General features: G+C 55.6%; 55 protein-coding genes (2 of these 55 only partly in view). 20 read left to right on the forward strand and 35 right to left on the reverse strand.

Annotation, left to right across the window (positions count from 1 at the left end):
- The 9 genes from lpxO to proB form a co-directional block, all read right to left on the reverse strand.
- A protein-coding gene (gene lpxO / locus PAGR_RS16920) for a lipid A hydroxylase LpxO (protein WP_014593021.1) crosses the window boundary here: on the reverse strand, positions 1-595 show its 5' portion. It extends 317 nt beyond the left edge of the window; the window shows 595 of its 912 coding nt (coding positions 1-595); the start codon lies at positions 593-595; the stop codon falls past the left edge of the window.
- 301 nt (positions 596-896) lie between these two features.
- The gene (locus PAGR_RS16925) at positions 897-2,645 is read right to left on the reverse strand and encodes a putative phage tail protein (protein ID WP_013024791.1); all 1,749 of its coding nucleotides are present in this window, start codon (positions 2,643-2,645) and stop codon (positions 897-899) included.
- Between the two features lie 199 nt (positions 2,646-2,844).
- On the reverse strand, positions 2,845-3,135 hold the full coding sequence (locus PAGR_RS16930) for a hypothetical protein (RefSeq protein WP_013024790.1): 291 nt from the start codon (positions 3,133-3,135) through the stop codon (positions 2,845-2,847).
- Positions 3,132-3,479 (reverse strand): DUF7940 domain-containing protein, encoded by a 348-nt coding sequence (locus tag PAGR_RS16935; RefSeq protein ID WP_013024789.1) that lies wholly within the window; start codon positions 3,477-3,479, stop codon positions 3,132-3,134. Before PAGR_RS16935 ends, PAGR_RS16930 begins: the two co-directional genes overlap by 4 nt.
- Positions 3,476-3,943, reverse strand: a complete 468-nt coding sequence (locus PAGR_RS16940; protein ID WP_013024788.1) for a lysozyme family protein — start codon at positions 3,941-3,943, stop codon at positions 3,476-3,478. Before PAGR_RS16940 ends, PAGR_RS16935 begins: the two co-directional genes overlap by 4 nt.
- Before the next feature lie 196 nt (positions 3,944-4,139).
- A complete protein-coding gene (locus tag PAGR_RS16945; protein WP_013024787.1) occupies positions 4,140-4,418 on the reverse strand; it encodes a transcriptional antitermination N peptide in 279 nt (92 codons plus the stop codon).
- Positions 4,419-4,840: 422 nt separating this feature from the next.
- Positions 4,841-5,560: an XRE family transcriptional regulator gene (locus PAGR_RS16950; RefSeq protein ID WP_014606493.1), complete on the reverse strand. Its 720-nt coding sequence runs from the start codon at positions 5,558-5,560 to the stop codon at positions 4,841-4,843.
- 359 nt (positions 5,561-5,919) lie between these two features.
- Positions 5,920-7,173 carry a glutamate-5-semialdehyde dehydrogenase gene (proA, locus tag PAGR_RS16955; RefSeq protein ID WP_014606494.1) on the reverse strand — a complete coding sequence of 418 codons (1,254 nt, stop codon included), beginning with the start codon at positions 7,171-7,173 and terminating at the stop codon, positions 5,920-5,922.
- Between the two features lie 9 nt (positions 7,174-7,182).
- Positions 7,183-8,286: a glutamate 5-kinase gene (gene proB / locus PAGR_RS16960; RefSeq protein WP_014593015.1), complete on the reverse strand. Its 1,104-nt coding sequence runs from the start codon at positions 8,284-8,286 to the stop codon at positions 7,183-7,185.
- A 351-nt stretch (positions 8,287-8,637) separates the two neighbouring features.
- On the opposite strand from proB, the gene ompC reads away from it, so the two are divergent.
- A complete protein-coding gene (gene ompC, locus PAGR_RS16965) occupies positions 8,638-9,771 on the forward strand; it encodes a porin OmpC (protein WP_014606495.1) in 1,134 nt (377 codons plus the stop codon).
- A 218-nt stretch (positions 9,772-9,989) separates the two neighbouring features.
- Here the strand turns inward: ompC and crl are convergent, their stop codons facing one another.
- The 3 genes from crl to gpt all read right to left on the reverse strand — a co-directional run bounded on the left by crl (position 9,990) and on the right by gpt (position 12,338).
- Positions 9,990-10,391 (reverse strand): sigma factor-binding protein Crl, encoded by a 402-nt coding sequence (crl, locus tag PAGR_RS16970; RefSeq protein WP_014606496.1) that lies wholly within the window; start codon positions 10,389-10,391, stop codon positions 9,990-9,992.
- 119 nt (positions 10,392-10,510) lie between these two features.
- Positions 10,511-11,764: an esterase FrsA gene (frsA, locus tag PAGR_RS16975; protein WP_014606497.1), complete on the reverse strand. Its 1,254-nt coding sequence runs from the start codon at positions 11,762-11,764 to the stop codon at positions 10,511-10,513.
- Between the two features lie 115 nt (positions 11,765-11,879).
- Positions 11,880-12,338 (reverse strand): xanthine phosphoribosyltransferase, encoded by a 459-nt coding sequence (gpt, locus tag PAGR_RS16980; RefSeq protein WP_014606498.1) that lies wholly within the window; start codon positions 12,336-12,338, stop codon positions 11,880-11,882.
- Positions 12,339-12,590: 252 nt separating this feature from the next.
- On the opposite strand from gpt, the gene pepD reads away from it, so the two are divergent.
- The 6 genes from pepD (at position 12,591) to PAGR_RS17010 (ending at position 20,228) form a co-directional block, all read left to right on the forward strand.
- On the forward strand, positions 12,591-14,048 hold the full coding sequence (gene pepD / locus PAGR_RS16985) for a beta-Ala-His dipeptidase (protein ID WP_014606499.1): 1,458 nt from the start codon (positions 12,591-12,593) through the stop codon (positions 14,046-14,048).
- Positions 14,049-14,321: 273 nt separating this feature from the next.
- Positions 14,322-15,314, forward strand: a complete 993-nt coding sequence (locus PAGR_RS16990; RefSeq protein ID WP_014606500.1) for an ornithine cyclodeaminase family protein — start codon at positions 14,322-14,324, stop codon at positions 15,312-15,314.
- Between the two features lie 27 nt (positions 15,315-15,341).
- Positions 15,342-16,313 carry a threonine ammonia-lyase gene (locus PAGR_RS16995; protein WP_013024776.1) on the forward strand — a complete coding sequence of 324 codons (972 nt, stop codon included), beginning with the start codon at positions 15,342-15,344 and terminating at the stop codon, positions 16,311-16,313.
- Between the two features lie 313 nt (positions 16,314-16,626).
- Positions 16,627-18,132, forward strand: coding sequence for a sugar ABC transporter ATP-binding protein (locus tag PAGR_RS17000; RefSeq protein ID WP_014606501.1), 1,506 nt, complete (start codon positions 16,627-16,629; stop codon positions 18,130-18,132).
- Positions 18,129-19,130 (forward strand): ABC transporter permease, encoded by a 1,002-nt coding sequence (locus PAGR_RS17005; RefSeq protein WP_014606502.1) that lies wholly within the window; start codon positions 18,129-18,131, stop codon positions 19,128-19,130. The genes PAGR_RS17000 and PAGR_RS17005 overlap by 4 nt, the downstream gene beginning before the upstream one ends.
- Before the next feature lie 30 nt (positions 19,131-19,160).
- Positions 19,161-20,228: a sugar ABC transporter substrate-binding protein gene (locus PAGR_RS17010; protein ID WP_014593006.1), complete on the forward strand. Its 1,068-nt coding sequence runs from the start codon at positions 19,161-19,163 to the stop codon at positions 20,226-20,228.
- Positions 20,229-21,493: 1,265 nt separating this feature from the next.
- Here PAGR_RS17010 and dinB read toward each other — a convergent pair.
- Complete coding sequence (gene dinB, locus PAGR_RS17020) at positions 21,494-22,549, reverse strand: DNA polymerase IV (RefSeq protein ID WP_014593005.1); 1,056 nt, start codon at positions 22,547-22,549, stop codon at positions 21,494-21,496.
- A 246-nt stretch (positions 22,550-22,795) separates the two neighbouring features.
- Here dinB and dpaA point away from each other — a divergent pair, with 246 nt between their 5' ends.
- On the forward strand, positions 22,796-23,536 hold the full coding sequence (gene dpaA / locus PAGR_RS17025) for a peptidoglycan meso-diaminopimelic acid protein amidase (protein ID WP_014606503.1): 741 nt from the start codon (positions 22,796-22,798) through the stop codon (positions 23,534-23,536).
- On the opposite strand, the gene PAGR_RS17030 is transcribed toward dpaA, so the two are convergent.
- Both PAGR_RS17030 and lpcA read right to left on the reverse strand, forming a co-directional pair.
- Entirely contained in the window at positions 23,501-24,274 is a 774-nt protein-coding gene (locus tag PAGR_RS17030) for a class II glutamine amidotransferase (protein WP_014606504.1), read from the reverse strand. The two genes, dpaA and PAGR_RS17030, sit on opposite strands and share 36 nt — an antisense overlap.
- Positions 24,275-24,328: 54 nt before the next feature.
- Positions 24,329-24,907, reverse strand: coding sequence for a D-sedoheptulose 7-phosphate isomerase (gene lpcA, locus PAGR_RS17035; RefSeq protein ID WP_014593004.1), 579 nt, complete (start codon positions 24,905-24,907; stop codon positions 24,329-24,331).
- A gap of 256 nt (positions 24,908-25,163) precedes the next feature.
- Between lpcA and fadE the strand changes: the two genes are divergently transcribed.
- Positions 25,164-27,611 carry an acyl-CoA dehydrogenase FadE gene (gene fadE / locus PAGR_RS17040; RefSeq protein ID WP_014606505.1) on the forward strand — a complete coding sequence of 816 codons (2,448 nt, stop codon included), beginning with the start codon at positions 25,164-25,166 and terminating at the stop codon, positions 27,609-27,611.
- Between the two features lie 31 nt (positions 27,612-27,642).
- Here fadE and mtnK read toward each other — a convergent pair whose 3' ends face one another.
- On the reverse strand, positions 27,643-28,842 hold the full coding sequence (gene mtnK / locus PAGR_RS17045; RefSeq protein WP_014606506.1) for an S-methyl-5-thioribose kinase: 1,200 nt from the start codon (positions 28,840-28,842) through the stop codon (positions 27,643-27,645).
- A 137-nt stretch (positions 28,843-28,979) separates the two neighbouring features.
- Here mtnK and mtnA point away from each other — a divergent pair, with 137 nt between their 5' ends.
- Positions 28,980-30,002 (forward strand): S-methyl-5-thioribose-1-phosphate isomerase, encoded by a 1,023-nt coding sequence (mtnA, locus tag PAGR_RS17050; protein WP_014593003.1) that lies wholly within the window; start codon positions 28,980-28,982, stop codon positions 30,000-30,002.
- 48 nt (positions 30,003-30,050) lie between these two features.
- Here the strand turns inward: mtnA and PAGR_RS17055 are convergent, their stop codons facing one another.
- From PAGR_RS17055 to PAGR_RS17065, 3 genes are read right to left on the reverse strand one after another with little or no spacing between them, the layout of a single operon-like run.
- Positions 30,051-30,593 (reverse strand): 1,2-dihydroxy-3-keto-5-methylthiopentene dioxygenase, encoded by a 543-nt coding sequence (locus PAGR_RS17055; protein ID WP_014606507.1) that lies wholly within the window; start codon positions 30,591-30,593, stop codon positions 30,051-30,053.
- A 1-nt stretch (position 30,594) separates the two neighbouring features.
- Positions 30,595-31,278, reverse strand: a complete 684-nt coding sequence (mtnC, locus tag PAGR_RS17060; RefSeq protein WP_014606508.1) for an acireductone synthase — start codon at positions 31,276-31,278, stop codon at positions 30,595-30,597.
- Positions 31,275-31,889 (reverse strand): methylthioribulose 1-phosphate dehydratase, encoded by a 615-nt coding sequence (locus PAGR_RS17065; RefSeq protein ID WP_014606509.1) that lies wholly within the window; start codon positions 31,887-31,889, stop codon positions 31,275-31,277. The genes mtnC and PAGR_RS17065 overlap by 4 nt, the downstream gene beginning before the upstream one ends.
- Before the next feature lie 115 nt (positions 31,890-32,004).
- Here PAGR_RS17065 and PAGR_RS17070 point away from each other — a divergent pair, with 115 nt between their 5' ends.
- Positions 32,005-33,165: a pyridoxal phosphate-dependent aminotransferase gene (locus PAGR_RS17070; protein ID WP_014606510.1), complete on the forward strand. Its 1,161-nt coding sequence runs from the start codon at positions 32,005-32,007 to the stop codon at positions 33,163-33,165.
- A complete protein-coding gene (locus PAGR_RS17075) occupies positions 33,153-33,926 on the forward strand; it encodes an amidohydrolase (protein ID WP_014606511.1) in 774 nt (257 codons plus the stop codon). The genes PAGR_RS17070 and PAGR_RS17075 overlap by 13 nt, the downstream gene beginning before the upstream one ends.
- 36 nt (positions 33,927-33,962) lie before the next feature.
- Here PAGR_RS17075 and katG read toward each other — a convergent pair whose 3' ends face one another.
- The 10 genes from katG to hpxU form a co-directional block, all read right to left on the reverse strand.
- Complete coding sequence (gene katG, locus PAGR_RS17080) at positions 33,963-36,161, reverse strand: catalase/peroxidase HPI (RefSeq protein WP_014592998.1); 2,199 nt, start codon at positions 36,159-36,161, stop codon at positions 33,963-33,965.
- A 136-nt stretch (positions 36,162-36,297) separates the two neighbouring features.
- Positions 36,298-36,633 carry a hydroxyisourate hydrolase gene (gene uraH, locus PAGR_RS17085; protein ID WP_013024759.1) on the reverse strand — a complete coding sequence of 112 codons (336 nt, stop codon included), beginning with the start codon at positions 36,631-36,633 and terminating at the stop codon, positions 36,298-36,300.
- Positions 36,630-37,124, reverse strand: coding sequence for a 2-oxo-4-hydroxy-4-carboxy-5-ureidoimidazoline decarboxylase (uraD, locus tag PAGR_RS17090; protein ID WP_014606512.1), 495 nt, complete (start codon positions 37,122-37,124; stop codon positions 36,630-36,632). The genes uraH and uraD overlap by 4 nt, the downstream gene beginning before the upstream one ends.
- A 1-nt stretch (position 37,125) precedes the next feature.
- The gene (gene hpxK / locus PAGR_RS17095) at positions 37,126-38,379 is read right to left on the reverse strand and encodes an allantoate amidohydrolase (RefSeq protein ID WP_014606513.1); all 1,254 of its coding nucleotides are present in this window, start codon (positions 38,377-38,379) and stop codon (positions 37,126-37,128) included.
- Positions 38,376-39,611: a pyridoxal-phosphate-dependent aminotransferase family protein gene (locus PAGR_RS17100; protein WP_014606514.1), complete on the reverse strand. Its 1,236-nt coding sequence runs from the start codon at positions 39,609-39,611 to the stop codon at positions 38,376-38,378. The genes hpxK and PAGR_RS17100 overlap by 4 nt, the downstream gene beginning before the upstream one ends.
- 21 nt (positions 39,612-39,632) lie before the next feature.
- A complete protein-coding gene (locus PAGR_RS17105) occupies positions 39,633-40,364 on the reverse strand; it encodes an amino acid ABC transporter ATP-binding protein (RefSeq protein WP_013024755.1) in 732 nt (243 codons plus the stop codon).
- On the reverse strand, positions 40,345-41,001 hold the full coding sequence (locus PAGR_RS17110; RefSeq protein ID WP_024471625.1) for an amino acid ABC transporter permease: 657 nt from the start codon (positions 40,999-41,001) through the stop codon (positions 40,345-40,347). The genes PAGR_RS17105 and PAGR_RS17110 overlap by 20 nt, the downstream gene beginning before the upstream one ends.
- Positions 41,001-41,666, reverse strand: a complete 666-nt coding sequence (locus PAGR_RS17115; protein ID WP_014606516.1) for an amino acid ABC transporter permease — start codon at positions 41,664-41,666, stop codon at positions 41,001-41,003. The genes PAGR_RS17110 and PAGR_RS17115 overlap by 1 nt, the downstream gene beginning before the upstream one ends.
- Before the next feature lie 10 nt (positions 41,667-41,676).
- Complete coding sequence (locus PAGR_RS17120; RefSeq protein WP_014606517.1) at positions 41,677-42,462, reverse strand: transporter substrate-binding domain-containing protein; 786 nt, start codon at positions 42,460-42,462, stop codon at positions 41,677-41,679.
- A 192-nt stretch (positions 42,463-42,654) separates the two neighbouring features.
- Positions 42,655-43,494: a MurR/RpiR family transcriptional regulator HpxU gene (hpxU, locus tag PAGR_RS17125; protein WP_013024751.1), complete on the reverse strand. Its 840-nt coding sequence runs from the start codon at positions 43,492-43,494 to the stop codon at positions 42,655-42,657.
- A 156-nt stretch (positions 43,495-43,650) separates the two neighbouring features.
- On the opposite strand from hpxU, the gene PAGR_RS17130 reads away from it, so the two are divergent.
- From PAGR_RS17130 to hpxZ, 4 genes are read left to right on the forward strand one after another with little or no spacing between them, the layout of a single operon-like run.
- Complete coding sequence (locus PAGR_RS17130) at positions 43,651-45,237, forward strand: gamma-glutamyltransferase family protein (RefSeq protein WP_014606518.1); 1,587 nt, start codon at positions 43,651-43,653, stop codon at positions 45,235-45,237.
- A 12-nt stretch (positions 45,238-45,249) separates the two neighbouring features.
- Positions 45,250-45,432 carry an oxalurate catabolism protein HpxX gene (hpxX, locus tag PAGR_RS17135; protein ID WP_013024749.1) on the forward strand — a complete coding sequence of 61 codons (183 nt, stop codon included), beginning with the start codon at positions 45,250-45,252 and terminating at the stop codon, positions 45,430-45,432.
- A complete protein-coding gene (locus tag PAGR_RS17140) occupies positions 45,429-46,826 on the forward strand; it encodes an AtzE family amidohydrolase (protein ID WP_014606519.1) in 1,398 nt (465 codons plus the stop codon). The genes hpxX and PAGR_RS17140 overlap by 4 nt, the downstream gene beginning before the upstream one ends.
- Complete coding sequence (gene hpxZ, locus PAGR_RS17145) at positions 46,826-47,209, forward strand: oxalurate catabolism protein HpxZ (RefSeq protein WP_014606520.1); 384 nt, start codon at positions 46,826-46,828, stop codon at positions 47,207-47,209. The genes PAGR_RS17140 and hpxZ overlap by 1 nt, the downstream gene beginning before the upstream one ends.
- Positions 47,210-47,288: 79 nt before the next feature.
- Here the strand turns inward: hpxZ and PAGR_RS17150 are convergent, their stop codons facing one another.
- A complete protein-coding gene (locus PAGR_RS17150) occupies positions 47,289-48,236 on the reverse strand; it encodes a LysR substrate-binding domain-containing protein (RefSeq protein WP_014606521.1) in 948 nt (315 codons plus the stop codon).
- Positions 48,237-48,334: 98 nt separating this feature from the next.
- Between PAGR_RS17150 and PAGR_RS17155 the strand changes: the two genes are divergently transcribed.
- The gene (locus tag PAGR_RS17155) at positions 48,335-49,108 is read left to right on the forward strand and encodes a HalD/BesD family halogenase (protein WP_014606522.1); all 774 of its coding nucleotides are present in this window, start codon (positions 48,335-48,337) and stop codon (positions 49,106-49,108) included.
- A 70-nt stretch (positions 49,109-49,178) separates the two neighbouring features.
- On the opposite strand, the gene argE is transcribed toward PAGR_RS17155, so the two are convergent.
- From argE to PAGR_RS17180, 5 genes are all read right to left on the reverse strand, one after another.
- Complete coding sequence (gene argE, locus PAGR_RS17160; protein WP_014606523.1) at positions 49,179-50,348, reverse strand: acetylornithine deacetylase; 1,170 nt, start codon at positions 50,346-50,348, stop codon at positions 49,179-49,181.
- Entirely contained in the window at positions 50,326-51,000 is a 675-nt protein-coding gene (locus PAGR_RS17165) for a DUF1028 domain-containing protein (RefSeq protein WP_014606524.1), read from the reverse strand. The genes argE and PAGR_RS17165 overlap by 23 nt, the downstream gene beginning before the upstream one ends.
- Positions 50,997-51,431, reverse strand: coding sequence for a RidA family protein (locus PAGR_RS17170; protein ID WP_013024742.1), 435 nt, complete (start codon positions 51,429-51,431; stop codon positions 50,997-50,999). The genes PAGR_RS17165 and PAGR_RS17170 overlap by 4 nt, the downstream gene beginning before the upstream one ends.
- 17 nt (positions 51,432-51,448) lie before the next feature.
- On the reverse strand, positions 51,449-52,714 hold the full coding sequence (locus PAGR_RS17175) for a flavin-containing monooxygenase (protein WP_014606525.1): 1,266 nt from the start codon (positions 52,712-52,714) through the stop codon (positions 51,449-51,451).
- A gap of 245 nt (positions 52,715-52,959) precedes the next feature.
- Positions 52,960-53,871, reverse strand: coding sequence for a LysR substrate-binding domain-containing protein (locus tag PAGR_RS17180; RefSeq protein ID WP_013024740.1), 912 nt, complete (start codon positions 53,869-53,871; stop codon positions 52,960-52,962).
- Positions 53,872-54,296: 425 nt separating this feature from the next.
- Here PAGR_RS17180 and PAGR_RS17185 point away from each other — a divergent pair, with 425 nt between their 5' ends.
- The 3 genes in view from PAGR_RS17185 to PAGR_RS17195 are tightly spaced (at most 27 nt apart) and all read left to right on the forward strand, a layout consistent with a single transcriptional unit that may run on beyond the window.
- The gene (locus PAGR_RS17185) at positions 54,297-55,820 is read left to right on the forward strand and encodes an amino acid ABC transporter permease/ATP-binding protein (protein WP_014606526.1); all 1,524 of its coding nucleotides are present in this window, start codon (positions 54,297-54,299) and stop codon (positions 55,818-55,820) included.
- Between the two features lie 27 nt (positions 55,821-55,847).
- Positions 55,848-56,720 (forward strand): phytanoyl-CoA dioxygenase family protein, encoded by an 873-nt coding sequence (locus PAGR_RS17190; RefSeq protein WP_013024737.1) that lies wholly within the window; start codon positions 55,848-55,850, stop codon positions 56,718-56,720.
- Positions 56,721-56,743: 23 nt separating this feature from the next.
- Positions 56,744-57,307 carry the 5' portion of an ABC transporter substrate-binding protein gene (locus tag PAGR_RS17195; RefSeq protein WP_013024736.1) on the forward strand. It continues 252 nt past the right edge of the window, so only the first 564 of its 816 coding nucleotides appear in the window; the start codon lies at positions 56,744-56,746; its stop codon lies beyond the right edge, outside the window.

Genomic DNA, 57,307 nt, shown 5'->3' on the forward strand with positions numbered 1-57,307 from the left:
TTTCATCAAAAATAACCGCCTGCCCGTCGCGCCAGCTGTGACGTTGTCGATCCACCTCAATAAAGCAGCGGTCATCGTTGGGCGTCACAAGGCCGAGGTGATAGCGCACCGATCCGGCATAGGGATCGCGGTGTTTACCTAAATGACTGCCCGCCGGCAGCTCTGCAAACATCGCCGCTTTCACTGAGGGGATTTTACTGACCAGAGCCGTGGTGACCGGGCAGAGCTGCTGGGCAGACGGATGTGCGTCGCTATACCATTTAAGGTAAAACCGTTTCCAGCCACGCTTAAAAAAGGTATTAAACCCTGCATCATTATGGCTTTTGGCCGCTTTGATATGATCCTGAAGACGTATCGCCTCTTCGCGAATGACCTGCCAGTTATCGGTCAACTCACGAAGCTCTGGAAATTCCTCTGCCGGAAAATAGGGCTGTTTCGCTGGCAATCTTGAAAAGCCTGTCATGAACATATTAACAGGTGCCATAAAGGTCGAGTGATCAAACAACTGACGCGAGAACTTTTGTTTTTCTACACCGCGCGAGTGTGCATAGATTACGCTAATAATAAAAATACCAATAATGATGGCAGCCACCATACAACGTGTTCCTTATGTTGCAAGAATGGATGGTTTCTTGCGGAGATTTAATGGAAGAATAATTTTTAGTATTAAATTGCAAAATTTTTTGTCAAGTAGTGCGCTTTCAGGTGTTACTCCCGCAACCTGAGTTGACGTCGTTTAACAATCGTTTAAATAACAAAGACTGGCATCAATGCGTTCCACGAATATATCCGGCAGGCATTCAGATCCCCATCAAACCAAAGAGCGGCGGAAGAGACAGGTACTGCGCTTAAAGCAAAAAAAAGCGAGGCCGAAGCCTCGCGTAGGATTGCCAGCGTTAATCGTAATAAGGGACTTTACGATCGGTACCGTTAATATTGATGAGCACAAAACCCGTCGGCGTTGTTTTATTGGTCGGCGACCCCGCCGCCGTGGCGAGGGTTACCACGCCTTTTTCATTGGCGCCCACGCCCGCGACGCCATTATGTAACCCAAAGCGTGCGGCAGGCTTAAGCGTGCCCACTTTCGATACGTCATCCACCAGCGACAGGTCACTTTGAAACAGGGAACAGGAACCCGTATCAAAGCGTGTCGGACCGGTGGTTTTGAGGTTAAACATGGTTTCACCACTGTTGGCTCGCAGCTTAACCCAGATACCGGCATAGGTGGTTCCCACACGGTTATAGCGAATGTCCATCACCGCAGGCTGCCCCATATGGCAGGCATCTGCCCAGACCGTATCCAGCCGCTGCAGGTTGATCCAGGTCTTGCCCGTGCCGGGCATATTGACGGGCGAGCCTGCCGTACCTGAAGGCGTGGTGTTATCCGCTTTACCGATCAACTCAATGACCCACTGTTGATTGGGTGCCGGGAAAAATACCTGTCCAAGACGATACCAGTTATCCGTCTCCGTATTGTTCACTACCTTATAGCCACTAAAGTACCCGGCCCGTAGCGAACCGCTCATGAAAGTGCCGTAGTTCTCGTCACGTCGATAGCCATACTCGAAGGTAGAAAGCCACTTGCCTGCCACAAGGTCCTGGCTGAGCTTTGAACCTGACTGCAGGTTAATATGACGCATTACCACGCGGGCGTTGTTCAGTATTAATGGGGTACTGCAGTTCTCGACGTTGAGCGTATCAATGGTCCAGCCGCCATCAGACAGATCGCCGGGATTGCGCGTATGTTCAATCCAGACGTTACGCATAATCGCCTGCGTCATACGCGGCATATACAGCGTGGCATCACCATAGCCCGTCTGGAAATTCGCATTGCATAACTCAACGGCCGTAGAGTGATCCCAGACGCCGTTGGGGGAACCTGACCAGCCGATATCGAAAACGCGCGAGTAGGTGGTATTGGTATAGATTTGCTCAAACTTACTGTCGAGCGTGTCCTGCAGCTTAAAGATGGTTCCACCGCTGCGCTGCCCCCGAAAGCAGCTGATATTAACGATTTGCCCTGCCATACAACTGTTTTCAAAAAACGGCTGAACATTGCTGCACATTTCAGGGGTAATGGTGGCCGTGTTGGTGACGGTATCCGCCGTGGCCTGTCCGTCCCAGGTAATCCCACGAATGGTGGTACGCCGTGCCTGAACTTTGAACAGGGTATTGGCACTTTTATCTGACACGATGGTGGTGCCGGGCAGAGAACCCAGCGCCAGATCGTCCCCGGCCAGGCCAAAGAACGGGATTTCTGCATTGCTCAGATCCATGGGCATAATCAGAAAACGCCCGCCCGGGAAACGTACCGGCAATCCCTTCATATTCTGGCTGTAAGTTTGTGACCAGCCGAGAATACGTTTAAACGCATCGGTGTCATCCGTGACGCCATCGCCCTTGGCCCCAAAATGCAGGATGTTCACTTCTCGCGGATCGTTGATTGAACGCTTCCAGTAGAAGCCGTTTCCTATGGCTACCGTACCGCCATCATCTTTTAAAATCGTGGTGCCGGTAAACCCCACAAAATCGCCGCCGCCACGAAAGCTGGAATCTTTATCGTAGTAGCGTTTCAGTACGGCAATTTCACCTGGTTTTGACGGCATGGTCGTACGAAGCTCAGCAAATGAGTTAACTTCAATCATGATATCCTCCTCAGGATAATAGGCTGTAAATCAGAAGGTTAAAGAATCTTCGGCAGCGGAATGACCACACAGGACATCCCATAAATCGTTATGGCTGTTAATGGCGCGCACGGTGCGAATGTCGGCCTTATTGGCGTCATCGCCATGGGTATAAATCGGGGAAAAGAGGATGCAGGCTGAATCGCGATAAATGATGGGCTCAGGGTTGGTGATATTTGGACTGCTGCAGCTTGTCGCGAGCAGCAGCGTCATCAAGATTAAGGTTATCAGTCGCCACACGCTTCGCCTCCTCACTATTGCGTTGCTGTTGATGAGTAACATTCGCCATGCGATTTGCCTCTTGCCTGGCGCTGTCGGCTTCCGACCGGGCTTGCTGTTGCACCTTGCCGATTTTCTTACCTCCGACGTAGCTGGCAACGACGGCGATGATCAGTGCACCCATCGCCGCCAGCCCGTGCCAGCCGCTGGTAAACAGAGAAAAAAACGTCATGATGCCTCCTCTTTGCTCTGGCGCTTTTCATTCAGCAGGTTTTTCTGGCGAACAAATTGCGCAATGACGCCCATCGCCACCATAAAGGCGCCAATGAGACCAAGGTAATTGTGGGGAAGGATGCTCTTCACATCGTCAGGCAGCGTTTGCCACGCACTGAGGGCAGACGACGGAAATGACTGAACCCAGGCGCTGAGCATTGACCCCAGCGAAGCCAGCCATACAGACCAGGTTTTAAATAACAATTTGGCATGGGAAACGAACTGCAACGTGGTGAAACGCTGCATCAGCAGCAAAATAATGATGACGGTCAGCACGGCAATGATGAAAAATAACCATCTCATAGCAGCCCCCGGTAGATGTCATAGTTACCGCTACGCATGACTTCAGCATGACGCCTGACGCGCCCGGGGGTTTGCCGGGCCCAGAGACTGTTGAGCATGGCATCGCCCGCCTCCGTAAAATGCTCGCGCGTGATGGCACTGAGCATATTTTTAAACTGCAAAACTCCGTCAACGCCCAGTTGGTATGCCATGCTCATCAACACATCGGTTCGTGCGTCATTGCACTTTGCCAGCGCCTGCTTCAGGGGAGCGCGACTTTGCATATCCGTGATTTTGTTTTCCAGAATGCACTGTTTCCACACATCGCCCACCCGGCGCGGCACCCGCAGCACATAGTTACTTAATGACGCCCCTTTTGGTCCGATACGAATCCCTCCGGCAACCGTAGGAAACCCCAGTGAATCGAGATAGGGCATTTCGGCGTAACCTTCTTCGAAATTCAGTATTGCAATAATCTGGCTCATAAAAACTCCTCAGTGATGATGCAGGCAGCCCATCCACCATGAAAAAACATAAAGCAAACTGATTAGTGCCAGCGATAAACGCAACGGCAGAACGGTAAAAAATGCAGCAGCACTAACGTTTTGCCTAAAAATCAGGCGCAGGAAGGGAGGATGGCGCGGCCTGCTACAGGCAGTGGATCGGTGACGGTCGCAGCGTTCAGCGAACCGCGTAAAGGTGAACATGGGGCAGACAGCAGTTATCAAAACCTGAAATCTCTTTGCTTCTCCGCTGGGGCGCGCTTACCGCGCGGTCAACCACAGAAGTAACCTGCCGCTGACAAATTTGTTCAGCGCGTCGCAAAGGTCGGGGTTCGGGTGGGTAGTTAAGCGCATCGTCGATGCTTTGTTTGAGACGGTTGAGAGGTTGACGCCGCTGATGACGGCGGGTACGTGCGTTGCCGATGAAAACGCTTTTGCCATAGTGAATTATCGCCATAACTCCTCCTGTGAATGAGTCTTTGGCGATAGGGTGGCTGGCGAGTGTTTTGGGTCTGAAGAACAGGCTCGAATGTCGCTGAATGCTGTTCGCAGGCGCACCTCCCGGCTGATTAATCAGTCAGGTGGAAGGGTCAGCAAAAGGGAACAGGCGGCATCTGACGACGCTGCATTAGGCGCATCCACCCCATCCCAAAGCTCATTAGCTTTTGGGGGGGTTGATTCGCGCTTGTGCAGCGCCTCAATTGTTTAAGAGCGTTTCATCCATGAGGTAACACGTTGTTTCATCCATGTTCAAATTATTAACAGGTTCTTATGCTTTATCAAATACCACCAGTTAATTTATTTTTAACTGAAAGTTAACTTTTTGAATTTAGGCCGATTATTTTTTTGCAGAATATGCGGGCAGGCCTGCTGGATGGCCTATCCCAGAATATGATACTGCCGGGCCTGACTCATAATGACTTTAGCCAGTACGTTTAAACTCCCGACATCGTCTCTGTCGAGATACCAGGTTTCGTAACGTTTGTTGTCCGATATGACGGCAATTCTTTTGTGTTGCAGCTGCAGACGCTTGAGATACAGCTGCTCATCCAACGTAAAAATGTAGATACCGTCTCCGTCAAAATTCTGAACGCTTATGTCAACAAACAGCTGATCGCGCGGGCCAAAGGTATCGGACATGGCATCGCTGTTTATGGCAATGAGCCGGATATGGTCGGCAGGACGGCCGCTGAACAGAACCCGGGCCTCATCCTGATCGTATTCAATGGCCTGAATGATTTCGACAAAATCATCGCCTACCGCTGACTTTTGCCCTAAATCAAAACTGTTCACGCGAAAGGTGTTTTTTGGGCCGGGAAATGCGTGAAGGGGATAGGATTCCGGAGGCTGATCCATACCGTGTTGCAGCCACTCAACCCTGACGCCCAGTAACTGGCTGAGCGCGAGTAAATTGCCATTATCGGGTACGGACTGCGCGTTGAACCATTTCCACACGCCCGGTGCTGAAATCTTGCAACCCTGGCGTTGTAACGCACAGGCGACCTGTTTATTGCGTCCGTGTCCAGTAATGCCCGCACTTTCGCAGGCTGCAATCAGCCTGGCGGTGAAAGCTTGTCTGGTACTTTCTTTTTTAACCATTAGTTAATAATTGACCGTGAAAGAGGCGCTGAATGTTCTTTTCATTTTTGCTACCAGTTCATTTTATATTACCGTCAGTTTACTACCTAACAGCATGACTTAGCATTTCTGATTATTTGTCACCCTATCACCGCACAGCGAACCACAAAATGCGTCGGCAAGCCGCGTGCGGTCTCACTTTTCAGTCATTCTTTGTAAAAAAAGGCCAGGCTACTGAATCGTCCTGGTCGATCAATATCATTCTGACGGCTTAAAAACGCATCAAAAAACGTAAGACTCTACCATTGAGTGGCGCGGAAAAAGCAGCATAAAAAAAACGGGAGCCTGAACAGGCCCCCGTTTTATTTTAAAAAATGCAGTTATGCACGCAGGGTGTCATCACCCCAGGCAATCCATTTGTAGGTGGTCAGCGCTTCAAGCCCCATAGGGCCGCGGGCGTGCAGTTTTTGCGTACTGACGGCAACTTCTGCGCCCAGACCGAACTGTGCGCCGTCGGTAAAACGTGTACTGGCGTTCACGTACACCGCAGAAGAGTCCACCTGCTTCACAAAGCGGGCCGCATTCTTGGTGCTACGCGTCAGGATAGCGTCGGAATGTTGGGTGCCATGCATACGGATATGCGCAATCGCCTCATCCATATCAGCGACCAGTTTGACGTTCAGATCGAGCGACAGCCACTCATCGTCATAGTCGCCCGCTTTCACGGCCGTTACGCTGGCAGGCCCCTGTTGCAGCCGCGTCAGAACATTGGCATCAGCATGTAAGGGGATATTTTCTTCGGCCATGCGCGCAGTAAAAGCCGGTAGAAAACGATCGGCAATCGCGGCGTCAATCAACAGCGTTTCCAGCGAATTACAGGCGCTCGGACGCTGTTTTTTGGCATTGACGATGATGTCCAGTGCAGGGGCAACGTCCATGGTGTCATCGATATAAATATGGCAAACCCCGATTCCACCGGTGATCACCGGGATAGTAGAATTTTCCCGGCAGAGCTTATGCAGGCCCGCCCCACCACGCGGGATCAGCATATCCACATACCGATCCAGTTTGAGTAGCTGATTGACTAACTCACGATCCGGATTCTCGATAGCCTGAATCGCCGCCGCCGGTAAACCGTGCTGCTGTAGGGCAGTCTGAATCACCCGCACCGTCGCTGCATTGGTGCGCCACGTTTCTTTCCCGCCGCGCAGAATCGCGGCGTTGCCGGTTTTCAGGCACAGGCTGGCGACGTCCACGGTAACGTTTGGACGCGCTTCATAAATCACTCCGATCACGCCCAGCGGTACGCGACGGCGCTCAATGCGCAGCCCACTGTCCAACTGGCCGCCATCGATCACCTGCCCGACGGGATCGGCTAACTGGCAGACCTGGCGGACATCGTTGGCAATCGCGCTGAGACGCGCCGGCGTTAAGGTCAGACGATCGAGCAACGCGGCGCTCATACCGTTCTGTCGCGCCTCGGCCAGATCCTGCTCATTCGCCGTTAAAATAATCTCACTTTCTGCTTCAAGTCGGTCAGCAATCGTGAGCAAAACCTGATTTTTTTCGACTGCGGACAGGTCCGCCATCGCCCAGGCTGCGGCACGCGCCGCCTTTCCCATTTCTTCAAGCATATCTGTTCCTTAGCTGACGATCATATCGTCACGATGTACCGCAACCGGCCCGTACTCATAGCCCAGAATTTCGCTTATCTGTTGACTATGATGCCCTGCGATCATGCGCATCGCGTCGCTGTTATAGCGCGAAACGCCGTGGGCGATATCGCGCCCCTGCAGGCTGCGGATACGGATGACTTCTCCACGGGAGAAATTGCCCTGAATCTCGCGGATACCTTTTGGCAGCAGTGAGCTGCCGCGCTCGATAATGGCGGCAAGCGCGCCGTCGTCCACGGTAATTTCGCCTGCTGGCGGGGCACCAAAAATCCAGCGTTTGCGGTTTTCAAGCGGCGTTTGCTGCGCATGAAACAGGGTGCCCACCGGCTTGCCCGCAATGACATCGCTAATGACGCCGCTGCGGCTGCCTGCAGCAATAATCACATCGATACCGGCGCGGCAGGCAACGTCTGCGGCCTGCAGTTTGGTCGACATTCCGCCCGTTCCCAGTCCGGACACGCTGCCGCCCGCTAAGGCGCGCAACGCATCATCGATAATATGCACATCGCTGATTAATTCCGCCTCTGGATTATTACGTGGATCGGCAGTAAACAGCCCCGGCTGGTCGGTCAGTAAGAGCAGCTTGTCTGCCCCACCCAGCATGGCTGCCAGCGCAGACAGGTTGTCATTGTCACCCACTTTGATTTCAGCGGTGGCAACCGCGTCATTTTCATTGATGACAGGCACGATGTGGTTATCCAGCAAGGCACGCAAAGTATCGCGCGCATTAAGAAAGCGTTCACGATCCTCCATATCGGCGCGAGTCAGTAACATCTGACCGATATGAATGCCGTAGATGGAAAACAGCTGTTCCCACAGTTGAATAAGACGACTTTGCCCCACCGCAGCTAACAGCTGCTTTGAGGCGATGGTAGGCGGCAGTTCGGGGTACCCCAGATGCTCACGACCGGCCGCCATCGCGCCGGAGGTCACAATCACAATACGATGGCCGGCGGCGTGCTGTTGCGCGCACTGACGCACTAATTCCACCATGTGCGCTCTGTTTAACCGACGCGATCCGCCGGTAAGAACGCTGGTACCCAATTTGACCACAAGGGTCTGACTGCCACTCATGTTGTCCTGCCGTAAAAAATTTCTGTGAACCGACTTTTTAACAGGTGCAGTGAGGGAAGCCAACAGCCAGTAAGGGAAAAACTGCAAATTTCGCAGAGCGTCAATTAGACCAAAAGTTCCCTGTTAACAACAAAACATCAAAATTGTCATAAAAAGTTCATCGTTGATCGGTAAAAAGTCCGTGTTTTACAAACTTTTTCATTGATGCCTCAAAAGTTTTCTTGTTGTAACAAGGCGGCAACTGAATGCCCCCCGGCCTGTTCACTGAGCAGCCGGAGAATAAAGGCAGCCATGCCTGTAACAGGAAGACGTTGAGGACAAAAAATTTTTACTCATTGGGATTGATAGCAAATGAAGAAAAGTACACTGGCAATCGTGGTATCTGCTCTGGCCCTGACCTCTGCTGCGCAGGCCGCTGAAGTTTATAACAAAGATGGTAACAAGCTGGATTTCTACGGCAAGGTTAAAGCCGAGCATTACTTCAGCGACAATGCCGGTGCTAACGGCGATAAATCTTATGTGCGTATTGGTTTTAAAGGCCAGACGCAGATTAACGATATGATGACCGGCTACGGCCAGTGGGAATATCAGTACAACGCCAACAACTCAGAAGGCTCCGATGCCAACAACGGCAACAAAACCCGTCTGGGCTTTGCCGGTCTGAAATTCTCTCAGTACGGTTCATTTGACTACGGCCGCAACTACGGCGTGCTGTATGACGTTGAGTCTCTGACTGACGTCTTCCCGGAATTTGGTGGTGACGGCACGGCACGTACCGACAACTTTATGGCACAGCGCGCCACTGGCGTAGCCACCTACCGCAACACCAACTTCTTTGGTCTGGTGGACGGTCTGAAGTTTGCTCTTCAGTATCAGGGTAAAAATGATGACAAGAGCGCGAACACTCGTGGCTTAGGAACGAATAACGCCATCGATACAAGTCGTCAGAATGGCGACGGCTATGGCGCATCACTGGGTTATACCATTGCTGATTCAGGCGTGAGCGTGCTCGGTGCGATTACCTCTTCTGACCGTACCAATGCCCAGCAGGCAGGCGCATATGGTCACGGCGATAAAGCCACCTCGTGGGGCACCGGTCTGAAATATGACGCCAACAGTGTTTACCTGGCAGCGATTTACACCGAAACGCGCAATATGACGCCAATCAGTGGAACCAACCGCGTCGCGGGCGGCTCCGTTTCAGGCTCTGCCAACAAAGCAGAAAACCTGGAACTGGTTGCGCAGTATCAGTTTGACTTCGGCCTGCGTCCATCCATTGGCTACGTGCAGACCAAAGGCAAAGATATCGAAAACGGTATCGGCAACGAAGACCTGGTTAAATATATCGACGTGGGCGCGACCTACTACTTCAACAAAAACATGTCGACCTTTGTTGATTACAAAATCAACCAACTGGATAAAGACAACAAGCTGGCGCTTAACAACGATGACGTTGTTGCTGTTGGCCTGACTTACCAGTTCTGATGAATCTGAGTCTTGCCTGGCGAGAGGGACTGTCGAGGGAATGACGGCCCGCGCTATGGAGAGGCTTAGTGCTTTACCCTCAATGTGAATGTGTCTGCTAAAAGGGCGAGTTGCAAAACTCGCCCTTTCCTTTTCCTGTCGCCCCATGACTCTGTCTGCCTGCAGATACTCTGGCTGCCTGAGGCGGGTACAAAAAAGGCCCTCGCAGGGGCCTGATGTCAGGCGCTGAGTTTTACCGGTTTTTCATCAAAATCACTGGCAGGCACCAGATCCAGTTCAAACTCTTTCAGCATCTCTTTTAGACGGCCGTGGAAATTACGTAACGTTTCTTCCACGCGGGCGTTGTTATCTTTGCCCTTGATCGTAGCGACAGACCAGTCGCCTTCTTTGTCAAACAGACCAATGTGATAAACGTAGGTAAAGTGATCGGCGTGCGCTTCCAACTCTATCCACCAGCCCCAGAACTCACGCAGTTCGGGCGCAGGTTTTACATTCACGCAGGCAGCCAGGCAGTCGAAGAAAAAACGGTTTTCACTACACTTTCCATCACGGATGTAAGGTCCCAGTTCCGTGAAGCGTTTAAGCAGGCGACTGCGGGGATGGCCACTCGGTAACGTCATGCTAATTCTCCATAAGGACAGGCTTTATATTCCGAACCGTAGCAGCCATGCTGCTCTGTCTTTCGACGATCCGAATGATTCCAGCTAGTAGTTGTAGCAAACACGGCAAATTTTGCCAGCTATCTTTGCAAACGTTGTGCCAGCCAGTCGCTGATTTCATTAAGTGCCTTATCAAAACTGGCGATCACCGGTTTTACCGGAATTAACAAGGCCTTACCCTGCGACGAGGAGCTAGCGATTAATTTGCTCTCCTCTTCCGGGCTGAAGAGATCGTTTGTCCAGTAGGCGGACAACATTGGCGTTGAGGTTCTGCGCCCCAGCAAGCCCTGATTTTTCAGGGAGTAGCTAAGCAGTTCCGCCCGCAATGCGCTGTCCGTGGTGCCCGTCATGCCGAGTCGGCTGGCAAGCATATCCATATACATATCCGGCACTTTGTTCTGCAGAGGAGCCTGCGTCAGCAGACTGTGTACGACCGGTCCCAGACAGGCCACGGCTTTAAGCCGCTGTGATTCGAGATAGGCCAGACGGACCGCCACATTGGCACCAAAGCGAAAGCCCAACGCGGCAACGCGTGTGTGATCGATCCAGGGGACAGAGGTCAGGTCACGCAGGACCTGCTGATGCAGAAAGCTGGTATCCTGGCTGAGCTTCCACTTCATCGAATTGCCCACGGAAGGCATATCCAGCGTGAGCATGGCAATGCCACGCGGTGCCAGATAGTCATGGAACAGACGATAATGATCGGTTTGTAGCGAATCCAGCGCGCCGCAAAACATGACGGTGGGATAAGGCGCGTCCACGCCGGACGGCATATGCAAAAAGCCGCTTACCGGGCTGCCGCCCTGAATCGGAAAGGTGAGCGTTTTAAGCTCTCCGGGTAGCCGTTGGGTTGCCTCTTCATAAGCGCGGCTGGCCAGCGTCTGCGCCTGATCGGCCAGCTCATCGCCTTTTATATAAGGATACGCCGCCACGCTGTAGAGATGCGACGCATGTAACCAGTCGTGACCAGCCCGATCGTGTTCGTCTGTGTTCGCGTCAAGTGCCCGCTGCTGCCAGATGCCCGCCTGCCTGCTCCACTCGTAGTTCCAGTTACCGTTACGGTAACCGATGACCGTATCCAGCAGCGCCGAATTGGTGTGCTCAACATCGCTGATGGCGATTCGCGCCAGCACCTCGCTAATCTCCTGGGAGGGCAAACCACGCCAGGCCCACATCAGCTTATTAAGCATCCGGTACCAGCCACGCTGGCTGTCCCCATCCAGCGCAGAATGCACCTCATGTGTGGCGTGACGACGCAGTCGCACCAGGGTCGAGGTTTCAGGGTGTTTAAAACGAGGCTTGAACAGCTCAACGCTCAGGTTTTTGCCAGGCATATTACCTCTCTGACAGCATTAACAGCGGTAAGTAAGTGTACTGTACTGCAAAACAACTCGCGAGGCGCATAAAGCACAACGCCCGGAAAACCGGGCGTTGTTTGTGTTACATCAATCAGCTTTTTACAATCGGCGGAATATAGACCACGCCCATGTCCCATGGCTGCTCAATCCAGGTGTTCTGAGGGATATCAACAATATAATCGTCAACCAGCTCACGGCCCGCAGGCTTAGCAAAAATGGTGCAGAAACGGGCTTTTGGGTACATTTCGCGAATGGCCTGTGCGGTGCCGCCGGTATCAACCAGGTCGTCAATCACGATAAAGCCTTCGCCATCGCCTTCAGCGCGCTTTAACACTTTCATTTCGCGCTGGTGATCGTGATCGTAGCTGGAAATACAAACGGTATCGACATAGCGAATACCCAGTTCACGTGCCAGCAGCGAAGCCGGTACCAGACCGCCGCGGCTGACTGCAATGATGCCTTTCCACTGTTCAACAGGAAGCAGGCGTTGAGCCAGTTTACGGGCATGAATCTGCAGCATGTCCCAGGTAACGACGTATTTTTCGCTCATAAATAGGTATCCCAGCCAGTCAGTGTGGCTTAAAAAATGTGCAACGGGGAAAAGGTTGCGCGAGATTATAAGGACATGACGCGCTAAAAACCAGCACCTGGCTTCTGGTTGCGGCTTTTTAACGCGTTGAATATCACACCGGGTGAGAAACAGTGATATTCTCGCCCTATCTCGTCGGTATACTGACGGCGATCTTTCACTGGAACTTCGCAATGTCCGGCCTGGCCGGCGCACTGACACAGGAGACTTGTCGTGTCTGAATTGTCTCAACTCTCTCCACAGCCACTGTGGGATTTTTTCGCTAAGATCTGCTCTATTCCGCATCCTTCTTTTCATGAAGAAGCACTGGCAAGCTATATCGTTGGCTGGGCTAAAGAACAAGGTTTCTGGTGTGAGCGCGATCAGGTAGGCAATATTCTGATCCGTAAACCAGCCACCCCGGGGATGGAAAAGCGCACCCCGGTGGTGCTGCAGGCTCACCTTGATATGGTGCCGCAGAAAAACAACGATACCGTTCACGACTTCACCAAAGATCCTATCCAGCCTTATGTTGATGGCGAATGGGTGAAAGCGCGCGGCACGACGCTGGGTGCCGATAACGGCATTGGCATGGCGTCTGCGCTGGCCGTCCTGGCGGACAGCAGCCTGACTCACGGCCCGCTGGAAGTCTTGTTGACCATGACCGAAGAAACCGGCATGGATGGCGCGTTTGGCTTACAGCCAGGCTGGTTGCAGGCCGATATTCTGATCAACACCGATTCGGAAGAAGAAGGTGAGATCTACATGGGTTGCGCGGGCGGTATCGACTTTATCACTACGCTCCCCCTGACTCGTGAAGCCGTTCCGGCTGGTAGCGAAACCCTGAAGCTTACGCTGAAAGGTTTGCGTGGCGGCCACTCCGGCGCAGATATTCATATGGGCCTGGGGAATGCCAACAAGTTACTGGCTCGTTTCCTTGCCGCCCATGCCGCAGAGCTGGATTTACGTCTGGTGACGTTCACCGGGGGAACGCTGCGTAACGCGATTCCACGTGAAGCCTTTGCGACCGTGTCTGTTGACAGCAGCAAAGTGGACAACCTGAAATCGGCAGCCGCCAGCTTCCTGGCTGCGTTGCAAAATGAACACGGCGTGAAAGAGAAAAACATCGCCTTTGTCAGCGAGCCGGTTGCCCATCAGGATGATGCGCTGACAACAGAGAGCCGCGATCGCTTCCTGAATTTGCTGAACAGCACGCCAAACGGCGTGATCCGTAACTCTGACGTTGCCAAAGGCGTGGTTGAAACCTCACTGAACGTCGGCGTGGTCACGATGGAGGCCGATAAAGCAGAAATTAACTGCCTGATTCGTTCGCTGATCGATACCGGCCGCGATTACGTTGTGCAGATGTTAACCTCACTGGGCCAGCTGGCAGGTGCGCAAACGAAGCCGAAAGGCGGCTACCCTGGCTGGCAGCCAGATGCAGATTCGCCCATTATGGCACTGACCCGTGAAACCTACATGGCACTGTTCAACAAGACGCCTAACATTCAGGTTATTCACGCAGGCCTGGAATGTGGTCTGTTCAAAAAGCCTTATCCAGATATGGATATGGTTTCAATTGGCCCAACGATCACCGGTCCCCACTCACCCGATGAGCAGGTGCACATCGAGAGCGTCGGTCTTTACTGGAAACTGCTGACGACGCTGCTGAACGTGGTGCCCGAAAAGTAATTCCAGCGCGATAACGTCTCTGAGGGTTTATGTTCATCATAAACCCTTTTTTATTGCCCCTTTTGGCCCCCTCCCTCGCTACCCGGCACTGACTTAGCATGCGCTTTCGCTATCGCTCGCTAAAACAGCTAAATGCGTTTATTCCACCCGCAAATTGACATTTTCTGTTGCACCGCCGATGCAATAATGCGCATTAGCCAAACTGCCTCCGGCCACGGCATCATGCCCTTTGTGTGACGGAGAGGCGTTCTCCACTGCACAATGAGAGGGTGCATGAATACGTTATTGCTTACCAAACAGGAAGTCCGTCAGCTCATCAGCACCGACGACGTCATTGAGGCCGTAGAAGAAGCCTATAAAGCGTTCAACAGCAACCTGGTGGAACAGCCGGATTATATTGGCCTGCATCTCCCCGAAGCGGGAGGGGAAATCGACTTCAAAACCAGTTATTACAAAACCAGTGAACTGATTTCGATGAAGGCTTCCTCCGGTCCTTTTCCCCAGAATCCGGTGGAATATGGCCTGCCGGGCGGCATGGGTACGGTAATTTTATTTGATGCCCGTAGCTGTGCGCTGTGCTGCGTCATGGACGGCAGCCTGATTACCGGCCTGCGAACCGGCGCCTCGGGTGCCGTTTCTGTGAAGGCGCTGGCGCGCGCCGGGGCAAAAAAAATTGCGATGATAGGCACCGGCAATCAGGCCAGAATGCAGATCAGCGCCATTGTCAGGGTAATGCAAATTGAGGAGATTCATGCGTGGAGCCGAACGCCAGCAACCCGTATTGCCTTTAAAAAGGATATTGAAAGCGCGTTTGGCATTCCGGTGATTGTGGCTGAGAGCTGTCAGGCCGCGGTGGAGCAAGCCGATATTGTCATTACCACCACCCGAGGCAAAGGGCCGCTGGTCGAAGCCAGTTGGATCAAGCCCGGCACCCATATCATCGCCATCGGCACCGACCAGCGCGGCAAGCAGGAGTTCGATCCGCAGATTTTCAGCCGGGCAAAAATCGTTGTCGATTCCCTGACCCAGTGCACGCAGAAAGGGGAAACCTGGCACGCGCTGGACAGAAACATCATCAGTGAAAACGCGATTCATGCTGAGATAGGTGAAATCTTGCTGGGCAATAAACCGGGCAGAGAGAACGAGGCGGAAATTACCTTTTTTGACTCCACCGGACTGTCCATCCAGGACAACACGACCGCCGGTAAAATTTACCGCAAAGCGATTGAAAAAGGCGTCGGAACCCGTTTTGCTTTTTTTGAATAATTTTTCGTCCAGACGAAGGTAACCGCTATGACGCGTCAGTATCCTACCCTGCAAGATATTCACGAAGCGCAACAGCGCATTGCCGCCCATATTCGTCACACACCCTTGCTGCGCGCTGAGAAAATTGAAAAACAGGTGGGCTGCCAGCTCTATCTCAAACCGGAAACGCTGCAAATTACCGGCGCGTTTAAAATTCGCGGTGCGTTAAATAAAGTGCTTTCCCTGCCCGTTGAAGCCTTTGCTCACGGCATTATTTCAAGTTCATCAGGCAATCATGCGCAGGGCCTGTCGTATGCGGCCAGCATGCTGGGCGTGAAAGTGGTTCTGGTGTTGCCGGTAACGACGCCGAAAATCAAAATCGAGAACACCCGGGCCCTGGGTGCGGAGATTATTCTCTTCGATGGCGACAACGCCTCGCGCTGGAAAAAAGTCTATGAGATTGCCGAGCTAAACAACTATGCGGTGGTGCATGGCTTTGAAGATCCAATGGTTATGGCCGGTCAGGGCACGATCGGCTGCGAAATACTGAATGATTTACCGGATGTGGATACCGTGATCGTGCCGCTGGGCGGTGGCGGGCTTCTTTCCGGTGTCGCCACGGCCATCAAAGAATCTCGCCCCGCTGTCAGGGTCATTGGGGCTGAGCCAGCCCTGACGCCGAAATATTATCAAAGCCGGATCAACCAGCAGCCCACCTCCCTTCCGCTGCTCAACACCATCGCTGACGGCTTAAGAATTAGCGTACCGGGACGTAATCCCTACCCCATTATCGAGAGGTACGTCGACGAGATTATTGTGGTAGATGAAGAACATATTATTCAGGGCATGCGCGTGCTTGCGAGGGATGCAAAATTGATTGCGGAACCGGCCGCCGCAATCGGTCTCGGTGCGCTACTGGCGGGATCGGTTAGCCTGCAACCCGACGAGAAAGTGTGTGTGCTGCTCACTGGGGGAAACTGGGATCTGGCCGACTTAGCCGAGGTTTACGCATTCAAATAACCTGCCCTGCCCCCGTTTTAAAGATTAACCGGGTCACGTTGGCCTTCAGCATCCCAGCGCGCGCGCATTCTTTCCTGATGAGTGAAAGCGCGTCACAGCGTTCCTGGTGCCTGCGCAGCATAATCCGCTGGAGTAAGCCCACTTCCTGCCGCTAAATCACCAACTTACTGCGCTTCACCAGCTTTAGCCGCCATTATGTCCAGATGTCTGGATGGCTAATAAGTTTCTGTGCTAACTTATGCGCTTTCGGCTGTTGCCGTGCCTGATGCTTCAGGAAAAAATGTGGTCAGTGACTTTAATGGAGATCCCTGCAATGCGTGCTTTAAATCGCCTTGAGATGCGTAACATCTCCATCGATTTTGGCGGATTTGCCGCGTTAACGTCGGTGGATTTTCAGAGTGAAGGCCACTCGGTTCATGCTCTGACCGGGGCCAATGGTGCCGGTAAGTCTACGCTGATGGCGGTGCTCTCGGGCGCCCATAGTCACTACAGCGGCGAGATTCTGCTGGACGGTAAACCTGTGTCGATTCGCAGCCCGCGAGACGCGAAGCAGTTGGGCATTCACCTTGTACAGCAGGAGGTGGATGTGGCGCTGGTGCCGCAATTAAGCGTCGCTGAAAATATTCTGCTGGATCAGCTGGCCGAGCCCGGCCACGGCTTTCGCTGGGGCGATATTCGTCGCCAGGCGCGCCAACTGCTGGCCCAACTGGATGCCAGCATAGATGTTAAACGCCCGGTAGAGCGCTGCTCGCTGGCGGAGAAGCAGCAAATTCTGCTGGCGAGAGCCCTGTCGCATCACTGCCGCTTTCTGATCCTCGATGAACCTACTGCGCCGCTAGACCAGCACGAGAGCGAACGCCTGTTCGCCGTGGTCCGTCGCCTGCAGACCAGCGGCATTGGCGTGGTGTTTATTTCTCACCGCATCCACGAGCTGAAAGCCATTTGCGATCGCCTGACGGTGCTGCGCGATGGACGGCTGATCGAAAGCGCCCCGATGGCTTCGCTGAGCGGTGAGCAGATTGTTGAAAAAATGCTGGGGCATCCGTTAACCGATATTTATCCCCCGCGTCGCCCCTTTCAGCCGCAGTCAGTGCTCATGGCGGTGGAGGGTTTGCATGATGAACACCTGCTACAGGATATCTCGCTGCGCCTGCACAAAGGCGAGATTCTGGGCATTGCCGGTCTGGCCGGTGCAGGGAAAACCGAACTCTGCAAGGCGCTGTTCGGTGCCAGTAAGAGCCGTGTTTCAGACGGTGAACTGCACGGTAAACGCTGGAAACCGCGATCGCCACACGACTCGGTGCAACAGCGCATGGCCCTGGTGCCCGAAGAGCGTCGCAAAGAAGGCATTTTCATTGATGAATCGGTGGCGATGAACCTGAGTATCAGCGCAGACGACAGTTTTTCCCGCTGGAGCCTGTTTGGTCATCGTCAGGCCTGGCGCTGGGCAGAGGAGGTTATCCGTCGTCTCAGCGTACGTACGACAGGCCCGGCGCAGCAGTTGCGTCGTCTCTCAGGCGGTAATCAGCAAAAAGTGGCGATAGGCAAGTGGTTACGCAACAACGCCGACGTACTGATTTTTGATGAACCCACGAAAGGCGTGGACGTTAAAGCCAAAACCGAGCTGTTCACGCTGATAAGCAAACTTGCCCAAGAAGGCAAAGGCATAATTTACGCCTCTGGCGAATTTTCTGAACTGGTCGGCTTATGCGACCGTATTTGTGTGCTCTGGGATGGACGTATTGTGGCGGAGTTAGAGGGACGGCAAGCCACAGAAGAGACACTTTTGCTCTATTCCACCGGAGGAACCCCTGCGTGAGCAGTAAAGACTTATCCCTGAATGCAGCGTCTTCCTCGCTGCGCCATCAACTGTTCGATTTCCTGTACAAGTGGGGCATGCTGCTGACGGTAGTGATATTGATCGCAGCCTTTGGTCTGGCGTCCGACAGTTTTCTGGAGCCGAACAATATCATTAATATCCTGCGATCCATCGCCATCGTGACCGTTATCGCCGTGGGCGTTTCCGTGTCGCTGACCGTGGGCGGCTTCGATCTTTCCGTTGGTTCGACCGCCTCACTGGCAAACGCCCTGGTGATTTCGTTATTCGTCTGGTACGGCTTTGATACGACGGCGGCTATCGCAATTACGCTGGCCCTTTGTACGCTGGTCGGCCTGTTCAACGCCTTCCTGATCGTGGTGCTGCGTATTCCCGACATGCTGGCAACACTCGCCACCCTCTTTGTGATTCAGGGCGTGGCAATGACCTACAGCTTTGGTGGCTCGATTACGGAAAATATGGTGTTGCCCAGCGGCGACATGGCTGAGGGCACAATTCCGGCAACCTTTAACCTGCTGGGCCAGGTGCCCACCATCGTCATTATCATGTTGGTTGTCACGGTCGTTGCACAGCTGGCGTTATCCCTGACAAAGCACGGTCGCCGCATGTACGCGTTGGGCGGTAATCCTGAAGCCGCCAGACTTTCGGGTATTCGTACCACGCGTTATCGCGTACTGGCCTATGTTATCGCCTCATTGTTAGCGGGGCTGGGCGGTATTCTGCTGGCCTCACGCATTGGATCGTCGCAGGCGAATGCGGGCGGCGGTTATCTGATGGATGCCGTCGCTGCGGCCTGGATCGGCTTATCCCTTGCCGGTTCAGGTAAACCGAATGCGCTGGGTACGCTACTTGGTGCCGTTATTCTTGGCGTGCTGCAAAACGGTCTGGTGATGTTATCCGTGCCCTATTACGCCATGGACATTATTAAAGGGCTGGTGCTGGCTTTAGCACTGGCTATCACGTACGTTCAGCGCCGCTGAGGCGCGTTCCCCTTACTGGAGTTAAGAATAATGAAAAAGATAACACTCTCGCTGCTGGCATTAAGCCTGCTAAACGCCAGCGCAGCGTTTGCCGACACCGTTACGCCCGTTCCTGCCGCTATCGCTAACCATGAAGGGCCGATCCGTATTGCGGTTATCCGTAACCTTGGCTCAGACGACAACACCACGCAGTTTGTTGCGGGGGCGATTCAACAAGGCCGCCAGTTGGGCTTTAAAGTCAGTACGTTTCTCAGCAACGGCGACGATGCGCGCTTTCAGGATTTCGTGAATCAGGCCATCAGCCAGAAATACGACGGTATTGTTCTGTCACATGGCAAAGCGCCATACGCCAGCGCGCTGGTAAAACGCATTGCGGACGCTGGTATTAAAGTCTCGGTATTTGATACACCGGTGGATACCCCGATTCCGGGCGTTACGGTGACAGCTCAGGATGATGCTTCTCTGGCTCAACTGTCTCTGGGACAGTTAATCAAAGATTTCAACGGTAAAGCCAACATCGTTAAATTATGGGTAGCGGGTTTCCCACCGATGGAACGTCGTCAGGTGGTTTATGAAAAATTGCTGAAAGAGAACCCGGGCATTCATCAACTTGAGTCGATTGGCGCGGTATCAACGGATGTTCAGGGCGACACCGCCAATAAAGTGGGCGCTATTCTGGCGAAATACCCCAAAGGCAAGATCGATGCCATCTGGGGCGCGTGGGATGCGTTCAGCCAGGGCGCTTATAAAGCGCTGCAGGAGAATGGCCGTACAGAGATCAAACTGTACAGCATTGATGTCTCCAATCAGGATTTGCAGCTGATGCGTCAGAAAGGCAGCCCGTGGGTACAGACCGTCGCCGTCGACCCTAAAACCATCGGGGCCGTAAATATGCGCCTGGTAGCGAACAAGATTGCCGGTGAAACCACCCCAGCGACGTATGAATTCAAAGCCGCATCGATTTCTCAGCAGGCGCTCAACAGCCATCCTGGTGCGGTGAACGTGGCATCGCTGAACAAGATTATTCCAGGCTGGGGCAGTAATGAGGATTTCGTCCAGCCGTGGTTTGCGACGCTGGAAGCGAAATATAAGAAGTAGGTGTTCGTCGCCGAACAGGGGTGGTTAAGGCGGGCTGCCTGAGCGGCATCCAGTCACAAAGCTCCGAGAAGGTTTCGCTCGCCAGGCGGCAGGCAGTTTCAGCTCGCCCCGTGCGGGCGACCGACAAGGGGCCGCCAGTCGCCGCGGCCCCTTGACCCCGGGCTCCCGGCTTTACAGCCTGAGCGGCGTCCAGTCATAAAGCTCCGGGAAGGTTTCGCTCGCCAGGCGGCAGGCAGTTTCAGCTCGCCCCATGCGGGCGACCGACAAGGGGCCGCCAGTCGCCGCGGCCCCTTGACCCCGGGCTCCCGTCCTGCCCACCCGCCGCTGCGCGGTCCCTTCGCTGCTTCAGGATTTCTGCCGGACCGCCAGGCCGCGCCATCCCTGGCGCGGCCTGACTTTCGCCGACGTCCTGTCGGCTCATCCGGAAATCCTGCATCCGCTCAGCGAGTGGGAAGGCCGGCCCACTCCACCGCTTTGATACCTGTGCCAAAACTACTTTCCGCGTCGCTTCAGATGCCAGAAAAGCATCACAGCTTATTGCTGTTCATTTTTTCATTTTCGTCAGGCCTTCCTGTCTTCAGTTCTGATTGCGCATGTTAATAACAGGCAAAGCAGGCCTTTGGGAAAAATACACGCCCTCACAGGCGAGGGTTTGCTCGAGGCATCCGCCGCGCTGAGGAGAGAACGAAGGCCAGGACGGCGCGGCACGGAAGCCGCGACGAGGACGGCTGCGCCAGGGACGGCGCATCCGGACGGTCCGTCAGGCCGCAGTGAATGACGAAGGTACAGCGGCGGCTGCCGGACGCCGGGATTGTTAAGGGGCTGGCGCAAGCCCCTTAACCCGACCGCCTGCATGGACAGGCTGAAACTCCCCACCGCCTGGCGGGCGGAACATTCTCGGAGCAAAACCGTGGACTTATCACCTGGCAGGCCCCAGGCAAAGCCGCACAAAAAAAAGAACAAAATCCCACAGGCGGGGGTTTTCAGGAGGCATCCGCCGCGCTGAGGAGAGAACGAAGGCCAGGACGGCGCGGCAGGGACGCCGCGACGAGGACGGCTGCGCCAGGGATGGCGCATCCGGACGGTCCGTCAGGCCGCAGTGAGTGACGAAGGTACAGCGGCGGCTGCCGGACGCCGGGATTGTTAAGGGGCTGGCGCGAGCCCCTTAACCCGACCGCCTGCACGGGCAGGCTGAAACTCCCTGCAGCCTGGCGGGCGGAACATACTCAGAGCAAACCCCATCCCCGCCAACGGCGGAACTCCCTCTATATGCCCAGCAACAGCTGCCGCTCCAGCTGCGGATCCACCAGCGTCACATGCAATCCCACCAGCCGCACACCGCGACCCGCCCGGCGCTCATCCCAGGTTTTACGCGCCACGGCAATCATGTCTTCTTTATTTAGCACCGGCCAGACATGCTCCTGAGTCGTCTGCTGGAAATCACTGAACTTCAGCTTCACGCCCTGGCGCGCAATATGCTTATCGGGGCGAATCTGCGTCAGGCGCCGATCAAGCTCGGCATAGAGGTAATCAATGATTTCCAGGCAGCGCTCCCAGCTGTCGATATCGTCAGCCAGCGTACGCTCAACGCCTAATGATTTCCGTTCGCGTTCCACCACCACACCGCGTTCATCAATACCGTGGCTGCGCTCCCATAATATCCGGCCAAACTTACCAAAACGTTTTAGCAGCAGTGCCAAATCGGCATTTTGCACGTCGGCGCAGGTGTGCAGGCCCATCTCTTCCAACTTTTTTGCCGAGACTTTCCCCACGCCGGGGATTTTTGCCAAGGGTAATGCCAGCAAAAAGTCAGACATCTGCGCAGGCGTGATGACGTACTGACCATCCGGCTTATTTAAATCGGAGGCGATCTTGGCAAGGAACTTGATCGGTGCGATGCCCGCCGAGGCGGTAAGCTGCGTTTCGCGAAAAATAGTGGCGCGGATCTCCTGGGCGATCAACGTGGCAGAGCCCTGGCAGTGCGTGCTGTCGGTAACGTCCAGATAGGCTTCATCCAGCGACAGCGGCTCAATAAGGGAGGTAAAACGGGAAAAGATGGCGCGAATCTGGCTGGAGGCTTCTTTATAGACTTCATAGCGCCCGGGCAATAAACGCAGATGGGGGCAAAGCTTTAATGCCATACCGGTCGGCATCGCACTGCGCACGCCATATTTACGTGCCGGATAGTTAGCGGTACTGATCACGCCGCGGCGATCGCGGCTGCCGCCAATGGCCATGGGAATATCACGTAATGAAGGGTCATCACGCATTTCCACTGCAGCAAAAAAGCAGTCCATATCGACATGAATGATCTTACGCATCGCCCCTCCAGCACTGGATAAGTATACAGTCAGAAGAGACTTGTGCAATATTTCTTGCAGTTGCTAACAAACTTTACAAATTTTCAGCGCTATTCCATCAAAGAAATGGACATTTTGCTCTGCGCTGTATTGCTAAAAAAACACACAATGTTTAATGTTGCGCTGCGGTAGCGGAAAGTTCCGATAATGCAAACAGAGGCGCACTTACCGCGCCATTGTTCTTCTTCACTTCAAGGTATACACAGCATGGGCAAAATCGCACTTCTGTTTGCGATGATTTTACTGCCAGCCCTCAGCATGGCAATGACTCCTGAGCCGGTTCAGCAACTGGCCCCGGTCAGTAAAGAATTAAAGAAACAGCTAATCGGTACACCGGTTTATATTCAGATCTTTAAGGAAGAGCGTACGCTTGAGCTATACGGCAAAATTGGTAATGAGTACCGTTTGCTGGATACCTACCGCATCTGCAACTTTTCTGGCGGCCTTGGCCCTAAACGTCGTGAAGGCGATTTTAAAAGCCCGGAAGGTTTTTACAGCGTAAAAATGAATCAACTGAAGCCAGACAGTCGTTTTTACCGCGCGATTAATATTGGCTTTCCCAACCAATATGACCGCGATCAGGGCTACAGCGGTAACTACCTGATGATTCATGGCGACTGCAAGTCTATCGGCTGCTATGCCATGACCAATGCTTACATGGATCAGATTTTCACTTATGTGAACGCCGCATTACGCAATGGCCAGCAGGAAGTGAATATTGCCATTTATCCGTTTCGCATGACGGAGAGCAATATGCAGCGTCATCGCTATTCCACCTATGCGGATTTCTGGAAGCAGCTTCAGCCCGGCTATGCCTACTTTGCGCAATATCATCAGCCGCCAACGGTAAATGTTGCCAGCGGCAGATATGTGATGAACAGCAGCCCGGTCATCACACAACCCGAAGCGGCCTCACAGTCGTTCCTGGCGCTCTCCAAGGTAAAATAAAGCCCATTCGCCTGGCACGATCCGGTGCCAGGTTTCATTCCCCGTTAACGGCTGTGTCGCAATGACAGTGACCACATCGTTCGCGCTGGTATGTTTCTGGAAATCAATTTCCACATCCTGATCAAGTAGCTGCGCCCGGCCAAAAGGGGCTCGGCGGGTAATCCAGAACAGATTGGTGGAGCAGAACGCCATTAAGTAGCGACCATCCGACAGCAGCATGTTAAACACGCCCTTCTGCCGCAGTTCGCCCGCCAGTTCGCCGATATAGCGAAAGACCGCAGGCCAGTTACCTGGCGTACGCGGATAGCGCGTGGCCAGCTTGTGCAGGATCCAGCAGAATGCCTTTTCACTGTCGGTTTCACCAACCGGACGAAAGGTTCCGGTCTCTAGTTGCCTGTAGCCTTTAAGCTGCCCGTTGTGCGCATAGGTCCAGTTTCGCCCCCACAGTTCCCGCGTAAACGGATGGGTGTTTTCCAGAGAGACCGGCCCACGGTTCGCCTGGCGAATATGCGCCACGACGGAATGGGACTTGATCGGGTATTCCTGCACCAGACGCGCAATGGGGGAATTAAAACTCGGCAAGGGATCTTTAAAGGTGCGGCAACCTTTATCTTCGTAAAACGTAATACCCCAGCCGTCTTTATGCGGCCCTGTTCCGCCGCCGCGCTGCACTAATCCGGTAAAACTGAAACAAATGTCGGTGGGAACATTGGCGCTCATCCCGAGCAATTCGCACATAGCAACCGCCTTATGTCAAAACGCCTCCTGCCGCTCAGGAGGCCAGTCGTGCTGTTACCTGACCATCTCTTTTTCAATCAGCAGCATCAGGATATGAATCACTTTAATATGGATCTCCTGAATGCGATCGGCATAGCCAAAATGCGGCACACGGATTTCAATGTCCGCGCTGCCAGCCATCTTGCCGCCATCTTTACCCGTCAGAGTGATCACTTTCATCCCCTGCGCACGCGCAGCCTCAACGGCCTTGATGATGTTGGCCGAGTTTCCTGACGTCGAGATCCCGAGCAGCACGTCGCCTGAACGCCCTACCGCTTCAACGTAACGGGAAAAGACGTGGTCATAGCCGAAGTCATTGCTCACGCAGGAAAGGTGGCTGACGTCTGAAATGGCAATAGCCGGATATCCAGGACGATTTTCACGGTAGCGGCCCGTGAGTTCTTCAGCAAAGTGCATCGCATCACAGTGAGAACCACCGTTGCCGCAGGAAAGCACTTTGCCGCCCGCTTTGAAGCTGTCAGCCAACATCACCGCCGCCCGTTGGATGGTGTGAATGTTCGCGTCGTCACTCAGAAAGTGATTCAACGTCTCTGCCGCTTCATTGAGCTCTGAACGAATAATGTCCTGATACATAGACTTGTCCTTTGTAGGGGAGGTTAATCGCAGCAAGTTTAACGGAATGGTTGACCTGCGCAAAGCACCACAGGGTCAGATAGCCGTGTGCCCGCCGTTTTTTTCACGTTCGTTATTTTCATTACGGGCGCTGTTTCGCTGATTTTGTGAGTCAGGTTGTAATTGCGATGTAAACAAATTGATAAATGCCAGCAGGTGATTTAAACCTCTCCTTATAACAGGTCAGACCTCTTACTACTTAACGGAGCACTTCATTATGATGGTTGTCTCGATTCTTGCGACAGTGGTGCTAATTGGCGCCCTGTTTTATCACCGCATCTCTCTGTCACTCAGTAGCGCAATCCTGCTGCTGTGGACCGCTGCGATGGCGGTGGCCCACCTGTGGACGCCGTGGCTGCTGTTGCCGCTGGCGATCATCCTGGTGCCGCTGAACCTGACCAGCCTGCGCCGCAAACTGTTTTCCAAACCGGTGCTGCAGCGCTTTCAGCAGGTCATGCCGCCGATGTCTCGTACGGAAAAAGAGGCGATTGACGCGGGCACAACCTGGTGGGAAGGCGATCTGTTTCAGGGCAAACCTGACTGGCAGAAACTGCACAACTACCCGCAACCGCGCCTGACGCCGGAAGAACAGGCCTTTATTGATGGCCCGGTGGAAGAAGCCTGCCGCATGGCGAATGATTTCCAGATCACCCATGAACTGGCGGATATGCCGCCAGAGTTGTGGGCCTATCTGAAAGAGCACCGCTTCTTCGCCATGATCATTAAAAAAGAGTACGGCGGACTGGCATTCTCCGCCTATGCCCAGGCACGCGTGTTGCAAAAACTGTCGGGCGTATCGGGTATTCTGGCGATTACCGTGGGGGTGCCTAACTCACTGGGTCCGGGCGAACTGCTGCAACATTACGGAACGGAAAAACAGAAAGATCACTATTTACCGCGTCTGGCGCGGGGCGACGAGATTCCCTGTTTCGCCCTTACCAGCCCGGAAGCCGGTTCCGATGCCGGGGCAATCCCCGATACCGGCGTCGTTTGCATGGGCGAATGGCAGGGCCAGCAGGTGCTGGGCATGCGACTGACCTGGAACAAGCGCTATATCACGTTAGCCCCAATCGCCACCGTACTGGGTCTGGCCTTTAAGCTTTCCGACCCCGAGCATCTGCTGGGCGAGAAAGAGGAACTGGGCATTACCTGTGCCCTGATCCCAACCAGCACGCCGGGCGTGGAAATCGGTCATCGCCACTTCCCGCTCAACGTACCGTTCCAGAATGGTCCAACCCGTGGGAAAGACATTTTTGTCCCCATTGATTTCATCATTGGCGGCCCGGAAATGGCCGGTCAGGGCTGGCGGATGCTGGTGGAATGTCTGTCCGTCGGACGTGGCATCACGCTGCCGTCAAACTCAACCGGTAGCCTGAAAACGGTGGCACTGGCGACCGGCGCCTATGCGCACATCCGTCGTCAGTTCAAGCTGTCTATCGGTAAAATGGAAGGTATTGAAGAGCCGCTGGCGCGCATCGCAGGTAATGCCTATGTAATGGACGCGGCCGCTACGCTAATCACCACCGGGATTATGCAGGGTGAAAAACCCGCGGTTCTGTCAGCCATCGTCAAATATCACTGTACCCATCGCGCTCAACAGTCAATCATCGATGCGATGGATATCGCGGGTGGTAAGGGCATCATGCTGGGTGACAGCAACTTCCTGGCGCGTGCCTATCAGGGTGCGCCCATCGCTATCACCGTGGAAGGCGCGAACATTCTGACCCGCAGCATGATTATCTTTGGTCAGGGGGCAATTCGTTGCCATCCTTATGTCCTGCAGGAAATGGCCGCCGCCGCCAGCAACGATGTTGCCGCCTTCGATAAGGCGCTGTTTAGCCATATTGGTCACGTTGGCAGCAACGCGATGCGCAGCCTGTGGCTAGGCCTGCTGGGCGGTCGCACCAGCGCCGCGCCAACCCGCGATGTAACGCGTCGATATTATCAGCACATGAACCGCATTAGTGCCAACCTGGCCTTGCTGTCAGATGTCTCTATGGCGGTCTTAGGCGGCAGCCTGAAACGTCGCGAACGGATGTCTGCTCGCCTGGGTGATGTGCTGAGTCAGCTCTACCTGGCGTCTGCCACTCTGAAACGCTATGACGATGAAGGACGCCACGAAGCCGATTTACCGCTGGTGCACTGGGGCGTGCAGGATGCACTGAATAAAGCAGAGAAAGCCATGGACGATCTGCTGAGTAACTTCCCGAACCGCCTGGTGGCTGGCGTTATTCGACTGATGGTGTTTGCCGGTGGTCAGCACTGCCCTGCACCGTCCGATCGTCTTGATCACAAACTGGCAAAAATGCTGCAGGTGCCTTCGGCGACGCGTACGCGTTTAGGTCGTGGTCAGTATCTTGCGCCGAGCCAGCATAATCCTGCAGGTCAGTTAGAGCAGGCATTGCAGGACGTGATGGCGGCGGAAGTGATTCACGACCGCCTGTGCAAGCAGCATAAAAAACACTTCTCATTCACCCGACTGGATGCGCTGGCTAGACAGGCGTTGGAACAGGGCTGGATTGACGACAAAGAAGCTGAAGTGCTGAAACGCGCCGAGCAGAGCCGTCTGCGTTCCATTAACGTGGATGAGTTTGAGGCTGATGCGCTGGCCGTGCCGGCAAAGCAGGATGTCTCAAAACCCGCCCGCCCCAGTGAGGCGGCATAAACAATCAGGCCGACATCATGTCGGCCTTTTTTTATCCTGCCTGACGAATGCGGGCAATCAATGCCTCGACATCGTCCACGTGCCCGGCGGCCAGAATCAGGGTGCGGCCTAAGGTAATCGCATTGCGAATACAATCGGTGCGCATTTCATCATCCCGAATCAGCTTCATGTCCGCCACGTGCGACATGCCCACCGTTCGACGGATCAACTCCGTTCCACAAAAGCCAATGGTATCCGCCCAGACTTTGCGCAGAAACGCCTGTGCATAACCCGGATACGCCATGGCCACATCCTGGGTGTGACTTTCTGCCAGCGCCAGGAAGCGCGTCGCAAAGGTATTCCAGACATCACGCACGTCGCTAAGGCGCTGCTCACGGGCATCAACGGCTTCGCGGGGAGGCAACAGGCCCGGTAAACCACAGTAGTTGATCAGCAGGTTACCCAGCGCGGTGCCCACGTCAAAGCCGATGGGTCCAAAATAACCAAACTCGGCATCAATCGCTTTTAAGCTGCCGTCAGCCACAAAAATCGAGCCGCTGTGGATATCCCCATGCAGTAACGCCTCGGCATGGCTGAAGAAAACGTGTTTGAGCCCGGCCACAGCAATACGCAACGCGTCGTCAGTGCGGAGGGATGCGACCAGCGGCTCCAGCGCGTCAGGATAGCTGTTGCGCTCGTGGTCAGTGTAGGGATCGTTAAAGAACAGATCTTCGGTGATTTCGCACAGCTCAGGGTTGATAAAGCGCGCCACCTCGGCTTTCTTGTGATGCGGGTGCAGAATAAAGTCTGAGGTGTGAAACAGCGTCTGCGCCAGATATTCACCGAGCTGACGCGGCGCTTCAGGGTAGTAGGCGCCTTTCACCAGCTCACTGCGCCAGATGCGGTGGCTGGAAAGATCTTCCATCACCATCACCGCCAGATCCGCATCGTAATGCGTAACCTTAACCGTGTGCTGGGGGCAATATTTGTAGTGCTCAACCAGCGTTTGCGCTTCGATACGCGCACGATCCAGGGTTAACGGCCACGATTCGCCGACGCAGCGAACATAGGGCAGCGCCTGTTTGACTACCACGCGGCTTTTACCCTGGTTGTCGTAAATTTTAAAGACCAGATTGAGGTTACCATCGCCAATCTCTTCCGCGCTGCTTAGAACAGAAGGATCATCCATGCCGCCAAACGTTTTGGCATATTCCACAGCATCGGCTGCAGTGAACGTACGGTATTGCGACATTGACCTTTCCTCATCAACAAACGCCGGTGCAAGCCGGACCTGATTAATCTTTCGTAATAAGCCGTTCAGACGTCTATACATCCGTTAAGCATGTTGGCACAATATCCGCTATTAACGCAACATGGATTTCACCAACAATGCAGACATTCCAAACTACCAGCTTACAGGTTCGTAACAACCAGCTCTGGATACTGGATCAGCAGGCCCTGCCCCAGCAAAAGAACTGGCTGCCTGCCCATTCGGTCGCGCAGTTGGTTGAACATATTCATGCGCTGCGGGTGCGCGGTGCGCCGTTAATTGGCCTGTCTGCATCCCTGCTGCTGGCACTGCTAGCGGAACAGGGTGAAACGCGCGAGCAGCTGGCACAGTCGCTGGAAATATTGCGGGCCGCCCGCCCGACCGCGGTCAACCTGATGAATAACCTCGATCGTATGAAACAGGCGCTGGAGCAGCCAGACAGGGTGACGAGCCTGGCAGAAGAAGCCTTGCGGCTGGTACAGGAGGATAAACAGCTCTGCGATCGCATCGCCGAAGCCGGAAGCTCGCTGGTCAAACCCGGCAGCCAGCTGTTAACCCACTGCAATACAGGCGGCCTGGCGACCGCAGGCGTCGGCACAGCCTTGGGCGTTATCGCGCGCGCGCATCAAGAGGGCAAGGTCCGAAATGTTTGGGTCGATGAAACGCGTCCCCTGTTGCAGGGCGGGCGCTTAACCGCCTGGGAACTCGGCGAACTCGGCGTGCCTTACCAGTTGATCACCGATTCGATGGCCGCCAGCCTGATGGCTGCGGGCAACGTGGACGCTATCTGGGTGGGCGCGGACCGTATCGCCGCCAATGGTGACGTAGCGAACAAAATCGGCACCTACAGCCTGGCGGTGTTAGCGCACTATCACGGTATTCCGTTCTACGTTGCGGCCCCGCATACCACGTTGGATCGGCTCTGCCCGACGGGTGCGGCCATTCCTATTGAACAGCGTGCCGCCAGTGAAGTCACCGGTGTGTCCGGAAGCTTCGGCAGCGTGCAGTGGGCCCCTGAAGAGGCGCAGGTCTACAATCCCGCCTTTGATGTTACGCCTGCAGCGCTGATCAGCGGTTGGGTGCTGGATACCGGCGTGATCGCACCGGCTCAGGTTGCCGCTGGCATCTTCCAGCCACAGTAAGCAGGACGGGCGGCATATTGCGTCAGCCGCCCGCAGAATGCGCCGTGATTACGCGAGGCGCGGATAGGCATCGGCAATCTTGTCGCCGGTGAAATTGGCGATCCAGCCTTCCTGATTATCAAAAATGCGAATCGCGGTGAAGTGCGGGGACGATCCCATATCAAACCAGTGCGGCGTGCCGGCGGGCACCGAGATCAGATCGTTCTTTTCGCACAGGATCTGCAAAATTTCACCGTCCAGATGCAGACAAAACAGCCCCGCACCCTCGACAAAGAAGCGCACTTCATCTTCGCCGTGCGTGTGTTCCGACAGAAACTTCTGGCGCAGAACGTCCTTCTGCGGGTTATCGGCACGCATGCTAATCACATCCCAGCTCTGATAGCCTTTTTCGGCCACCAGCCGGTCGATGGCATGCTGATAGGCGTTGATGACCGTTTCCGCATCCGGGTTTTCGCCCAGATCGCGGTCGGCCTGCCAGCGTTCAAAACGGACGTCTTTGGCATTCAGCCGCGCGCGAATCGCCTCAGCATCGGTGCTGTGCCATATCGGCTGGCTGGGATCGCTATCGCTAAAAATGGTCAGTGCACTCATCTCAAATCGACTCCGGGTTAATCTGGGAAAAATCGGCGACCTGACGATGATGGCTGTCATCATCTGCCGCGTCACGAATCAGCTGCAGCGTGTGCCAGCCGGCTTGCTCTGCTGCGTCCAGCTCCTGATGAATATCAGAAAGAAACAGCAGTTGTTCGGCCGGCAAGCCCGTTTGCGCAGCGATGTTCTGATACGACGTCTTCTCACGCTTGGCGCCCACGTGGGTATCAAAATAGCCGCTGAACAAACCAGTAATATCACCTTCGTCGCTGTAGCCAAATAACAATTTCTGCGCGGCAACCGAGCCAGAGGAATATATATATAATTTAATGCCTTGCGCGTGCCAGGCCGTAAGCGCGGGCAGCACATCAGGATAAAGGTGCCCGGTAAAGCGGCCGCTCAGGTAGCCCTCGCGCCAAATCATTCCCTGCAACGCCTTCAGGCCGGTCGATTTGCGATCCGCATCCATGTATGAAAACAGAATAGCGATGACCTCGTTTGTATCGGCATCGGGTTGCCCCGCTTCGGTACGCACGGCGTTTAGCGCCTGTTGCACCTCAGTCTGCGTCTGATTCTCGCGAACATAATCAGCCAGATGCGCTCGGGCATAGGGAAACAAAACGTTATGTACAAAGCGGATATCGCTGGTGGTCCCTTCAATATCGGTAACAATGGCCTTTATCATGCTTTCTCCAGCAGGCGACGTTGGCGCTCGCATTCAAATAAAAATTCCAGACCTTCAAGATGACGACGGGCTTCAGCGACGTCTTTGCCCCAGCAGGTCAGGCCGTGTCCGCGCAGCAGAAAGCCATAGCGCAGGGGAAAACGGGCGGCATAATCCTCGATCTCTGACGCCAGCGCCGCCACATCCTGACTGTTGTCAAACAGGGGAATCGCCACGGTAGCATCGTGGGTCGTTTGCCCGCTCAGCGACTTTTGCATCTCATAGCCGTAGAGCAGCACGGCGGCGCCCTGCTCGACCCGCGACAGCACCGTGGAATTGACTGTGTGCGTGTGCAGTACCGCGCCCGCCTCCGGGAACAGACGGTAAATCAGCGTGTGCAGCGCGGTTTCTGCCGAAGGCTTACGGCCCGAGGGGGCCAGATTAGTGGCAATGTGGACCTGAATAAAATCATCCCGCGTCAGGCTGCCTTTGTCTTTGCCCGACTCACTCAGCAGGCAAACATGTGCATCCTGGCGCACCGACATATTGCCACCGGTGGCCGGTGCCCAGCCCTTCGCGCCTATCCAGTGACAGGCTTGCACCAGCTGATCTACTGCAGAAGAATCGGACATCATCGTTCCTTTTAGCCGTCTAAGCGTCTTGATTGCCAAATACTAGCATCCTGTTTATAGTGGCATCAACTAAGGGTTTTTCCGCTACCGTTTTTGCGCGTAAGGCTACCTAATCATGACGCAGTCCAACCTGACGCCCGAGAGCAAGCTGCCTGCACTCGGCACCACCATATTCACGCAAATGAGCACGCTGGCACAGCAGCATAATGCGATTAATCTTTCTCAGGGATTTCCGGATTTTGATGGTCCGTCTTACCTGCAGGAAAGGCTGGCTTACCACGTCAGTCAGGGCGCGAATCAGTACGCACCCATGACCGGCGCACAGCCGCTTCGCGAAGCCATTGCGGATAAAACCGCCGCGATCTATGGCTATCGGCCCGATGTGAACAGCGATATCACCGTGACGGCAGGGGCTACTGAAGCCCTGTATGCCGCCATCACCGCCCTGGTGCGGCCCGGTGACGAGGTCATCTGTTTCGATCCCAGTTACGACAGCTATGCGCCCGCGGTACAGCTGGCGGGCGGCACACTGAAACGCCTCACCTTGCAGCCACCGTTGTTTACGGTTGACTGGCCTGCGTTCTCCGCGCTGCTAAGCGACAAAACCCGCCTGGTCATCTTAAACACGCCGCATAATCCCTCGGCCAGCGTCTGGCATCACGCGGACTATGCCGCGTTATGGCAGGCTGTCGCCGACCGGGAAATCTACGTACTGAGCGATGAAGTCTATGAGCACATCTGCTTTGCACAGGAGGGTCATGCCAGCGTGCTGGCGCATCCTGAGCTGCGTCAACGTGCGGTGGCGGTGTCATCCTTTGGCAAAACCTTTCATATGACGGGCTGGAAAGTCGGTTACTGCGTGGCACCGGCGGCCATTAGCGCCGAGATCCGTAAGATCCATCAGTACCTGACGTTTTCAGTCAACACGCCTGCGCAACTGGCGATTGCCGATATGCTGCGCCAGCATCCCGAACACTATCGTGAACTGCCCGAGTTTTATCGCGCGCGCCGTGACCGACTGATACAGGCCTTGCGCAGCAGTCGTTTTCACCTGTTGCCCTGTGAAGGCACCTACTTCCTGCTGGCGGACTACAGTGCCATTTCGGACCTGGACGATGTCAGTTTTTGCCAGTGGCTGACGCGTGAAGTGGGCGTAGCCGCCATTCCGCTGTCGGTATTCTGCGAGGCGCCTTTCCCGCACAAACTGATTCGGCTGTGCTTTGCAAAACAGGAAGCCACACTTGATGCGGCAGCGGAGCGGTTATGTCGACTTTAGCGATAACGCTGCTACAGGAGCCACTGACGTGGATGGATGGCGAGGCCAACCTGCGCCATTTCGATCGGATCTTAGCCGACCTCACGCAACGGGATGTCATTATTCTGCCCGAAATGTTCACCACCGGTTTTGCCATGGAGGCCGCCCAGTCGGCGCTACCGCAGGCGCAGGTCGTGGAATGGTTACAGCACCATGCTAAGCGCACCAATGCGCTGGTGGGCGGCAGCGCCGCCGTTCATACCGCTGAGGGCGCCGTAAACCGTTTTCTGCTGGTTGAGCCGGACGGCACGCTGCACCATTATGACAAACGTCATCTGTTTCGCATGGCCGATGAACAGCAGCATTATATTGCGGGCAAGGCGCGTACGGTGATTCCGTGGCGCGGCTGGCGTATTCTGCCGCAAATCTGTTACGACCTGCGCTTTCCGGTGTTCTCACGCAATCAAAATGACTACGATCTGGCGCTGTATGTCGCCAACTGGCCTGCAGCGCGCGCCCTTCACTGGCAGGCCCTGCTGCTGGCTCGCGCTATCGAAAATCAGGCATATGTAGCAGGCTGCAACCGTGTGGGCAGCGATGGTAATCAGCATCAGTACAGTGGGGACAGTCGAATTATTTCTCCGCAGGGGGAGATTCTGGCGGCGGGCGAGCCGTTCAAAGCCGGTCAGGTTGAGGCGTCGCTGTCGCTAGCCGAGTTGCAGGCTTATCGCGAGCGGTTTCCGGCATGGCGCGATGCGGATGGCTTTACGTTGGCAGAATAAAATCGCCCCCGGCCAGGCCGGGGGCGATTCAGGCGTTTACTGCAGGTCGAAACGGTCCAGGTTCATCACTTTCGTCCAGGCCGCCACGAAGTCGGTAACAAACTTCTGTTTTGCATCGCTGCTGGCATAAACTTCGGCCAGAGCGCGCAGGATGGCGTTGGAACCGAACACCAGATCGGCGCGCGTCGCGCTGTACTTCACTTCTCCGCTCTGACGATCGCGGCCTTCGAAGATCTCTTCACTGCCGTCGGTCGCACGCCATGCGGTGCGCATATCCAGCAGATTCACAAAGAAATCATTACTCAGCACGCCCACGCGGTCGGTGAACACGCCGTGATGGCTGCCGTCAAAGTTGGTGCCCAGGACACGCAGGCCACCCAGCAGGACGGTGAGCTCTGGGGCACTCAGCGTCAGTTGCTGCGCCTTATCCAGCAACAGGGTTTCAGTGGATGATCCTCCCTGTACGCGACGATAGTTACGGAAACCATCTGCCAGCGGTTGGAGTACGTTAAAGGATTCTACATCAGTTTGATCCTGACGAGCATCCACGCGGCCTGGGGTAAAGGGCACCTGTGCGCTGACGCCGGCTGCGGCTGCGGCCATTTCGATGCCGACGCTGCCCGCCAGGACAATGACGTCAGCTAATGAAGCTTTACCGGATTCCTGCTGGATCTGCTGCAGTTTCGGTAACACATCGTTAATGACGCTGGCGTTCACCGCCCAGCTGTTCTGGGGCGCCAGCGCCAGACGGGCACCGTTTGCGCCGCCGCGTTTGTCGCCACCACGGAAGGTTGAAGCCGAAGCCCAGGCCGCCGAAACCAGCTGGCTTACCGTCAAACCTGATGCAGCGATTTTCGCCTTCAGTTCGCTGATATCATCGGCCGTCGGCTGATGCGTTGGCTGCGGTAACGGATCCTGCCACAGTAAATCTTCCTTTGGCACTTCCGGACCGATGTAACGCGCTTTTGGCCCCATATCGCGGTGGGTCAGCTTAAACCAGGCGCGGGCAAAGGCTTCGTTAAAGGACTGCGGATCGTTCAGGAAGCGGCGAGAAATCTTCTCGAACTCGGGGTCGAAACGTAACGTCAGATCCGTCACCAGCATGGTCGGTTTGCGCTTTTTCGCAGGATCGAACGGATCCGGAATAATGTCGTCAGCGTTGACCGCTTCATACTGAATCGCACCCGCCGGGCTGTGCGTTTTTACCCACTCATATTTGAACAGGTTCTCAAAGAAGTAGTTGCTCCACTGGGTTGGCGTTTGCGTCCAGACGACTTCAAGGCCGGAGGTAATCGCATCTGCACCCACACCGCTGCCGTGGCTGTTGTTCCAGCCAAAGCCCTGTGCTTCGATAGGTGAGGCTTCAGGATCGACGCCCACGTGACTCGCGGCGGCGGCACCATGGGTTTTGCCCAGGGTATGTCCACCCGCAATCAGCGCCACGATCTCTTCGTCGTTCATGCCCATGTTGCCGAATGTCGCGCGAATCGCTGGCGCGGCAGAAGCGGGATCGCCGCTGGCTTCAGGCCCCTCTGGGTTCACGTAGATCAGCCCCATTTCGGTCGCGCCCAGCGGTGCGTTAGCCAGGCTTTCCGGATGGCGATGGGCCAGCCACTCGGTTTCGTTACCCCAATCCACGTCCATATCCGGTTCCCAGACGTCTTCACGACCGGCACCAAAACCAAAGGTACGGAAACCTGAATTTTCCAGCGAAACGTTGCCGGCGAGGATATAGAGATCGGCCCAGGAAATTTTCTGACCGTATTTTTGTTTTACCGGCCACAGCAGGCGGCGGGCTTTATCAAGGCTGACGTTATCTGGCCAGGAGTTCAGTGGGGCGAAACGCTGTTGACCCCGGCCTGAGCCACCGCGCCCGTCGACGGTGCGGTAAGTACCGGCACTGTGCCACGCCATACGAATAAACAGGCCAATGTAGGTGCCCCAGTCGGCTGGCCACCAGGATTGGGAGTCGGTGAGCAACGCCCGGATGTCGGCTTTCAGTGCGGAGTAGTCCAACGTGCTGAACGCTTCGCGGTAGTTGAAGTTTTCGCCGAGGGGATTAGAACGGTTGGAGTGCTGGTTTAGCAGATCCACGCGCAACATGTTTGGCCACCAGTCGCGATTGCTGGTACCACTGCCGGCTCCACGAGCCAGAACGCTTTCTTCTTCCGATTTACCGTGATGAAAGGGACATTTACCTGAAGCGGCTACATCATTATCTTTTGGCGTGCTCATTATCGGCTCCGTTGCCTTCACATTATTGACCTTAAGATAACCCTGGCGTTAGCAGGAATATAGTCGGATGGGCCGAAGGTATTGATAGCCGATAGCTCTCAAGCGCAGCGGAAAAACGCTGCGCCTGATGCACCTGTTAACTGCCGCGATAGGTAGACCAGCTCCAGGGCGAGATTAAAAATGGCAGATGATAATGGCTGGCGCTTTCCGTCAGCACAAAATCAATTTGCGCACTGACGTACAATGTTTCTCGTCCGCCTGCGCGGAAGTATTCGCCAATCGCGGCCGTCAGGCGGTACTGTCCCGGCGCAAGCGGCTCGGGTGTCAGATCCTTCAGGCGACCATCGTTATCCGTGATGCCCCGGGCACAGGTTACCCACCCTTGTGCCCCGTGCTGTTCCAGCAACATGGCTACGCCTGGCGCGGGTTTACCCAGCGCGGTATCCAGAATATGGGTGCTGATAGTGCTCATGAAAAACTCTCCTTAAGGCGCAGCAGGGTGATTTCCCGCAGTTGTTCCAGAGATTCCTGGCGCTCGCTTTCCGGGCTGTTGTCCAGCCGCCGTGTAAGTTCATCAAGCATATTCTGTGCGCTGCGCCCTTTCGCCCGGATCAAAAAGACCCGGTTAAAGCGCGCCTCATAAGCCTGGTTGCCCTGCACCATCGCCTGCTGTAACGCATCGTCTGCCTGTTGCATGGCCGCTTGTTCGCTGCGTGATAACCGTTTTTCCTTCTCGTCGCCCTGTGCCTTTTCCCCGATGCGCGGATGAGCTGAAAGCGCCTGATTCAGATCGTCTTCCTGCCAGGCCTGGGCCAGCCGTTGTGCCTCAGCCAGCAGGGCCTCAACGCTGTGAAACGGGCGGGCCGCCACCAGCGCCTGCTGCCAGCGAGGAATCGCGACGCAGTGCGAGAGCGCAAGCTGAGCGACGGCTTGCGGTAGCTGGTTAAAGGTGCCTAAATCCATCTTAATGCTGCTCCGCAAGGTGACATATCGTCTGCAAATAGGCCTGAACCGCCGGGGCGACATCGGCTTCATTGACCGATTCGGCCGGATGGTGGCTGATACCGCGATGGTTACGCACAAACAGCATGCCTACCGGCCAGCGTTCTGCGATTGCGATAGCATCATGGCCTGCGCCACTGGGCAGGGCCAGGCTGCGCCCCTGTACGGTTTCAACCGCGTGGCTCAACGCCTGTTGCAATCCGGCATCGCAGGCCGTCGCCGCAATGCGGTAATACTCATGAGATTCGAAGGTTAATCCCCGACGCAGCGCAATGGCTTCCGCCTGGGTCAGCAAGGCGGACAGCAGCGCTTCAAGCGGTGCGTCTTCGGGCCCGCGCACATCCAGCGACAGATTCACCTCGCCCGGAATGACGTTGACCGCGCCCGGTGCGCAGTTGAGCGTGCCTACCGTTGCCACTAACTGCCCCGGCTGTTCGCGCGTCGTGTGTTCAATAAACACCATCCATTCCGCCGCCGCCGCCAGGGCATCTTTACGATGCTTCATCGGCACCGTACCGGCATGGCCCGCCTCGCCCGTAAAGCAGCAGTTCAGACGACGGGCACCGTTGATCGCCGTGACCACCCCGAGCGCGAGATCTTCCTGCTCCAGGCAAGGTCCCTGCTCAATGTGCAGCTCCAGATAGGCCACGATATCGCTGACGTTGCGCGCGGCACGCTGGATCTGACTGGCATCCAGCCCCACGTCGCTCATCGCCTGGGAAACCGTGATGCCGTTGCCGTCAGGATGTGTCGGCCAGCTGTCAGGCCAGGTGCCGGTAATGCCGCGACTGCCCAGCAACGTGATGCCAAAGCGCGTGCCCTCTTCATCCCCGAAGCCGATGACTTCAATGGCCAGCGGCAATCGACGCTGGCGATCGTGCAGCCACTGGACGGTTTCAATGGCGCTCAGCACGCCCAGCATCCCGTCATAGCGGCCGGCGTTGCGTACCGTGTCCAGATGCGAACCCAATAACAGTGCGGGAGCGCCGGGCTGCGCGGCCTCATAGCGACCGCAGATATTGCCCACCTCATCCTGCCAGACCGTCATACCGGCAGCCTGCATCCATTCGCCCACGCGCGCATTGGCCCGCAGGTGCTCTGGCGACAGGTAAACCCGTGTCAGGCCCTGATCGCTTTCACTGATCTCAGCCAGCGCGTCACAGCGCGCCATCACGCGCCGAGCGGCAATCTGAGCCTCGCTGGCATTCATCATCATGCATGGCTCCCATAGTGGTTCCATGCCGCCTGCGAACCGGCCCCCTGTGGCGTACGATAACCGACATGGGACAGGACCATTTCCAGCGCCGCCAGCGTTTGCATCACGCAGTCTTTACGCGCGTTATAACCCATGGTGCCGATGCGCCACACTTTGCCATGCAGCGGGCCAAAGGACGTGCCGATCTCAATGCCAAAATCCTCCAGCATGAGCTTACGCACTTCATCGCCATTGACGCCCTGGGGAATCACCACGCCCAGGACATTGCTCATCTTGTTACTGAGATCGCCAAAGGTTTCCAGCCCCATTCCCTGAATGCCTTTCAGCATCGCCTCGCCGTGAAGCTGGTGGCGGGCAATGCCGTTGTCCAGCCCTTCCTGCAGAATCAGACGCGCACACTCACGCGCGCCGAACAGGGCGCTGGTGGCTTCAGTATGGTGATTGAGCCGTTCCGGGCCCCAGTAGTCCATGATCATGCCGAGATCGAAATAGTTGGAGTAGATCATCTCGTCGTCACCATCCTGATGCTCGTCGGTGCGGATCCCCTGCTCCACGCATTTGCGCTTGCGGACTATCGCCGCCATCTCATCGCTCAACGTAATCGGGGAGGTTCCGGACGGGCCGCCCAGGCATTTCTGCATGCCCGCGGAGACCGCATCCAGTCCCCATGCATCGGTTTCCAGCGCATTGCCCGCCAGCGACGCCGTCGCATCGGTATAGAACAGCACGCCATATTTTTTGCAGATGGCACCCAACTCAGCCAGCGGCTGCAGCATGGTGGTCGAGGTATCGCCCTGCACGGTCAGCAACAGGCGCGGTTTGACTTTTTTGATGGCGTCTTCAATCTGGTCTGGCGTAAAGACCTCGCCCCATGGCACGTCAATCGTGTGCACATCGGCACGGCAGCGGCGGGCAATTTCACACAGCAGATGACCAAAACGGCCAAAGACCGGCACCAGCACTTTATCGCCGGGGCGAATCGCCGACAGCAGAATTGCCTCAATACCAGCGCGTGAGGTGCCGTCAATCAGTAACGTCCAGCGGTTTTCCGTGCGAAACACGCCACGATACAGCGCCATCACCTCATTCATATAGTGCGTCATGGCCGGATCGTATTGCCCGAGCAGCTGGCTCGACATCGCACGCAGCACGCGCGGATCGGCATTGATAGGGCCAGGCCCCATTAACAGACGCTGAGGAGGATTAATTTGCGGAAATTGAGAGATATCCATAGTGAATTCCTTGTTAAGCACTCAAAGACGCACAGAGGAAATAAACTGCTTTAGCTCCGCCGTCTGTGGAGAAGCGAACAGCGTTTTACTGTCGCCCTGCTCCCAGACGCGCCCCTGATGCATAAAGACCACACGATCGCCCACGTCGCGGGCGAAGTTCATTTCATGGGTGACGAGAATCAACGTCATGCCCTCGGCGGCAAGCTGTTCCAGCACTTTTAGCACTTCACCGACCAGCTCAGGATCCAGTGCAGAGGTAATCTCATCACACAGTAAGACGCGGGGTTCCATCGCCAGCGCGCGGGCAATGGCAACGCGCTGCTGCTGACCACCAGACAGGCTGGAAGGGTAATAATCCAGCCGCTCGCCCAGCCCCACTTTCTCCAGCATGCGCGCCGCCAGTTCGCGGCACTCCGCCTGGTTTTTTTTCAGCACCCGACGCGGCGCCAGCATGACGTTTTCCAGCGCCGTCATATGCGGGAACAGATTGAAGTTCTGAAACACCATGCCGACTGAGCGGCTGATTTCCCGCGCCTGGGAATCACGGTCGGTAATCGTCATACCGCCGAGTTTAATGCTGCCATCCTGATAGCCTTCCAGCCCGTTCATGCAGCGCAACAGCGTACTTTTGCCTGAACCGCTGCGCCCGATAATGGAGATCACTTCTCCCATATCGATATCCAGATCCACGCCTTTGAGAACGTGGTTGGTGCCGTAATACTTCTGCACCTGATTAATGGTGATGAGCGGCATTAAATTTTTTCTCCAGATACTGGCTGTAACGCGACAGCGGATAACACAGCAGGAAATAGCCCAGTGCCACCAGCCCAAAGACTTTAAAGGGCTGATAGGTCACGTTATTCAGAATGGTGCCGGCCTTGGTCAGCTCGACGAACCCGATAATGGATGCCAGCGCCGTGCCTTTGATCACCTGCACCGCAAATCCCACCGTGGGGGCAATCGCAATGCGAATCGCCTGGGGTGCGATGACCCGCGTCAGCGTCTGACCAAAATCAAGCCCGAGGCAGCGTGATGCTTCCCACTGGCCCTTGGGCAGGGCCTGAATACTGCCATGCCAGATATCCAGCAGAAACGCGCTGGTATAAAAGGTCAGCGCCAGCGAGGCGGCGGTCCAGGGCGCGACGTCGATACCGAACAGTCCGACGCCAAAGAAAGCCAGAAACAGCTGCATCAGCAGCGGCGTGCCCTGGAACAGTTCGGTATAGGCACGGATCACGCGCGTCAACCATTTACGCTTTAACAGGCGTAAAAACAGCAGCGGCAGCGTGACCAGCGTGCCGCCTAAAAAGGCCACCAGCGACAGCGCGATGGTCCAGCGAGCCGCCAGCAGCAGATTGCGCAGGATGTCCCAGTCAGTAAAGGTTGTCATCATGCCTGCACCCCCAGCCATTTGCGGCCAATCGCCAGCAGCAGCTGACGCATCACAATCGACAACGCCAGGTAAATCAGCGTGGTCACCGAGTAGACTTCAAAGCTCAAAAAGGTGCGCGACTGAATCAGGTTGGCGGCGAAGGTCAGTTCCTCATAGGAGACCTGCGAAACCACCGAGGATCCCAGCATGACAATGATGCACTGGCTCACCAGCGCCGGATAAATCCGCTGCAGCGACGGCGGCAAAACCACGCGTAAAAACGTCTGGCTGCGCGTCAACCCCAGAACCCGACCGGCTTCCCACTGCCCTTTTGGCGTGACCTGAATACCGGCACGGATAATTTCCGTACTGTAAGCCCCCAGGTTAACCAGCATGGCCAGCAGCGCGGCTTCACCCGCCGTGAGTTTCAGCCCCAGGTTCGGCAAGCCGAACACAATAAAGAACAGCTGCACCACAAACGGCGTGTTGCGTATCAGTTCAACATAGAGGCCCCACAGGCGGCTTAACCAACTGGGTCTACCACTGCGCAGCGCCGCGCCGATGATACCGATACTGACGCCCCCGACCGTTGCCAGCACGGTTAACTGGATCGTTACCCACAGGCCGGAGAGCAACTCCGGCCAGTACGGCCACAATGCAGGGAAATTAAGTTGCCCGGTCATTGCTCCGTCCTTATGCGCCCAGGTTGGCTGGCAGCGGCGCTTTCAGCCACTCTTCGGACATTTTATTCAGCGTGCCGTCTTTAATGCCCTGCTCGATCAGCGTATTCACTTTCTCTTTCAGCGCCGGCTCGTCTTTCTTCAATCCGATATAGCACGGAGAGTCTTTCAGCATAAATTGCGCAACAGGGGCTTTTGCCGGGTTCTGACGCGTAATGGCCGCGACCACAAGGTTACCCGTTGCCACGTACTGCACCTGGCCGGAGAGGTAAGCGGATAAGGTGGTGTTGTTATCTTCATAACGTTTCACCTGCGCATCCTTAGGGGCTACCTCACTCAGTACCATGTCCTCTACCGCACCGCGGGTGACGCCAACAGATTTACCGCTCAGTGCTGCGGCATCTTTCAGATGATCGCCTTTAGGACCGAAAACGCCCAGGAAGAACGGCGCATAGGCCCGGCTAAAGTCGATCACCTTTTCGCGTTCCGGGTTTTTCCCCATGCTGGAGATCACCAGGTCAACTTTGTCCGTTTGCAAGTAAGGTACGCGGTTCGCGCTGGTGACCGGCACCAGCTGCAACTTAAGTTTCATCTGCTTAGCCAGATACTTCGCCATGTCGATGTCATAGCCCTGGGGTTGCAGATCGGTCCCCACTGAGCCAAACGGCGGGAAATCCTGCGGTACCGCAACCCGCAGCACGCCGCGTTTCTGGATATCCTGCAGTTGATCGGCCAACACGTTGCCCGCCTGCACCATCAATACTGCCGCTGCTGCGACCGCCATCAGAACTTTTTTCATTATGCACCCCGGTGAGATTATGTGAAACAAAAGATTCTTATTGAAGGCATTCTGCAACTAATGTGCCAACGCGGACGCACGCTGAAAAATGCGACTTAATGGCTGATAAGCGCTATTTATAGCAATACAGAGGCATCAGACGTTGCCCCGCAGGACGTTCCAAAACGGGGCAAAGCACCAAAACGGTGCCTGTTAACGGTGCTCCAGCTCGTCAAGCTGGTGATAAAGATCGGCAATATGGTGAATGCGCTGGCGTCCGTCTGACAGCAGTTCATGCAGCAAGGCATTGGCAAGCAGGTTGATCAGGCTCATGGCCGACGCGTAACTGTCAAACGCTGACACGCTGTCCAGCGGTGCGCAAAACTGCCAGCGCGCCAGGGCGATAACGCTCTGCGCCTGAGGCTCGCACAGCGCCAGCACGGGAATAGCGGCGCTTTGCAACTGCTGCATCAGCGGCTGGATAATGCGGGTGCGCCGCCGGAAGGCGATAACCACGACCATATCCTCAGGCGTTATATCCACCAGGTCCTCGGCCAGCGTCTGTCCCGGCTGGGGCAGGATATGCACCTGCGAACGCGTCTGGATCAGCTGTTGGCGCAGGTGCAGCGCCACCGGATAGGCATTGCGCATGCCGACAATGTAGATACGTTTCGCCTGAGCCAGTTGAGCGATCACCTCAGTAAACTGCCGGGCATCAATGCTGTTTACCCACTGTGTAAGGTTGGCCATCTCCTGCTTGTAATGGCGCGACAGTAAGGTATTGCCCTGCACGGCATCGCGGTTATCCGTTAGCGGCATCCCGCTCTGGCGCAGGGTACGCAGCTCATCGCGCATATCTTTGTACTTGTCATAACCGAGCCGTTTAAACAGCCGGCTGACGGTCGCTTTTGACACGCCGCTCAGGCGCGCCAGCTCGGCGCTGTTATAGCTAATCAGATCGTCGAAGTGGTCAAAGATAAAGTCGGCAATGCGCTGCTCCTGCGGCGAAAGCTGGGGGTAATGGGTTTTGAGCCGTTCATCAAGCTGTTTCATTCAGGTCCTGTAACTTTTGTTTCAACCGCGGGGTTTAACAGAAGCTAGCATAATTTGGGCCAGATGAACCGGTTCCGATCCTTAGCGACGATAAAAACTGGAACGGCTCTTGCTTAGTTATTGGTTCTGTACCCTGAATAACACAATGAGAAGAGCATGATTCAGAGCAATATGGCCCCGCTGGGCATGGCGGTAACGCCTCATCATCTGGCCAGTGAAAGTGCGCTGGCGGTGCTGCGTGAAGGCGGCAATGCGATTGAGGCCATGGTGGCCGCTGCTGCGACTATTGCCGTCGTCTATCCGCATATGAACGGCCTGGGCGGGGACGGTTTCTGGCTGATAATGCCGGGTAAGGGCGACCCTATTGCTATCGACGCCAGCGGCAGAGCGGGTTCTCTTGCAAATATCGACTTCTATCAGGGTGAAACGCAAATTCCACATCGCGGGCCAAAAGCCGCATTAACGGTGGCGGGCACGGTGAGCGGCTGGCATGAGGCATTGGCGCTGTCAGCCGAGCTCGGCGGCACGCCCCTGCCCCTGGCACGATTACTGCGTGACGCGGTGCGTTACGCGGCAGACGGCATTCCGGTCACGGCCTCGCAGGCCTCGGCCACCCGCAGCAAGCGCGAAGAGCTCCAGCATCAGCCCGGCTTTTCCGCCCTGTTTTTGCCGGACGGAGATGTTCCGGCGGAAGGCAGTCGTTTCACCCAACCCGATCTGGCGCGCACGCTCAGTCTGTTAAGTGAAGAAGGGCTGGAAAGCTTTTATCGCGGCACGCTGGCGCACCATCTGGCAGGCGAGATGGTCAACCTGGGCATTCCCGTTACCCTGGCCGATTTACAGCAGCAGCGGGCCAGTCGGGTCAAGCCGTTGCATGTCAGACATAGCGAAGGCGATATCTGGAATATCACACCGCCGACGCAGGGGCTGGTTTCTCTGGCGATCCTGGGCATTACCGATCATCTGGATATGGCGAATGCCGATGAAGCACAAACCATTCACCGCATCGTTGAGGCGACAAAAAAAGCGTTTGCTTTACGCGATCGGCACATCACCGATCCTCGTCATGTGGTGGACGATCTGCAGGCGCTGCTCGACAGCGATCTGCTCACAACGATCGCCAGCCAGATTGATGATAACCGCGCTGCGCCATGGGGAACCGGACGAGGCCCCGGCGATACCGTCTGGATGGGCGTCATGGACAGCAGCGGCCTTTCCGTCTCTTTTATCCAGAGCATTTATCATGAATTTGGCAGTGGCGTGGTGATGCCCGGCACCGGGATCGTCTGGCAAAACCGCGGGGCGGCTTTCAGCCTCGATCCCGATCACCTGCTGGCACTCGCCCCGGGTAAACAACCTTTCCACACGCTGAACCCTGCCGCGGCGCGCCTGAAAGACGGCCGGACGATGGTATATGGATCCATGGGCGGTGACGGACAGCCCCAGACCCAGGCTGCCATTTTTACCCGCCATGTGATCCAGCGCCTGCCGCTGCAACAGGCGGTCAGCGCACCCCGCTGGCTGTTGGGCCGAACGTGGGGACAGACCTCGGATTCCCTCAAGCTGGAGAGTCGCTTCGCGCCAGAAACGCTGGAGCGGTTACGTCAGTTAGGCCATGAGGTGGAGTCACTTCCGCCATTCAGTGAAGTCGTCGGCCATGCAGGTGCGATTGTTCGTCACAACAACGGTATGTTCGAAGGCGCAAGCGATCCGCGTAGCAACGGCAGCGCCGCCGGTTTTTGACAGGAGTACGTTATGAATCACATTGAGTGGGCAACCTATATCGCCCAAATGGAACACATTCTTCATCTGGAGCTGGACGACGCACGCCGTGCAGCCCTGCTGGTCCAGATGACGCGCATTGCCGATATGGCGGCCCCGCTGATGGCTTATCCGCTGGACGATCGTCTTGAAGTTGCAGGAGTGTACAACGCATGAGGCTGAGCGAGGTTTCCATTCAGGCACTTCAGCAGAAGATTCAGCAGGGAGAGATCAGTGCGCGTGAAGTGGCGGAGCAGACGCTGACCGCGATTGAGAAACAGAATCCGCAGCTTAATGCCTGGACGGATATCACTTCAACGCGAATGTTGCAGGAAGCGGATGCGATTGATAAACAGCGCCTGCGCGGTGAGATGTTACCGCCGCTGGCGGGCATTCCCTATGCGGTAAAAAACCTGTTTGATGTGCAGGGTTACTCAACCCTGGCTGGGGCTGAATTATTTGGTCAGCGCCCGGCAGCCAACCGTGACGCCTTTGCCATCACCCAACTGCAACAGGCCGGCGCCCTGCTTTCTGGCATGGTGAATATGGATGCCTATGCCTACGGTTTTACCACTGAAAACAGCCACTATGGCGCCACGCGCAATCCGCATGATCTGGCGCGGATCGCCGGGGGATCCTCCGGCGGTTCAGCGGCAGCCGTGGCGGCCGGACTGGTGCCTTTCTCGCTGGGCACGGATACCAATGGATCGATACGCGTGCCGGCTTCCCTGTGCGGCATCTTTGGCCTGAAGCCAACCTTTGGTCGCCTGTCCCGCAGCGGTAGCCATCCGTTTGTCGCCAGTCTGGATCACATCGGTCCCTTTGCCCGCCGCGTTGACGATCTGGCGCAGGTTTACGATCTCCTGCAGGGTAAAGACAGCATGGATGCCTTTCAGGCCGATCGGCCTCAGGCACCCACGCGGCCTCAGTTGGAACGGGGGGCACAGGATTTGCGCTGTGCGGTTCTGGGCGGCTTCTTTTCGACGTGGTGTGATCATGATGCCCGTGCCGCGCAGATTCAAATCGCGACCGCGTTGCAGGCTAGTGAGGAAGTGATTATGGCGGAAGCCGAACTGGCCCGCTCAGCCGCCTTTATTATGACCGCGTCAGAAGGCGGCAATCACTATCTGCCGGCGCTGCGTCAGCAACCTGAACGGTTCGAACCTCATTCCCGTGAGCGCCTGCTGGCGGGCGCGATGCTGCCGGGTGCGTGGTATGTGCAGGCGCAACGCTTCCGTCGTCATTTCCAACAGCAAATACTGCCGTTGTTTGAGCGGTTTGATGTCCTGATCGCCCCCGCCACCCCTTGCAGCGCGCCGCTGATAGGTCAGGAAACTATCGCCATCAACGGGCAGAACTTGCCGACCAAGGCCAGCATGGGCATGTTAACCCAACCGATCTCTTTTCTCGGCCTGCCCGTCTGTACTGTTCCACTGGCCACGGCAAGCGGCTTGCCGATTGGCGTACAGCTTATCGGTGCGCCGTTTAACGAACAGGCGGTATTACGAGCCGCCTTTGCCCTTGAACAACAAGGTCTGACATTTTCGCCTACCTGTATGGCTGGAGCCTGATGAATACTGAAGAGATTAACCGCCCCGACGTGCTGGATGCCGTAACCGCCGCCTTTTACCGTTACGAACAGGCGCTGACGGGCAACGATATTGCCGTTCTGGATGCGCTGTTCTGGCACGATGCCAGAACGGTGCGGCTGGGTGCCGGAGAGAACCTGTACGGCATTGATGAGATTCGCGCTTTCCGTGCCGCCCGCCCTTCGGCGGGGCTGGATCGCACCTTACAGAATACGGTGATCACCACCTTTGGCGATGCCTTTGCCGTGTGCAGTACCGAATTCACCCGTGCAGGCACGGAGAAAATTGGCCGTCAGCAACAAACCTGGGTGAAATTCCCCTCAGGCTGGCGCATCGTCGCGGCCCAGGTCAGTCTGATGAGTTAAACCGAACCATTGCGCCAGAGGCAAGGATGCCTCACCTTCATGCTGGTCGATCATCGTCCCGGTGACCAGTGCAGGCCCCTCAGGAAAGGGAGGCGGCATCCCCGGCTGGCTTTCCGGCGGGACCGCGCTCTGCCGCGCGTTCCCGCAGCCAGGCAATCATCTCCTCACTTCCCTCCTGGCTGGCTGTCCGCGCAGGCCAGGCAAGATAATAGGGTTTACTGAGCGGCAGACATAAGGAATCGATCGCCACCAACTCGCCCCGGGCCAGTTCCCCGGCAATCATGTGACGTTGCCCTAACAGCATCCCCGCGCCTGCCACCGCCGCATCAATCGCCAGTGAGGTCAGATTAAACGTCAGGCCGGGCTGCGCCACGGGCTCAGGGAGTCCTTTTGCCTCAAACCACGCAGGCCAGTCCGGCAGAAAACGTCCCTCTTTCCCCCAGTCGAGATGAATCAACGGAGCCTGGTTTAATCTGTCTGCGGCAGCAAAGGTATTGATCAGCGCGGGACTGGCGACCGGAAAAACCTCATCATGGAACAGATACTGTTTGTTCAGCCAGGGATAGGCCTCTTCCCCAAAGCAAATAACAAAATCAGCCGGGGTTTTACTGAAGTCCACGTCGGCGTGCGTGCCATGAAGAGAGAGGCCGACATGCGGGCAGCGCGCGCGCCAGTCAGACAAATGCGGCAGGACCCATTTTGATGCCAGTGCGGGAAGCGCATACAGCGTAAGCTGAGCGGCGGTATCTTTTCGCCCGATATTCCGTTGACCAAGCTGCAGTATATCGAAGGCTTCCGACACGTAGCGGAGATACTGCCTGCCCATCTCAGTCAGCATGACGCCATGCTGAGTCCGTAAAAACAGGACGCAGCCAAGGTGATCTTCCAGCTGACGAATCTGCTGGCTCACCGCGGCTGGCGTCAAGGCCAACTGCGCCGCCGCCTTTGTCAGGCTGCCGGTTTCCGCAGCGACCTTAAATGACTGAATAACGTTAATTTTAGGCAGGCGCAACGACGGCGTGGGCATTAAGGCTTCCTTATCAGGGTCTTAAATATTTATTGGTATTCAGTACAATCGGGCCTCGTTACAGTGATGACTAAATAATCACGCGTAGGAAATAAACGATGTCTGAATCTCTGGTACGCACTGACTTACATCCTCTGTCCAGTCACGCCTGGCGTCAACAGTGTCGGACGCAACTTCATCAGCAGGGCGCGCTGGTGCTGCGCAATTTTTTACAGCCCGCCGCCTTAGCGGCCATCGTCGCAGAAGGCGATGCGCAACGCCACCGTGCTTACCATACCCAAAGTAAGCATAACGTCTACCTGATGAAAACGGACCCTGCGTTTAGCGATACGCATCCCCGGAACCGCGAAGTCAGTAGCACTAAGGGCTGTATTACTGATGACGTCATCGCGCTGGATTCTCCGCTGCGTCAGCTCTACGACGATGCACTTTTTCAGGCTTTTTTGTGTGAGGTGCTTGATGAAGGGGCGTTGTATCCGTACGCCGATCCTTTGTCGTCCATTAACCTTCACTATGCCTCGCACGGGAAAGAGCTGGGATGGCATTTCGATAACTCGTCGTTTGCCATCACGTTACTGGTGCAGAAACCAACCGGCGGCGGGCGGTTTCAGTATGTGAAAGATCTGCGGGATGCCGATGCGGGCGAGATGAATTATCCGGGCGTGGCCGACGTGCTGGATGAACAGCAGCCCGTCGAAGAGCTGGCAATTGAAGCCGGTGACCTGGTACTGTTTCGCGGACGTAATTCCCTGCATCGCGTGACGCCTACCGAAGGCGACGTGACCCGGATGCTGGCGGTGCTGGCTTACAATACCGCGCCCGGCATCGCCTTGTCTGAGACGGCCCGGATGACATTTTACGGTCGGTTGTAAACGGCACCGGCGAGCGGATGGGCTCAGGCCACACGGGGCGTTCCGCCCTGCGTGGCTTAATCGGTCGCGTTTACAGATGTGACCGCATCCACTGGCGCAGATTTTTTAACATCGTCATACAGCGTTCAAGCTGTTCAACACTGACAAACTCATCTGCTTTGTGTCCCTGTTCCATACTTCCCGGCCCACAAACCAGGGTCGCTATTCCCATCTCGTTAAATAACCCGCCTTCGGTGCCAAAGGCCACCGTGGTGAAGTCGTCTTGCCCACTCCACTGCGCCAGCCAGCGGGCAAAGTCGGTCTGCGGATCCGTCAGCAAGCCGGGATAGTCGCTCAGCGGCTGAAAGGCAATGTGACATACCGGATCAATGCGCTGCATTTCAGGCATCAGCTCAGCTTCGGCGAAGTGGCGCACACTGTCATACAGGTTCTGTATATCCGTATCGGGCAGCGTTCGCCACTCCACATCAAACTGGCAGGTTTCAGGCACAATATTGAGTGCTGTTCCGCCCTGAATCGTGCCCACCTGCAGCGTGCTGTAGGGCGGTTCGAACCGTTCATCACGTTGCTGCCTGAGCGCCGCTTCCTGATGCAAAAGATGCGCAATTAGCCGCCCGGCATAGTGAATCGCGTTGACGCCCTGGTGCGTATAGGCGGAATGGCAGGCAAGGCCCTGTACCCGGCAGCGCACCGCCCGCTTTCCCTTATGTCCGTAAACCGGCTGCATGCCGGTCGGCTCACCCACGATACACATCGCAGGCTTTGCCGCTGAGGCATTGAGCATCGCCACCAGCGAGCGCACGCCCAGGCAGCCGACCTCTTCGTCATAGGAAAAAGCAAGATGTAAGGGCATGCGGAGGGGCTGTTGCAGAAAGTCATCCAGCGACGCCAGCACGCAGGCAATAAAGCCTTTCATGTCGGCGCTTCCCCGCCCATAACATCGCCCGTCACGCTCCGTCAGGGCGAAAGGCGGAACGGACCAGTTTTGTCCCTCAACCGGCACCACGTCCGTGTGCCCCGACAGCATGACCCCGCCCTCGCCGTCCGGCCCCAGACGCGCATACAGATTGGCTTTTTTACCGCTCTCATCAAGCAGCCACTGCGTCGTCACGCCTCTGTCAGTCAGGTAGTCGTCAATAAACTGAATCAGGGCCAGATTTGACGCCCGACTGGTTGTGTCAACGGCCAGCAGTGAGGCCAGAATCGCCCTTAAACGATCATTCATCGCCGGGCACGCCATAGGAGGGAGCCTCACGCGGATCCAACGCGCGCGTGACATAGGCTTCCATCTGCGGTTCATAGGCAAGCCACAGTTGCGTCAGTTGTCCAACAGGATCGCCCTCTGTCCAGTCGATGCGCAGATCCACCAATGGCCAGGTGTAGTCATCCACCAGTTTGAGCGCGGCAGAATGTAACGGTCCGGCTTCTCCGCCCGCCGCTACACCGGCCTGAAGGGCCGCAAGCAGCCTGCTGGCCAGTTCACCGGAGGCCGCAGCAAAAGCCGCACACATTGCTGCCGTCACGCCTTTGTCCGCCAACATATTACCTGCGGCGATACAGTTTTTTCCTTCAGCCACGCTCCAGATCCCCAGGGTTTGGCTGCCACTGAAAAACGCCGTATTCCCCTGGATATCGATTGCGGCGACCTGACGGTAGTCACTGAATCTGTCTTCAGCCAGCGCCAGCTTGAGCGCCACATCGAGCGCGCGGCCCTGATCCAGATACACCAGAATCTGCTGCCCCAGAGAAGGCAACGTAATGTTCTGGCTGGATACGGCCCCCACACCAGCCTGCAGCCAGGGGCAGCGCGCGCCCACGGCGATGCTGGATGAACTGATGGCGATGCCAAGTTGACCGGTTTCTTCACAACGTGCCGTTACCGATAAGGTCATTGGGTCGCTCCACCTTTCCAGTCATCCGGAATCACCGCAATGACATCTATTTCCATCAGCCACTGCGGCTGCGCCAGGGCTGAAATCACCAGACCAGTCGAGACGGGGAAAACGCCTTTGAGCCATTTTCCTACTTCACGGTACACCGGCTCGCGGTAGCGCGGATCGATAATATAGGTTGTGGTTTTGACGATATGCGACAAGTCGCTTCCTGCCTCTTCCAGCAGTTGCTTCACATTTTTCATCGCCTGCGCCGCCTGTGCAGCCGGATCGCCCAGACCAATCAGATTGCCGTCGAAGTCCGTGCCGACCTGGCCCCGCAGGTACACCGTGTTACCTGCACGCACGGCCTGGCAGAGATCGTTGTCCAGCGTTTGATTGGGATAGGTTTCTTTGGTGTTAAACATCCGAATACGTGTATGGGTTGGCATAAAGACAGTCTCCTGGTTCAGTTTTCTGAAGCGGCACGGTAATCCTGATACTGGCGCTGGATAGCAATATGGTCGGCGACATATTTTGCGTCATGCCACACGCCCCAGATAAACGAGGACCCCCGGCGCGACTGCCAGGGAAGCCCGAGAAAATAGAGCCCGGACTCGGTGGAAACGCCGCGTTGATGAACGGGTCTGCGCTTCTCGTCAAAGGCGTTAACCTTCAGCCAGCTGTAATCGGTGGCATAGCCCGTTGCCCAGATGAGGGTGGTGATCCCTGCGCGGACGAGATTGAGCGACTGCACAGGATGCGAGACGCTTTCCGGATCGGGCAGAAACGCGCGCGCGGCCGGATCCTCGGGCAAATCCAGGCCATGCCGTTTTACCCAGGCATCAGCCGCGTCAAGCAGGGATAAATAGTTTTCATCACCCGAGGCGATGTTTTGCGCCAGATCGGGCTTAAAGGTCACGACATCACCGGAAAAGCGTTCCGTTAACCCGACCAGGTTGATGCCCTGTTCCGCCAGCCTGCGAAAGTCAACGGTGTGGCCGCCTCGCGCGCCGCTGACCGCAATGGTGACGTGCTCTTTACCTGGTTGACTGGCAGCAGCATCCCACAGGCCGAGCACACCTAACCACCAGCAAAAATCCCGGTTGCGATAACGGCGCGGCGGCCGATCGTGCGGCCCAACAGAGAGCCAGACGTCTTTTCCTGCACGCTGCAGCTCATCGGCAATCTGCACCCCTGACGAGCCCGCGCCGATCACCAGCACGCCGCCTTCAGGCAGTTGTTGCGGGTTGCGATAGTCTGCTGAATGCAATTGAGTGAATCCCGCATCCGTGGGCGCAATCGCGGGGATAATGGGCTTCTGAAAGGGGCCTGTGGCAACGACCACGCGTTGAGCGACGAGCGGGCCTTCAGAGGTGAGGACATCGAACCCGCTGCGCCCGGCACGGGGCGCCACGCTGATGACCTCGACGCCGGTCTTGACAGGGGCTTTAATGTGTTGCGCATAGGCTTCAAAATAGTCCGCGATCTGTTCTTTAGGCACAAAGCTGTCGGGATCCTGCCCCGAAAACGTCATGCCGGGAAACCGGTCGTGCCAGGCCGGGCCGTTGGCGACCAGCGAATCCCATCGGCGGGTCCGCCATGCCTCAGCAATACGTTTTTTTTCCAACACGCAATGCGGAATGCCGAGCCGCCCCAGATGCTCGCTCATGGCGATACCGGCCTGTCCTGCCCCAATCACCAGGGTGTCTGTTTCTTGCTCTGTTATTGTCATTCCACCATCCTCAAGCCCGCCGTTTCAATGACGTGTTCCTGACACGCGATAGCGCCAAGACTATTTGAGGCAAGTGAATGGGTAAAATATTATAAAGCTAATATCTGAATAAGAAATTAATAAGCAAAGGATGTGCAGCCGATTATTATGGCCACCCAACGATTACAACGCGGAATGACTCAACACCGTGGTCAAAAATACTTTTCCTTTTCTTACCGAACTGCACGATAAATGCACCCTGCTTTTCACGCCGTCGGCCCTAATGCACTATTCTGGCAATAGTCCATAAAAAGTTTTGTTGGGCGCGTCGGTTCATTATGACTTAACCAGGCCATGATTAACGTCGAGGCTTCCATCTCATCTTCAATATCAATCTGCGCAAGTTTTTCACCGTCATAAGTCATATCCGTGTAAGGCCGGGTGACCAGCACGGAAAAGCCTAATCCCTGCCCCACCATGCACCGTACCATTTCGATGGAGGGCGAACTGTAGGCAACCTGCGGGTGATAACCTTTGCTTTTGAAAATATTGATGAAGTAATTCCTGCTGGGTACAGCATCCAGTAAAATCATGGGTTCCTGACTCAGCTCACGCAACGTGACGAGGGATTTTTGCGCCAGCGGATGCTTTACTGGCAAGAGCGCATAGGGTTTATGCGGCGCGTTCAACGCCGCTTTTTGTATCGTGTTATCCAGCTCAAGATCGTACAGGAAAGCCAGGTCGAAACGTCCGCGATGGAGCCCGTGCATCAGTTCATGCTGCTCGCCATCGTAAAGTTCAATGGTGATGTCGGGATAACGCTTTTTGAAGCCCGCAATCAGTTTTGGCATGTACAGCGGTGCCGCAGATTCGAAGCAACCTATTGCAATCGTTCCTGAAATCAGCGTGTTATCTGCACGTGAATTTTGCTCAAACTCATGTGTCAGGCGTAACAGCTCCTGGGCTTTTTCATAAAAACGGCGGCCACCGGGCGTCAGAGAAACCCCTTGAGCATGATGACGGATCAACAGCTGCTGATCGAAGGCGTCTTCCAGATTTTTAATGGAGACAGAGATAGAGGGCTGTGCGATATGCAGCTGGCGCGAAGCTTCAGCAATGCTTTCTGTCTCTACGACGGCGACAAAATACCTGAGCTGTTTAAGTGTAAAGCGACTCATAGCGTTACCTCTGTTTTTTATGGCTAACCGGAAGCCTTGCTTCGTTTTCGACTAAGTAGCGCTGCAAATGCTGTGCCACATCACGTTCAGTTAGCCTGCGTGCCCTTTATTCAAAAATACCGCCCGCCTGTTTTTTTAGCGGCAACCGATCGCGACACTCAAAAAAATAAATTGCACCAATAACTCTCACGTTGCGTCTTAATGATCAGCGCCCTGCCCTAAATAAGCGCAAAAAGGGAAGCAATACGCTAATTATTCCCCTGTGATATTAAAAAACACGTCATTTAAAAAGGCAGATAGCCATTGGATAGTTTTTTTAAAATCAGAACCAAAGAAATTACTAATTGCTATCGTTCCCGTCATGCCGCCATAGTGAATTACAGAATTAAATGACTAACCCTCTTCTGTTTAATGTGAGCAAGCCCATGACATTTAACTGGAACTATATGTTCAGTCTGTTTAGCGACGCTAACTTTTGGCTGGCGACCTGGACCGTCATCAAACTGAGCCTGCTGACCTGGGGAATGAGCATTATCGCGGGATTTATTCTGGCGCTGGCCAAGCAGTCGCGCCATCCCTTGTTGACGCTGCCTGCCCGATTTTATATCTGGCTCTTTCGCAGCCTGCCCTTACTGGTTCTGCTGATCTTTGTTTACAACCTGCCTCAGGCAGTGCCCGCCACGTCGGCGATATTGAGCGATCCGTTTTGGGCCGGGTTTATTGCGCTGACCATTTGTGAGAGCGCCTACATCGCGGAGATTCACCGCGGTGGGCTGCTGTCAATTCCCAGGGGCCAGAGCGAGGCTGCCCGGGCACTGGGACTACGCTATGCCGGTATTCAGTGGCGCATTATTATTCCGCAGGCTCTGCGTGTGGCCTTGCCAGCGCTGGCGAACGAATACATCGCGATCGTGAAGCTGACGTCGCTGGTCTCTGTTATCTCACTTACCGAAATTTTGATGGTCGGCCAGCGGCTTTACTCGCAGAACTTTCTGGTCATGGAAACCATGGCTGCCGTGGCCTTCTATTACGTGCTGATCGTCACCGTCTTTGATTTCCTGTTAAAGCAGCTGGAGCGCTATCTTGACGTCACGCAGCGTCAGCCTTCCGGCAAACCCGATGCGCAACTGTTCGACCTCGCACAACGCACGGCGGTGAGCCCGGTTCGTCAGGCAGTGCACGACAGCGGGCCAGCGTTGCAGGCCCTGCGTCTTCACAAGGCTTACAACAATGTTGAAGTACTGGGCGCAGTGAACCTGCAGATCCACGCTGGTGAGGTGGTCTCGGTGATCGGGCCTTCAGGCTCGGGAAAAACCACGCTGATTCGCCTGCTCAACGGCCTGGAGCAGATCGATAACGGTGAGATTCGTATTAACGGAAAACCTTTTATTCACCTTCGTCAGCAGGGAGAACAACGTAAGCCACGCTTCATTGAGCATACCGAGCACCGCCTCAACATTGGGATGGTTTTTCAGAGCTTCAACTTGTTCAGCCACCTCAACGTTATGGATAACCTGATGCTGGCACCGCGCTATCACAAGCTCGCGCCCACCCAGGCCTTAAAGCAGCAGGCCGCCGCGCTGCTTTTCAAAGTCGGCATGCTCGAACATGCGTGGAAATACCCTCATCAGCTCTCCGGTGGTCAGCAGCAACGCGTGGCTATCGCACGCGCCTTAATGATGCGCCCCCAAATCATGCTGTTCGACGAACCCACGTCAGCGCTGGACCCTGAAAAAGTGAATGAAGTCCTTCAGGTGATTGAAGCCCTGGCAAGCGAGGGCATCACCATGGTGATCGTGACCCATGAGATGAACTTTGCCTTCAAAGTTTCTGACCGAATTGTCTTTATGGAAAAAGGACGCGTGGTCTGTGACGACGCACCCCAGGCGCTGCGCGATGGCCAGCATCCGCGCGTGGAAGCATTTCTGAAGGATGTCTCGCTGGCGTAACGATGTATTCAACACGAGGGCACGACCATGATTGAACAGTGGCAGGTAGATCAGTATCACCAGCAGGGATTTCTGGTAGTTGAACATGTCCTGACAAGCGAGGAAATCGCCGCGCTGCAGCACGATTTTGACCAATGGGTTGAGGAAAGCCGCAGCCAGAGTGCCCCCTGGGGCAATACTCAGGATGGCCGTTCGCGTTTCGACATTGAGAGCGATCACAGTGCCGACCATCCTTCTTTGCGTCGCGTGAGCTCACCAAACGACATCTCTGCCGCCTATCGCCATGCGGCACTGCAGTCACGAATGGCGCAGATTGCCGGGCAGTTAATTGGTGGCAGCGGCGCACGCTATCATCACAGCAAGATCAACTCGAAGCTGCCCCATACCGCAACGAAAGTGGAATGGCATCAGGATTTCCTGTTCACCCCGCACAGCAACGACGATATCGTGACCGCGCTGCTGATGGTCAGTGAGGTCACGCCGGAAAATGGCCCGCTGAACGTGGTGCCGGGCAGCCATCGGGGACCACTGTATTCGCACTGGCAGGACGGGCGTTTTACCGGGGCCGTCGAGCCTGCGGTGGTGAAAGAGCAGTGTCAGCAGCCCAGCGCCTGCTTTGGTCCCTCCGGGTCCGTGTGCTTTATGCACACAAGGCTGCTGCACGCCTCCAGCCCCAATGAAACCGAGTGGCCGCGCACGCTGTTTATCGCCGTGTACGCGGCGGAAGACGCGCTGCCTTTCGGTGAAAACCCCTTGCCCAGCCCGGATGCCGGAACGCTGGTTTATGGTGACGAAAGCGGCATGGTCCGCAGCACCCCAAATGAACTTCGCCTGCCGCAGAAACCGCGCGGAGCCTCGTTCTTTGTTCAGCAGGCAGGTCAAGATCTTGCCAACGTCTGATTGCGCCTAACAGAGAGATAATAATGATGAAAACATGTGTATTAAGTCTGCTTGCCGCAGGCGCTGTCCTGGCGTCATTTAACGCCTCAGCCTTTTTACAACCAGGTAAAATCATCGCCGGATCGGATATGACCTTCTTTCCTTATGAATACATGAAGGATAATAAACCCGCTGGCTTTGACATTGAGTTTCTTGATGGCCTGGCAAAAGTGATGGGCCGTCAAGCCGTGAATATTGATACCCGTTTTCCTAACCTGATCACCGGTTTACAGAGTAACCGGTTCGATATCACTAACTCGTCGATGTATATCACCGCCGATCGCATGAAAGTGATCGACATGATTCCCTACCTGAAAAGCGGCGAGGCTATCCTGTCGCTGAAGGGAAGTGATTATCAACCCAAGACGCCTGAAGAATTCTGCGGCCATAAAATTGGCTCAATGGGCGCCACCTCCTGGCTACAGCAGTTGCATAAACTGTCTGACGATTACTGTGTGAAAAACGGTAAGCCCCCTATCGCGATCAGCGAATATGCGACCGATCCTCAGACGACTCAGGCGATGCTTTCCCATGCGGTGGAAGCGCAG

It is taken from the genome of Pantoea ananatis PA13 (genome assembly GCF_000233595.1).
GTDB lineage: Bacteria > Pseudomonadota > Gammaproteobacteria > Enterobacterales > Enterobacteriaceae > Pantoea > Pantoea ananatis.

Coding starts and splice junctions, on each gene's coding strand:
- proA (WP_014606494.1), bottom strand. CDS start 7,173: ATGCTTGAAGAAATGGGAAAGGCGGCGCGTGCCGCAGCCTGGGCGATG.
- PAGR_RS16990 (WP_014606500.1), top strand. CDS start 14,322: ATGAATACGTTATTGCTTACCAAACAGGAAGTCCGTCAGCTCATCAGC.
- PAGR_RS16940 (WP_013024788.1), bottom strand. CDS start 3,943: ATGAGCCAGATTATTGCAATACTGAATTTCGAAGAAGGTTACGCCGAA.
- mtnK (WP_014606506.1), bottom strand. CDS start 28,842: ATGTCGCAATACCGTACGTTCACTGCAGCCGATGCTGTGGAATATGCC.
- gpt (WP_014606498.1), bottom strand. CDS start 12,338: ATGAGCGAAAAATACGTCGTTACCTGGGACATGCTGCAGATTCATGCC.
- lpcA (WP_014593004.1), bottom strand. CDS start 24,907: ATGTATCAGGACATTATTCGTTCAGAGCTCAATGAAGCGGCAGAGACG.
- PAGR_RS17055 (WP_014606507.1), bottom strand. CDS start 30,593: ATGAGTGCACTGACCATTTTTAGCGATAGCGATCCCAGCCAGCCGATA.
- PAGR_RS17180 (WP_013024740.1), bottom strand. CDS start 53,871: ATGAGTCGCTTTACACTTAAACAGCTCAGGTATTTTGTCGCCGTCGTA.
- mtnC (WP_014606508.1), bottom strand. CDS start 31,278: ATGATAAAGGCCATTGTTACCGATATTGAAGGGACCACCAGCGATATC.
- PAGR_RS17115 (WP_014606516.1), bottom strand. CDS start 41,666: ATGACCGGGCAACTTAATTTCCCTGCATTGTGGCCGTACTGGCCGGAG.
- hpxX (WP_013024749.1), top strand. CDS start 45,250: ATGAATCACATTGAGTGGGCAACCTATATCGCCCAAATGGAACACATT.
- argE (WP_014606523.1), bottom strand. CDS start 50,348: ATGGCGTGCCCGGCGATGAATGATCGTTTAAGGGCGATTCTGGCCTCA.
- PAGR_RS16945 (WP_013024787.1), bottom strand. CDS start 4,418: ATGGCGATAATTCACTATGGCAAAAGCGTTTTCATCGGCAACGCACGT.
- PAGR_RS17070 (WP_014606510.1), top strand. CDS start 32,005: ATGACGCAGTCCAACCTGACGCCCGAGAGCAAGCTGCCTGCACTCGGC.
- PAGR_RS17175 (WP_014606525.1), bottom strand. CDS start 52,714: ATGACAATAACAGAGCAAGAAACAGACACCCTGGTGATTGGGGCAGGA.
- PAGR_RS17120 (WP_014606517.1), bottom strand. CDS start 42,462: ATGAAAAAAGTTCTGATGGCGGTCGCAGCAGCGGCAGTATTGATGGTG.
- PAGR_RS17165 (WP_014606524.1), bottom strand. CDS start 51,000: ATGACCTTATCGGTAACGGCACGTTGTGAAGAAACCGGTCAACTTGGC.
- PAGR_RS16995 (WP_013024776.1), top strand. CDS start 15,342: ATGACGCGTCAGTATCCTACCCTGCAAGATATTCACGAAGCGCAACAG.
- PAGR_RS17065 (WP_014606509.1), bottom strand. CDS start 31,889: ATGTCCGATTCTTCTGCAGTAGATCAGCTGGTGCAAGCCTGTCACTGG.
- katG (WP_014592998.1), bottom strand. CDS start 36,161: ATGAGCACGCCAAAAGATAATGATGTAGCCGCTTCAGGTAAATGTCCC.
- ompC (WP_014606495.1), top strand. CDS start 8,638: ATGAAGAAAAGTACACTGGCAATCGTGGTATCTGCTCTGGCCCTGACC.
- uraD (WP_014606512.1), bottom strand. CDS start 37,124: ATGGATTTAGGCACCTTTAACCAGCTACCGCAAGCCGTCGCTCAGCTT.
- PAGR_RS17075 (WP_014606511.1), top strand. CDS start 33,153: ATGTCGACTTTAGCGATAACGCTGCTACAGGAGCCACTGACGTGGATG.
- PAGR_RS17150 (WP_014606521.1), bottom strand. CDS start 48,236: ATGCCCACGCCGTCGTTGCGCCTGCCTAAAATTAACGTTATTCAGTCA.
- hpxU (WP_013024751.1), bottom strand. CDS start 43,494: ATGAAACAGCTTGATGAACGGCTCAAAACCCATTACCCCCAGCTTTCG.
- PAGR_RS17190 (WP_013024737.1), top strand. CDS start 55,848: ATGATTGAACAGTGGCAGGTAGATCAGTATCACCAGCAGGGATTTCTG.
- PAGR_RS16950 (WP_014606493.1), bottom strand. CDS start 5,560: ATGGTTAAAAAAGAAAGTACCAGACAAGCTTTCACCGCCAGGCTGATT.
- PAGR_RS17185 (WP_014606526.1), top strand. CDS start 54,297: ATGACATTTAACTGGAACTATATGTTCAGTCTGTTTAGCGACGCTAAC.
- PAGR_RS17110 (WP_024471625.1), bottom strand. CDS start 41,001: ATGACAACCTTTACTGACTGGGACATCCTGCGCAATCTGCTGCTGGCG.
- PAGR_RS16935 (WP_013024789.1), bottom strand. CDS start 3,479: ATGAGATGGTTATTTTTCATCATTGCCGTGCTGACCGTCATCATTATT.
- PAGR_RS17140 (WP_014606519.1), top strand. CDS start 45,429: ATGAGGCTGAGCGAGGTTTCCATTCAGGCACTTCAGCAGAAGATTCAG.
- frsA (WP_014606497.1), bottom strand. CDS start 11,764: ATGCCTGGCAAAAACCTGAGCGTTGAGCTGTTCAAGCCTCGTTTTAAA.
- dinB (WP_014593005.1), bottom strand. CDS start 22,549: ATGCGTAAGATCATTCATGTCGATATGGACTGCTTTTTTGCTGCAGTG.
- PAGR_RS17105 (WP_013024755.1), bottom strand. CDS start 40,364: ATGCCGCTCATCACCATTAATCAGGTGCAGAAGTATTACGGCACCAAC.
- uraH (WP_013024759.1), bottom strand. CDS start 36,633: ATGAGCACTATCAGCACCCATATTCTGGATACCGCGCTGGGTAAACCC.
- hpxZ (WP_014606520.1), top strand. CDS start 46,826: ATGAATACTGAAGAGATTAACCGCCCCGACGTGCTGGATGCCGTAACC.
- PAGR_RS17100 (WP_014606514.1), bottom strand. CDS start 39,611: ATGGATATCTCTCAATTTCCGCAAATTAATCCTCCTCAGCGTCTGTTA.
- crl (WP_014606496.1), bottom strand. CDS start 10,391: ATGACGTTACCGAGTGGCCATCCCCGCAGTCGCCTGCTTAAACGCTTC.
- PAGR_RS17010 (WP_014593006.1), top strand. CDS start 19,161: ATGAAAAAGATAACACTCTCGCTGCTGGCATTAAGCCTGCTAAACGCC.
- PAGR_RS17000 (WP_014606501.1), top strand. CDS start 16,627: ATGCGTGCTTTAAATCGCCTTGAGATGCGTAACATCTCCATCGATTTT.
- hpxK (WP_014606513.1), bottom strand. CDS start 38,379: ATGATGATGAATGCCAGCGAGGCTCAGATTGCCGCTCGGCGCGTGATG.
- PAGR_RS17170 (WP_013024742.1), bottom strand. CDS start 51,431: ATGCCAACCCATACACGTATTCGGATGTTTAACACCAAAGAAACCTAT.
- PAGR_RS17130 (WP_014606518.1), top strand. CDS start 43,651: ATGATTCAGAGCAATATGGCCCCGCTGGGCATGGCGGTAACGCCTCAT.
- proB (WP_014593015.1), bottom strand. CDS start 8,286: ATGAGTGGCAGTCAGACCCTTGTGGTCAAATTGGGTACCAGCGTTCTT.
- PAGR_RS16930 (WP_013024790.1), bottom strand. CDS start 3,135: ATGACGTTTTTTTCTCTGTTTACCAGCGGCTGGCACGGGCTGGCGGCG.
- mtnA (WP_014593003.1), top strand. CDS start 28,980: ATGCAGACATTCCAAACTACCAGCTTACAGGTTCGTAACAACCAGCTC.
- PAGR_RS16925 (WP_013024791.1), bottom strand. CDS start 2,645: ATGATTGAAGTTAACTCATTTGCTGAGCTTCGTACGACCATGCCGTCA.
- PAGR_RS17155 (WP_014606522.1), top strand. CDS start 48,335: ATGTCTGAATCTCTGGTACGCACTGACTTACATCCTCTGTCCAGTCAC.
- fadE (WP_014606505.1), top strand. CDS start 25,164: ATGATGGTTGTCTCGATTCTTGCGACAGTGGTGCTAATTGGCGCCCTG.
- PAGR_RS17030 (WP_014606504.1), bottom strand. CDS start 24,274: ATGTGCGAATTGCTCGGGATGAGCGCCAATGTTCCCACCGACATTTGT.
- dpaA (WP_014606503.1), top strand. CDS start 22,796: ATGGGCAAAATCGCACTTCTGTTTGCGATGATTTTACTGCCAGCCCTC.